This is a genomic window from Secundilactobacillus pentosiphilus, assembly GCF_002217985.1.
Taxonomy (GTDB): domain Bacteria; phylum Bacillota; class Bacilli; order Lactobacillales; family Lactobacillaceae; genus Secundilactobacillus; species Secundilactobacillus pentosiphilus.
Map to the genome: position 1 here is coordinate 1 of NZ_BCMI01000016.1, position 57,671 is coordinate 57,671.

General features: G+C 42.9%; 52 protein-coding genes and 1 tRNA gene. 34 read left to right on the forward strand and 19 right to left on the reverse strand.

The window, feature by feature from the left end; genetic code table 11:
• Positions 1–131: 131 nt before the first annotated feature.
• From CES81_RS08395 to CES81_RS08405, 3 genes are all read right to left on the reverse strand, one after another.
• The gene (locus CES81_RS08395) at positions 132–2,471 is read right to left on the reverse strand and encodes a nitric-oxide reductase large subunit (RefSeq protein WP_089121390.1); all 2,340 of its coding nucleotides are present in this window, start codon (positions 2,469–2,471) and stop codon (positions 132–134) included.
• Positions 2,472–2,724: 253 nt separating this feature from the next.
• A complete protein-coding gene (locus CES81_RS08400) occupies positions 2,725–3,366 on the reverse strand; it encodes an NAD(P)H-hydrate epimerase (RefSeq protein WP_089121391.1) in 642 nt (213 codons plus the stop codon).
• Between the two features lie 162 nt (positions 3,367–3,528).
• Positions 3,529–4,026, reverse strand: coding sequence for a MarR family winged helix-turn-helix transcriptional regulator (locus CES81_RS08405; protein WP_089088425.1), 498 nt, complete (start codon positions 4,024–4,026; stop codon positions 3,529–3,531).
• A 322-nt stretch (positions 4,027–4,348) separates the two neighbouring features.
• Here CES81_RS08405 and CES81_RS08410 point away from each other — a divergent pair, with 322 nt between their 5' ends.
• Together CES81_RS08410 and CES81_RS08415 are read left to right on the forward strand one after the other, a co-directional pair.
• Positions 4,349–4,675: an FIG domain-containing protein gene (locus CES81_RS08410; protein ID WP_089088424.1), complete on the forward strand. Its 327-nt coding sequence runs from the start codon at positions 4,349–4,351 to the stop codon at positions 4,673–4,675.
• Positions 4,676–4,719: 44 nt separating this feature from the next.
• Positions 4,720–4,791: transfer RNA gene (locus tag CES81_RS08415), tRNA-Arg, on the forward strand.
• A 190-nt stretch (positions 4,792–4,981) separates the two neighbouring features.
• On the opposite strand, the gene CES81_RS08420 is transcribed toward CES81_RS08415, so the two are convergent.
• Complete coding sequence (locus CES81_RS08420) at positions 4,982–6,145, reverse strand: MFS transporter (RefSeq protein WP_089121392.1); 1,164 nt, start codon at positions 6,143–6,145, stop codon at positions 4,982–4,984.
• The gene (locus CES81_RS08425) at positions 6,146–6,583 is read right to left on the reverse strand and encodes a MarR family winged helix-turn-helix transcriptional regulator (RefSeq protein ID WP_180949763.1); all 438 of its coding nucleotides are present in this window, start codon (positions 6,581–6,583) and stop codon (positions 6,146–6,148) included.
• 173 nt (positions 6,584–6,756) lie between these two features.
• On the opposite strand from CES81_RS08425, the gene CES81_RS08430 reads away from it, so the two are divergent.
• From CES81_RS08430 to CES81_RS08465, 8 genes are all read left to right on the forward strand, one after another.
• Entirely contained in the window at positions 6,757–7,362 is a 606-nt protein-coding gene (locus CES81_RS08430; protein ID WP_089121394.1) for an NAD(P)H-binding protein, read from the forward strand.
• A 93-nt stretch (positions 7,363–7,455) separates the two neighbouring features.
• Positions 7,456–7,899: a MerR family transcriptional regulator gene (locus tag CES81_RS08435; protein ID WP_089121395.1), complete on the forward strand. Its 444-nt coding sequence runs from the start codon at positions 7,456–7,458 to the stop codon at positions 7,897–7,899.
• Positions 7,900–8,090: 191 nt separating this feature from the next.
• Positions 8,091–9,131, forward strand: coding sequence for a zinc-dependent alcohol dehydrogenase family protein (locus CES81_RS08440; protein WP_089121396.1), 1,041 nt, complete (start codon positions 8,091–8,093; stop codon positions 9,129–9,131).
• A gap of 313 nt (positions 9,132–9,444) precedes the next feature.
• A complete protein-coding gene (locus CES81_RS08445; protein ID WP_089121397.1) occupies positions 9,445–9,858 on the forward strand; it encodes a cupin domain-containing protein in 414 nt (137 codons plus the stop codon).
• A 3-nt stretch (positions 9,859–9,861) separates the two neighbouring features.
• A complete protein-coding gene (locus tag CES81_RS08450) occupies positions 9,862–10,182 on the forward strand; it encodes a carboxymuconolactone decarboxylase family protein (protein WP_089121398.1) in 321 nt (106 codons plus the stop codon).
• Between the two features lie 29 nt (positions 10,183–10,211).
• A complete protein-coding gene (locus CES81_RS08455) occupies positions 10,212–10,844 on the forward strand; it encodes an NAD(P)H-binding protein (RefSeq protein WP_089121399.1) in 633 nt (210 codons plus the stop codon).
• Positions 10,845–10,862: 18 nt separating this feature from the next.
• Positions 10,863–11,747, forward strand: a complete 885-nt coding sequence (locus CES81_RS08460) for a LysR family transcriptional regulator (RefSeq protein ID WP_089121400.1) — start codon at positions 10,863–10,865, stop codon at positions 11,745–11,747.
• Positions 11,748–12,226: 479 nt separating this feature from the next.
• Positions 12,227–12,412 (forward strand): AbrB/MazE/SpoVT family DNA-binding domain-containing protein, encoded by a 186-nt coding sequence (locus CES81_RS08465; RefSeq protein ID WP_225356370.1) that lies wholly within the window; start codon positions 12,227–12,229, stop codon positions 12,410–12,412.
• 164 nt (positions 12,413–12,576) lie between these two features.
• On the opposite strand, the gene CES81_RS08470 is transcribed toward CES81_RS08465, so the two are convergent.
• Complete coding sequence (locus CES81_RS08470) at positions 12,577–12,900, reverse strand: hypothetical protein (protein WP_089121401.1); 324 nt, start codon at positions 12,898–12,900, stop codon at positions 12,577–12,579.
• Positions 12,890–13,174, reverse strand: coding sequence for a hypothetical protein (locus tag CES81_RS08475; protein WP_089121402.1), 285 nt, complete (start codon positions 13,172–13,174; stop codon positions 12,890–12,892). Before CES81_RS08475 ends, CES81_RS08470 begins: the two co-directional genes overlap by 11 nt.
• 1,187 nt (positions 13,175–14,361) lie before the next feature.
• Between CES81_RS08475 and CES81_RS08485 the strand changes: the two genes are divergently transcribed.
• The 3 genes from CES81_RS08485 (at position 14,362) to CES81_RS08495 (ending at position 17,312) form a co-directional block, all read left to right on the forward strand.
• The gene (locus CES81_RS08485; RefSeq protein WP_089121404.1) at positions 14,362–15,438 is read left to right on the forward strand and encodes a hypothetical protein; all 1,077 of its coding nucleotides are present in this window, start codon (positions 14,362–14,364) and stop codon (positions 15,436–15,438) included.
• Between the two features lie 386 nt (positions 15,439–15,824).
• Positions 15,825–16,397: a TetR/AcrR family transcriptional regulator gene (locus CES81_RS08490; protein ID WP_089121405.1), complete on the forward strand. Its 573-nt coding sequence runs from the start codon at positions 15,825–15,827 to the stop codon at positions 16,395–16,397.
• A 180-nt stretch (positions 16,398–16,577) separates the two neighbouring features.
• Positions 16,578–17,312, forward strand: a complete 735-nt coding sequence (locus tag CES81_RS08495) for a glucose 1-dehydrogenase (protein WP_089121406.1) — start codon at positions 16,578–16,580, stop codon at positions 17,310–17,312.
• Between the two features lie 326 nt (positions 17,313–17,638).
• On the opposite strand, the gene CES81_RS08500 is transcribed toward CES81_RS08495, so the two are convergent.
• On the reverse strand, positions 17,639–18,283 hold the full coding sequence (locus CES81_RS08500; protein ID WP_089121407.1) for a nitroreductase: 645 nt from the start codon (positions 18,281–18,283) through the stop codon (positions 17,639–17,641).
• Positions 18,284–18,423: 140 nt separating this feature from the next.
• On the opposite strand from CES81_RS08500, the gene CES81_RS08505 reads away from it, so the two are divergent.
• Both CES81_RS08505 and CES81_RS08510 read left to right on the forward strand, forming a co-directional pair.
• On the forward strand, positions 18,424–18,774 hold the full coding sequence (locus CES81_RS08505) for a winged helix-turn-helix transcriptional regulator (protein WP_089121408.1): 351 nt from the start codon (positions 18,424–18,426) through the stop codon (positions 18,772–18,774).
• A 422-nt stretch (positions 18,775–19,196) separates the two neighbouring features.
• Positions 19,197–19,607, forward strand: a complete 411-nt coding sequence (locus CES81_RS08510) for a hypothetical protein (RefSeq protein WP_089121409.1) — start codon at positions 19,197–19,199, stop codon at positions 19,605–19,607.
• Between the two features lie 90 nt (positions 19,608–19,697).
• Here CES81_RS08510 and CES81_RS08515 read toward each other — a convergent pair whose 3' ends face one another.
• Together CES81_RS08515 and CES81_RS08520 are read right to left on the reverse strand one after the other, a co-directional pair.
• Complete coding sequence (locus CES81_RS08515) at positions 19,698–20,003, reverse strand: YciI family protein (RefSeq protein WP_089121410.1); 306 nt, start codon at positions 20,001–20,003, stop codon at positions 19,698–19,700.
• Positions 20,003–21,166, reverse strand: a complete 1,164-nt coding sequence (locus tag CES81_RS08520; RefSeq protein WP_089121411.1) for an alpha/beta hydrolase — start codon at positions 21,164–21,166, stop codon at positions 20,003–20,005. The genes CES81_RS08515 and CES81_RS08520 overlap by 1 nt, the downstream gene beginning before the upstream one ends.
• A gap of 469 nt (positions 21,167–21,635) precedes the next feature.
• Between CES81_RS08520 and CES81_RS08525 the strand changes: the two genes are divergently transcribed.
• Together CES81_RS08525 and CES81_RS08530 are read left to right on the forward strand one after the other, a co-directional pair.
• Positions 21,636–22,814: an RNA-guided endonuclease InsQ/TnpB family protein gene (locus CES81_RS08525; RefSeq protein ID WP_225356371.1), complete on the forward strand. Its 1,179-nt coding sequence runs from the start codon at positions 21,636–21,638 to the stop codon at positions 22,812–22,814.
• Positions 22,815–22,965: 151 nt separating this feature from the next.
• A complete protein-coding gene (locus CES81_RS08530; protein WP_089121413.1) occupies positions 22,966–23,430 on the forward strand; it encodes an RrF2 family transcriptional regulator in 465 nt (154 codons plus the stop codon).
• A gap of 364 nt (positions 23,431–23,794) precedes the next feature.
• Here the strand turns inward: CES81_RS08530 and CES81_RS08535 are convergent, their stop codons facing one another.
• Positions 23,795–25,198: a hypothetical protein gene (locus CES81_RS08535; RefSeq protein WP_089121414.1), complete on the reverse strand. Its 1,404-nt coding sequence runs from the start codon at positions 25,196–25,198 to the stop codon at positions 23,795–23,797.
• Positions 25,199–26,041: 843 nt separating this feature from the next.
• On the opposite strand from CES81_RS08535, the gene CES81_RS08540 reads away from it, so the two are divergent.
• The 3 genes from CES81_RS08540 to CES81_RS08550 are packed head-to-tail and all read left to right on the forward strand — an operon-like array spanning position 26,042 to position 29,247.
• Positions 26,042–27,235 (forward strand): NupC/NupG family nucleoside CNT transporter, encoded by a 1,194-nt coding sequence (locus CES81_RS08540; protein WP_180949764.1) that lies wholly within the window; start codon positions 26,042–26,044, stop codon positions 27,233–27,235.
• Positions 27,236–27,255: 20 nt separating this feature from the next.
• On the forward strand, positions 27,256–28,170 hold the full coding sequence (locus tag CES81_RS08545; RefSeq protein ID WP_089121416.1) for a proline iminopeptidase-family hydrolase: 915 nt from the start codon (positions 27,256–27,258) through the stop codon (positions 28,168–28,170).
• 54 nt (positions 28,171–28,224) lie between these two features.
• Positions 28,225–29,247, forward strand: coding sequence for a LacI family DNA-binding transcriptional regulator (locus tag CES81_RS08550; RefSeq protein WP_089121417.1), 1,023 nt, complete (start codon positions 28,225–28,227; stop codon positions 29,245–29,247).
• 200 nt (positions 29,248–29,447) lie between these two features.
• On the opposite strand, the gene CES81_RS08555 is transcribed toward CES81_RS08550, so the two are convergent.
• Positions 29,448–29,822, reverse strand: a complete 375-nt coding sequence (locus CES81_RS08555; protein WP_089121418.1) for a hypothetical protein — start codon at positions 29,820–29,822, stop codon at positions 29,448–29,450.
• A gap of 163 nt (positions 29,823–29,985) precedes the next feature.
• Here CES81_RS08555 and CES81_RS08560 point away from each other — a divergent pair, with 163 nt between their 5' ends.
• Positions 29,986–30,837 (forward strand): alpha/beta hydrolase, encoded by an 852-nt coding sequence (locus tag CES81_RS08560; RefSeq protein WP_089121419.1) that lies wholly within the window; start codon positions 29,986–29,988, stop codon positions 30,835–30,837.
• 287 nt (positions 30,838–31,124) lie between these two features.
• On the opposite strand, the gene CES81_RS08565 is transcribed toward CES81_RS08560, so the two are convergent.
• Positions 31,125–35,453 (reverse strand): mucin-binding protein, encoded by a 4,329-nt coding sequence (locus CES81_RS08565; protein ID WP_089121420.1) that lies wholly within the window; start codon positions 35,451–35,453, stop codon positions 31,125–31,127.
• An 881-nt stretch (positions 35,454–36,334) separates the two neighbouring features.
• On the opposite strand from CES81_RS08565, the gene CES81_RS08570 reads away from it, so the two are divergent.
• Positions 36,335–36,814 (forward strand): GNAT family N-acetyltransferase, encoded by a 480-nt coding sequence (locus CES81_RS08570; RefSeq protein WP_089121421.1) that lies wholly within the window; start codon positions 36,335–36,337, stop codon positions 36,812–36,814.
• Between the two features lie 78 nt (positions 36,815–36,892).
• Positions 36,893–37,429, forward strand: a complete 537-nt coding sequence (locus tag CES81_RS08575) for a DUF1697 domain-containing protein (RefSeq protein ID WP_089121422.1) — start codon at positions 36,893–36,895, stop codon at positions 37,427–37,429.
• Positions 37,430–37,558: 129 nt separating this feature from the next.
• On the opposite strand, the gene CES81_RS08580 is transcribed toward CES81_RS08575, so the two are convergent.
• Positions 37,559–39,016 carry a peptide MFS transporter gene (locus CES81_RS08580; RefSeq protein WP_089121423.1) on the reverse strand — a complete coding sequence of 486 codons (1,458 nt, stop codon included), beginning with the start codon at positions 39,014–39,016 and terminating at the stop codon, positions 37,559–37,561.
• A gap of 84 nt (positions 39,017–39,100) precedes the next feature.
• Positions 39,101–39,916 (reverse strand): glycerophosphodiester phosphodiesterase, encoded by an 816-nt coding sequence (locus tag CES81_RS08585; protein ID WP_089121424.1) that lies wholly within the window; start codon positions 39,914–39,916, stop codon positions 39,101–39,103.
• 175 nt (positions 39,917–40,091) lie between these two features.
• On the opposite strand from CES81_RS08585, the gene CES81_RS08590 reads away from it, so the two are divergent.
• The 5 genes from CES81_RS08590 (at position 40,092) to CES81_RS08610 (ending at position 45,296) form a co-directional block, all read left to right on the forward strand.
• Complete coding sequence (locus CES81_RS08590) at positions 40,092–40,511, forward strand: MarR family winged helix-turn-helix transcriptional regulator (RefSeq protein WP_089121425.1); 420 nt, start codon at positions 40,092–40,094, stop codon at positions 40,509–40,511.
• A complete protein-coding gene (locus CES81_RS08595; protein WP_089121426.1) occupies positions 40,504–41,367 on the forward strand; it encodes an SDR family oxidoreductase in 864 nt (287 codons plus the stop codon). Before CES81_RS08590 ends, CES81_RS08595 begins: the two co-directional genes overlap by 8 nt.
• 345 nt (positions 41,368–41,712) lie before the next feature.
• Complete coding sequence (locus CES81_RS08600) at positions 41,713–43,098, forward strand: amino acid permease (protein ID WP_439951290.1); 1,386 nt, start codon at positions 41,713–41,715, stop codon at positions 43,096–43,098.
• 230 nt (positions 43,099–43,328) lie between these two features.
• Complete coding sequence (locus CES81_RS08605; RefSeq protein ID WP_089121428.1) at positions 43,329–44,528, forward strand: aminotransferase-like domain-containing protein; 1,200 nt, start codon at positions 43,329–43,331, stop codon at positions 44,526–44,528.
• A 162-nt stretch (positions 44,529–44,690) separates the two neighbouring features.
• Positions 44,691–45,296, forward strand: coding sequence for a sugar O-acetyltransferase (locus CES81_RS08610; protein WP_089121429.1), 606 nt, complete (start codon positions 44,691–44,693; stop codon positions 45,294–45,296).
• 747 nt (positions 45,297–46,043) lie between these two features.
• Here the strand turns inward: CES81_RS08610 and pepI are convergent.
• The 3 genes from pepI to CES81_RS08625 all read right to left on the reverse strand — a co-directional run bounded on the left by pepI (position 46,044) and on the right by CES81_RS08625 (position 48,521).
• A complete protein-coding gene (pepI, locus tag CES81_RS08615; protein WP_089121430.1) occupies positions 46,044–46,922 on the reverse strand; it encodes a proline iminopeptidase in 879 nt (292 codons plus the stop codon).
• 427 nt (positions 46,923–47,349) lie between these two features.
• Positions 47,350–47,877: a GNAT family N-acetyltransferase gene (locus tag CES81_RS08620; RefSeq protein WP_089121431.1), complete on the reverse strand. Its 528-nt coding sequence runs from the start codon at positions 47,875–47,877 to the stop codon at positions 47,350–47,352.
• A 95-nt stretch (positions 47,878–47,972) separates the two neighbouring features.
• The gene (locus tag CES81_RS08625; RefSeq protein ID WP_089121432.1) at positions 47,973–48,521 is read right to left on the reverse strand and encodes a TetR/AcrR family transcriptional regulator; all 549 of its coding nucleotides are present in this window, start codon (positions 48,519–48,521) and stop codon (positions 47,973–47,975) included.
• Positions 48,522–48,856: 335 nt separating this feature from the next.
• Between CES81_RS08625 and CES81_RS08630 the strand changes: the two genes are divergently transcribed.
• From CES81_RS08630 to brnQ, 3 genes are all read left to right on the forward strand, one after another.
• Positions 48,857–49,045, forward strand: a complete 189-nt coding sequence (locus CES81_RS08630; RefSeq protein ID WP_225356372.1) for a hypothetical protein — start codon at positions 48,857–48,859, stop codon at positions 49,043–49,045.
• Between the two features lie 13 nt (positions 49,046–49,058).
• Positions 49,059–50,003 carry an amidohydrolase family protein gene (locus CES81_RS08635; RefSeq protein ID WP_089121433.1) on the forward strand — a complete coding sequence of 315 codons (945 nt, stop codon included), beginning with the start codon at positions 49,059–49,061 and terminating at the stop codon, positions 50,001–50,003.
• A gap of 629 nt (positions 50,004–50,632) precedes the next feature.
• The gene (gene brnQ / locus CES81_RS08640; protein ID WP_089121434.1) at positions 50,633–51,970 is read left to right on the forward strand and encodes a branched-chain amino acid transport system II carrier protein; all 1,338 of its coding nucleotides are present in this window, start codon (positions 50,633–50,635) and stop codon (positions 51,968–51,970) included.
• Between the two features lie 61 nt (positions 51,971–52,031).
• Here brnQ and CES81_RS08645 read toward each other — a convergent pair whose 3' ends face one another.
• Entirely contained in the window at positions 52,032–52,655 is a 624-nt protein-coding gene (locus CES81_RS08645; protein ID WP_089121435.1) for a LysM peptidoglycan-binding domain-containing protein, read from the reverse strand.
• Between the two features lie 518 nt (positions 52,656–53,173).
• Here CES81_RS08645 and nrdD point away from each other — a divergent pair.
• The 3 genes from nrdD to CES81_RS08660 all read left to right on the forward strand — a co-directional run bounded on the left by nrdD (position 53,174) and on the right by CES81_RS08660 (position 57,625).
• Positions 53,174–55,372, forward strand: a complete 2,199-nt coding sequence (nrdD, locus tag CES81_RS08650; RefSeq protein WP_089088397.1) for an anaerobic ribonucleoside-triphosphate reductase — start codon at positions 53,174–53,176, stop codon at positions 55,370–55,372.
• A gap of 10 nt (positions 55,373–55,382) precedes the next feature.
• Complete coding sequence (nrdG, locus tag CES81_RS08655; RefSeq protein ID WP_089121436.1) at positions 55,383–55,967, forward strand: anaerobic ribonucleoside-triphosphate reductase activating protein; 585 nt, start codon at positions 55,383–55,385, stop codon at positions 55,965–55,967.
• A 464-nt stretch (positions 55,968–56,431) separates the two neighbouring features.
• Positions 56,432–57,625: an MFS transporter gene (locus CES81_RS08660; protein WP_089121437.1), complete on the forward strand. Its 1,194-nt coding sequence runs from the start codon at positions 56,432–56,434 to the stop codon at positions 57,623–57,625.
• The last annotated feature ends 46 nt before the right edge of the window (positions 57,626–57,671 follow it).

Here is a 57,671-nt window from a genome sequence, read left to right on the forward strand (position 1 = left end):
ATACACAAAACTTTATATTATTTCATTTGTCAACTTGACAGGGCCAAGTGCAGAGTTGGCATCTTTTGCGTTACATTCAGAAATCTACCGAGTTTTGCAACTCAGCCTACACGTGGATGGCACAAGAACCATTAATCTCCTTGTTCATCAAAGGTTTCGTGATCCTTAGCCATTTTCTTATTTTCAGCGGGTTTCAAATTAAAGAACGCCCTGGTAATCACAACGAGTAAGATAACGACTCCCGCTGTGAAGATCAAATCCCATGGCATCCTTCCCCACATTAGGGCAGAAACCAATGGTTGGTGATAGAAACTGGTCAATCGAGCGTGCCAGTAGCCGTTAGTTAAGGCGTCTTTTAACTGAATGTAGCCAACGGGCATTAATGTGGCGAAGACCATTCCAGCTAAGCCGACGTTCAACGCAATGCAAGCCCATTTGATCCATTTTTCAACTTTGGCTGTCCAAAATGATTTCTTGGAAATATTTCGCATGACGTAAAGCATGATTGCAATGGAGAATAAGCCATATACACCGGCCATTGAGCCGTGGGCGTGTGCGGCCGTCCACTGCGTGCCGTGTTCAAAGTAGTTGATTGCGGGTGCATTGATCAAGAACCCAAGCGCACCGGCGCCCACGGCATTCCAAATCCCTGTGGAAACTAAGAACATAAAGGTTCCCTTATACGGAAATTCAACCAGACTATCTCGGTAAATTCGGTATTGCGTATAAGCTTCCCAGACCAGTAGACAGAGGGGAACGACTTCAAGCGCAGAGAAACATGCGCCAAGTGCTAGCCAGATGGAATGATCGCCTTCCCAGAAGTAATGGTGTCCCATTCCCACAACACCAGTGCCCAACAGTAAAATAATTTGGAAATAGAGTGCCCGAACAGTCGACCGTGCAGTCGTTAACTTCATATCGACCATCAAATAGCCGATCAGGATGACAGCAAACGATTCGAAAATGCCTTCAACCCACAAATGAACGATCCACCAGCGCCAATAGTCGGCGAAGGTGACGTGTGAATTTGGCATGATAAATAACGATGCCAAGTAAAATGCAGGAATCGCCACGGAGCCAAAGAATAACATGGCTACCAACCGGGTTCGGTTGGAGCTGACACCCTTACCCTTTCGTCTCATGGCCGGAATAAATCCGCGCCAAAGAATCACGATCCATAACAGCATGCCTGTGATGAACAGCCACTGCCAGAACTTACCAAGTTCAAGGTACTCCCAGCCAAAGTGACCAAACAGCCACCACTGCTTTTTGATCAGTCCGAGAACGTCGCCCCATTCGCCTAGCATACTACCGGCGACAACGATCAGTAACGCCCCAAACAGGGTATCAACTAAGGCTCCTTGATGCTTCGGCTCGCGGCCATATACTCGGGGCACAATGTAGACACCCGTTGCGAGCCAGGTCGTAGCGATCCAGAAAATTGCCAGTTGTAGATGCCAAGTCTTTGCTAAGTTGAACGGCCAGATATTTTGCAACGGGATCCCAAAGAACTCGTTTTCCACGTAATAATGGGCCATCAGTTCACCCAGCATGATTTGAACCAAAAAGAGCAGCATGACGATCACAAAGAATTTTGCGGTTTTGCGCTGACTGCTGGTGATTGGTCGGTCTGGATCAACGATTGGCATATCTTTAGCTTTGCCATCATAAGTGGACTGCATATCAAATTGATAACGCCGTTGGAAGTAAATAATGATGCCGACACCAGCAACCAACACAGCTACTGAAATGGCCGTCCAAAGCATGGCCTCTGCTGGCATCACATTCCCAGCATCTAGATCATACGGCCAGTTATTGGTATATGAGAAATTGCGTCCCGGGCGATTAGTTGAAGATAACCAGGCTCCCCAGAAAAAGAAACCAGCTAACTGATTGACTTTATTGCCTTTAGTCATAAAATTATCGGTTTCCTGTTTCTTGATCATGTTCTCTGGCAGACCGGCTTGCTTAGGATTATTAATAAAATCTTTGCGATAATAGCTCAATAAATACTTAAAGCCAGCCGTTTGACCAGCCGTCAAAGTCAGTTCATGATTCTCATTTGAATACCGATTGACCCGGATTTCCTTCTTGACTTGACCCTTAATGCCAGTTTTTTGAACCGTGGTCAAATCACTAAAATCCTTTTGATACAACTTTTGTGCGTAGTACTTATCCATTCCCTGAAGGTAATGATGGAGTGCTTCCGCAGTATAATCGGGGCCTAAATACGACCCATTGCCTAAATAAGTGCCATAATCCGTCAGACCATAGCGTTCATAAACGGCTTGACCGCTGATGAGTTGAGACTTTGTCATTAAGGTGGTTCCTTGTTGGTTAACAATTCTTGATGGTCGTGGTGCCTCGTTTTTAAAAATCAACCAGCCTCCAAGTAATAAGATTGAAAAAACGACAACCAAAATGCTGACCAAAACCGTTGTTAAACGATGGAACGGTTTTCTAGCTGTCATAGAACCTACCCCCTTTTCTTCAGAATTTTGATTGGAGATGTAACCGCTCTCAATATAATCCATTAAATTATTTTTGTAAATATGTTTTAATATAAAAAATGCATTTTATTTAATATATTATTGGAATAAAGGCTGAGGATCCTGAACCCAATTAGGTTTTAAATGTAGCAAAACAAACTAAAATTAGTGCTGATATCAGTCGATTTTCATCGATTGATATCAGCACTAATTTTAGTTTGCTTTAATAGACGAGTTAAGCTTCATAATGGTCATCAAGGTACACGCCAATGTCTTCAACGTATAATTTACCGGTGTACTGCTGACCCTGTTCAGTAACGAAACCGTTCTTAGCGTAGGCAAATGAACTGGTAGCGTCGGCCTTTACTGTGGCGCCTTGCGGTTCACCCGTATCGGCGTTCAGTCCGGATGGGACATCCACGCTATAGACTTTTGCGGCTGAAGCATTGATGGCGTTGATCCAGTCAGCAAATTTACCTTCAACCGGCCGATCCAAACCGATTCCAAAGATGGCATCCACGATCGTTGTGTAACCCGTTAAATCGGTACTTGCCGGAATCACTGGAATCTTGTAGTAGTGCAAGATTTTCAGTTGCTGTGCCGTTTCGGTGGAAGTGCGGTCTTCCGAACCAGTCAGCATGACGGTGACTTTGACGTCCCGGACGTGCAGCATTCGCGCGATTGCCAGACCGTCACCACCATTGTTGCCCGTACCGGCAAAGACCAAAACGTTCGCCAGGTCAAAGCCGCCGTTGAGGATACGACTTGTCGCACCTAACGCGGCCCGCTCCATCAGTACTAATGAGGGGATACCGATTTCTTGAATTGTATGTGAATCGCCCTGACGTGCTTGGGCAATACTTACTGTTTTTGCCAAATCAACCACTCCTTACTAAGTTTATTCAAATCTAGCCTAGTCGTTTAGCACTGAAAATGCTAGGGATAACTCAGCGAGATCAGCAGGCAAAAAAATTCGGTAACGGTTTGTTAGCTCACCGTTACCGAATTTTGGGTTTTATAGTTTGTTTCAATAGTCTCATTACTTTTCGAGTTCTTTATCAACTTGGCCATTGTTCAAAGGTGTTTGATGCCGGTCAGACAAAACAACTTTTGAAATATCAAAGAGTTCACGTCCAAGATTGTTGATGTCGATCTCTTTCAAATCGGGTTCGATTGATTCCCACCACGCGTTAACTTTTGATAAACCATAATCCAGCAGCTTTTCGCCATCTTCTGTCAGCGTCAGCTCTTTGACACGCTTATCGCTAGCGGCTGATTCTTTGTGGATCAGGCCCAGCGCGGTTAGGTGCTTTACCATTCGCGTCATGAGGCCTTCATCAACAGCTAACGTGGTGGATGCCCGACGCTGACTGATCGGTTGGCTCTCCAAAATAAGTACCATCAGATACATTTCGGTAATGTTGACGGGGAGCTTATCTTTGATCAGTAGCTGGTTCATATCACGTTGAAGCTGACGATGAAGGATGGCGTTATAAGTTGAGACGGTTAAATAGTCCTTTTTAATGTTTTCTACCACAAACTTTCACCTCGGTTACTTAACATTTGACTATTAAAGTATAACTGTCTTTATATAATTTGAATAGCTTTACCTAGTCAATTTTAAGAATTTTTTCATTTCTGGTATTTTGTCGGGATGAACCGCTGTGTCGCGATAGAATGGGGCATGTCGGAGTGGGTGCGTTCTTTTTTGTCATTTAATAACAACCAACACTTTCCTTTGATATCAATGACTGTTAAGATAGTTGAATTCAAACCATTCTTCAGAAAAATTTAACAGGTTTTTTGTCATGCAAAATGCTAAAATGTGTTGAAGACTACGACAGAAAGAGGAATCACTCATGGAAATTGATGTCCCAGAAACCATGGCGGAAGTTGAAAAAGAAGTTGCCCGCCGAAAGGCTAACGGTGAAGCAGTTACAGAAGCTGATGTTATTAAGAATACGGTGCTCGCCTCGTTTCAAGCATACTTAGAGTTTGCCGAGGAAGGTCACTATGATTCTGCCAAGTGGCAGGGTGATAACATTGAAGTTATTGATATCATGAAACAGCCGATCGATACGGTAAAGCCGCAGACAGATTCATTCGTTAGCGATTTTAAGGCGAGCAACGACGGCTGCTTCCTATATTTACAAGAAGCAGCAACTAAGATCGCCGGCATGCGTTAGTGCTTGAAATCATCTGCTAACACCGCTATCATAGTTTATGTCGGGCGCCCTTAGTGTAATGGATAGCACATGAGATTTCGGTCCTCATGATCCGAGTTCGACTCTCGGGGGGCGCAATATAGGTGTTTGCGGTTGTTTATAGTTGAGGCTAGATGCTGATATATCAGCATTTAGTCTTTTTTGCTGTCCACAGTTTGCTATATTTACCGAATATTTTTCGGTAAATTTTTAAAGCTTAAGAAAGCCACAGATCGTTTGGTTATAGCCCCAAGTAATTAAATTTGTTGCCGTGTAATGATTACTAGCTTAAACGACTGAATTTAATTCTCGTCTATTTAAGTAATAGATGAGCCATATGATTGGCAGGGTTAACATCATTGCAGGATAGAACCAAGTGGTGCGTAGTACACTTTTGATTACGCCGCCAATAATTGGACCCATTGACATTCCAAGATCCATACCAATGTAAAAAGTACTATTCGCCAAACCTTGTTCATTGCGCGGTACGATTAATAAAGATGTTGATTGACAAATTGAAAACATCAACCCGTATCCCCCAGCTAAGCCCAACGCTGCTATAAACATCATCAGGTTATTTGTCAGGTGTGATAGTGCCAAAAGGCCGATAAAGGTGCTGAATAAACTAATGTATAGAAATTTCCCAAACGGAATGGTGTCAAACAAATTTTTCATCGACATTCGGAGAATCAGCAGTAGCACAGCATAAATTGGGAAAAAGCTACCAACTGCGACTGTGGAATGAATTGATGCGACATAACTCACAATATAGGCCTGAGTCGCGAAATATGGCAAAGCAAAAAGCATGAGAATCATGGCGATTGGTAAGACCTTAACTTGTACAATTTGGAATTTCTTAGTGCTATGTTGACGATTAGATACCTTCATTGGGTATCCACGATCTGTAACCAATTGAACGAGGAGGATCATCAGTGCGCTAGAAATTGCCGATGCGATGAATGCACGACGATAGCCGAATTCTTGATAAAGGTATATTCCCAAAGCCGGTGCCATTGCCATACCTAAAGCATTCATCAAGCCATAAATCCCCATTCCAGAACCAATTCTTTTCCGAGGAAGTAAACTAGCCATCCATGTTGCCATGCAGACAGTGCACAAGACGTAGCCTAAACCGTTGATAATTCGGATAATTAATAGCCAGAAAGGATTGACGGCAATGATGTAACCAATGGAGGCAATCAATAAAAATATACCGCCAAACGATGAGAGTAAATACTTGGAGTGATGGTCGACTAAGTTACCAGCAATAGGACGCAGGAATAGTGATGTAATATTCATTAAACCTGCCACAATTCCAGCAAACATCGTTGAGCTACCAAGGTTTTTTGAAAAGCCTGCAATCAGCGGATTGATTAGCATAGGACTAGACATATAAAAAAAGCTGGCGGCTAGTATGAGAATAATATTTCGGTTATAAACGTGTTCCTTCATTCATTTGTTACCTCGGTTCAAATTTGAGATAGATTTTTCTAGTAGGGTAAGAAATTGTTGCTTTTCATTGTCAGAAAAACCATTAAGCAATTGTTCACCTGTGCGGGAGCCGTTATTTTTCAGATGTAGGCGCATCATGTTGCCAGCATCAGTTAATACTACCAGCTTAGCACGACGATCATTAGGATTCTTGATAAGTGTAACCAACCCCTTATCCACCAACTTCTGAGTAATTACTTGTGCACTCTGATGTCGAATATGCTGGAAGTTTTTCAAATCTGAAATTGTTTGGTCTGGAAAATCATGATAATAAATTAACGCATCCGCTTGATCTGTTGTGATATGCAGGTCACGAATGTGGCGGTTACGGTTATTGATTAACGTGTTAGCAAGTTCTAAGACGCGTCTTGCGACCACAAACTCTTGATTAAAATACATGAGACACCTCCCAATCATTTATACAGTTAGCTGTATAAATTGTCAAGAATATCAAAGTCTAAGTGGTAGTCATTGTCTGCTATCGTTAAATTATTTTCCGCAAAATGTCTTGCCTTGAAGTAACTTGAAGGTTGTAAACTTCAAAATACTACGAATAAATGGAGGAAATTGCTTTGGTAAATGTCTTAATTATTGGTGCCACCGGTTCAGTTGGTAGTGTGACACGACGGTATTTCTTGGACCACACTGATGATCAATTAACTTTAATGGCACGAAATACTAGTAGGTTAGGTACGCTGGATGCAATCCGTGAAAAAGTAGTTGAAGGCAGCGTTACCGATCGCGCATTTTTGCAATCAGCGCTGAAGGGTCAAGATGTCGTCTTCGCTGCTTTGAGTGGTGACTTACCTGCAATGGCTAGCGCGATTGTCTCGGGTATGGATCAGGTAGGAATTTCTCGGCTGTTATTCATTACATCAATGGGGATTTACAATGAAATTCCAGTCAATATCGGTGCACAAGGAAACCTGCAAAGTAACCCCATGCTAAAGGGGTATCGGCAAGCAGCAGATATTATTTCTGAATCGGATTTAAATTACACCACAATTCGCCCCGGCTGGTTTGATAATGGCGATGACACTGATTATCAAGTGACCAAGAAGGGTGAACCATTTGGTGGTCACGACGTTTCAATCAAAAGTATTGCTGACTTAGTGGTTAAACTGGCACATGATGATCAGTTAGGTTCCAGAGATAGCCTGGGAATTAATCGACGGTAAAGTCGATTTTGTAGATTGAAGAAAAATGCAGTAAAGTAATCGGTAAAGACAGGGTGACCACAATACTAATTCGATAATAAAGGGGGATCCAAAATGAATATTAAAGAAGCCAGCGAAAGGACCGGTGTTTCTTCCGCTGCCATTCGCTACTACGAAAAAGAGGGCTTGATTCCGTCCATTGACCGTACGGAAAACGGAAATCGGGACATCGATGACCGTATCTTGAGAAGAATCCGGTTTGCTACTCAGATGCGCGCTGCTGGTATGACGATTGAAAATTTACGGCGGTATATCCAGTTGTTTGATGCGCAGGAAGATAATACTAAAGAGCAGATTGCGTTATTGAAGACGCAATTAGCCGAAATGGAAGAAAAGCGCGATGATCTCCAGTCGGCAATTGATCATCTAAAATACAAATTAGACCATTTCTATGATCATATGGAAACTACTGAGGAAGAATTACGTGAAATTGAACGGCAACATGCAGCTCAGGTAGACAATGAAAGTAATGCCACTGACGATGAGTTTAAGTACTAATAACTTTGCAACCAATACTCAATTGAGTAGGTTCATGATTCCGAATCCAGGAATCTTGGGTCTACTCGATTTTTTAAAAAAAGGTTGTTGATTCCGCTTGCCTTGAAGTTACTGCAAGGTTGTAGACTGAATTCAATCAAAAAAACAAGCATTAGAGGCACTCTTGTTATCAAATATCTAGGAGGGTAATTATGAAAACAGCAGTATTTATTAAACCAGGTCGAGTAGAATTACAGGACTTTGCTAAACCAACCATTCAACAACCGGGTGATGCCATCATTAAAATTCTTCGTGCATGTGTATGTGGCTCCGATCTTTGGTGGTTCCGTGGCATTTCACACCGTGATGCTAATACGGTCGTGGGACACGAAGCCATTGGTGTTGTGGAAAGTGTTGGTAAAGAGGTCACCCATGTTCAACCAGGTGATTTTGTAATTTTACCTTTCACACATGGCTGTGGGCACTGTGCTGCCTGCAAAGCCGGTTTTGAAGGCAACTGTTTGAATGTTGCTGAGCGTGGCAGCAGTGGTTTCCAAGGGGAATACGTGCGGTTCACTAGCGCGGACTGGTCATTGATCAAGATTCCTGGCAAACCTGCTGATTACACGGATGAACAGTTGAATGATCTGCTGGCATTGGCGGATGTTATGGCAACTGGTTATCATGCTGCCGCCAGTGCCGAGGTCAGCCAGGGTGATACCGTGGTTGTTATGGGCGATGGTGCAGTTGGGCTATGCGGTGTGATTGCCGCCAAGCTGAGGGGCGCCAAACGTACTATTGCCATGAGCCGCCACGAAGACCGACAGGCTTTGGCACGTGAATTTGGTGCAACGGATATTGTGGCAGAACGTGGCGGCGATGCGGTAAAAGCAGTGCTCGCTTTAACCCACGGGAATGGTGCTGATGCCGTTTTGGAATGTGTTGGTACGGAGCAGTCAGTAGACACTGCGGTTAAAGTTGCCCGACCAGGAGCGATTGTTGGTCGAGTTGGCGTGCCTCAAAAACCGGAGATGAACACCAATGATCTCTTCTGGCGTAACATTGGGCTGCGTGGTGGTATTGCTTCAGTAACAACGTACGATCGGACGGTTTTGCTAGACGCTGTACTGAAGGGTGAAATCCATCCAGGAAAGGTCTTTACCCAGCGGTATGATTTAGCGGATATCCAAGCTGCATATGATGCAATGGATAAACGTGAAGCCATCAAATCATTGTTGATTGTTAGCAAATAGGAGAATCAAATAATTGAAATAATAATTTGGGGAAAGCTAATTCATAGCAAACAACAAACTTTTGTCCCTCCAATTATCGGTATAATTGCAAAAACCGTCCTTTAACATGAGGACGGTTTTTTCTCATATATGAACAGTGAGCATTTCATGATTTTAGACGATAAGCGAACTATAAGTCGAGTTCGTTGCAATCAGGTATGACTATAAGGCATACCAGCTGGAGCAATTAAGCATTGGACGTATAGGTAAACAGAACCTAGAATAATGCTTGTATTCAAATACTTAGAACATTTTATACGGAAGGAAGACTAATATGACGAATAATAAACAAACAGTAACCCATGGTATCTTTGATATGGGTGATAAAAACGATGCGTATGCCAAGTACTTTGTGGGTCAGAGTTACCTGAATAACTTGATTAAGGATCCAGCTATCAGTGTCAGTGTTGGCAATGTTACTTTTGAACCGGGATGCCGTAATAACTGGCATATTCATCACGATGGATTTCAGCTATTACTGGTTACAGGCGGTGCAGGGTGGTACCAAGAGTCTGGTCATTCTGTACGTAAGCTTCATGCTGGCGACGTGGTAGTGACTTACGATGGGGTTAAGCACTGGCATGGTGCGACTAAAGATAGCTGGTTCTCACATATCGCAATAACTGCTGGAACACCAGAATGGCTTGAACCTGTTTCAGAAGCACAATATAACGCATTGGAGGATTAGATTATGGTAAAAAAACAAACAGCAGGTCGTGACAACCTAGGCAAATTTGCACCACAGTTCGCCGCTTTGAATGATGATGTTTTGTTCGGTGAAGTGTGGGCCAAAGAGGATGAACTGTCTGCTCGTGATCGAAGTATGATCACCTGCTCGGCTTTGATGGCGCAAGGACTGTTTCCACAGCTGAAGTCTCATATGCAGATTGCTAAGAATAACGGCGTGACCAAGACAGAAATGGTTGCTTTGATTACGCATCTTAGTTTTTATGCGGGGTGGCCCAAAGCTTGGTCAGCTTTTTCTATAGCTAAAGAAATTTATGCAAATTAATTAATGGAGAATCACCGGAGGTAGAGAAAATGACCAATGTGTTAATTCTTGGTGCTAATGGTCAGATTGCAAAACTTGTTCATCAGCGACTGCTGTTAGAAACCAAAGCACAGTTAACTTTATATTTACGACATGCAAAGCGACTTGGTCCCATCAACCCACGTAGAGAAAACGTGATTGAAGCAGATGTTAACGATTATCAGGCTTTGTATCAGGCGATGATGGGTCAAGATATCGTATACGCGAATCTCGGTGGTCGATTTGAACCCATGGCTGCAAATATTGTTAAGGCAATGACCCAGGCCAACGTTCAACGATTAATATACGTCACTGGACTAGGACTGTATCATGAAGTTCCAGGTGAATTTGGACGCTGGGTCGAGGAATCGATTGGTAGCGATGTCATGGACGATACCCGTCGAGCAGCCAAGTTAATTGAGAATAGTACGATTGATTATACCATCATTCGCGCTGCCTACATGACCAATGATACTGAGGTTGATTACGAGTTAGCTGAAAAGGGGACGCCGTTCAAAGGTACGACTGTCTCGCGTGCTAGTATCGCAGACCTAATTGTTAAAACAATTGCCAATCCAGACATTCATCGCTATAGTAGTCTTGGAATTGATCAACCTGGTACTGATGGTGATCGGCCCTATTAACGTATTAGAGGCGGTATTATGGAACTTAGACTTTTAGAGTATTTTTTGGCAGTTGATGCAGCTGGCTCCTTTTCACAGGCTGCAAATCGGCTGCATCTCACACAACCTACATTGTCTCGACAAATTAAAGGGCTAGAAGACGAGCTTGGTCTGCCTTTATTTACACGAACCAATCGAGGATTAACGTTGACACAGGCAGGACTTTATCTTAAAGATCGTGCACAGGAAATTTTAAAGCTGACACAGCAGACAGAACAGTCTTTTATTGATCAGCGACGTGAGTTATTTAGTGGCAATATCAATATAGGTGCTGTGGAAGCTGACAGCAGTCATATGCTGGCAAATGAACTTGCAACATTTACAGCAAAATATCCTTCTGTGACATTTGACTTATTCACTGGAACCAGTGATGATCTTTTTGATCGTTTGGACAAGGGGCTAATAGATTTAGCTTTGCTGCTGGAACCTGTAAATACCGATAAATATGAGCATATTACACTTGCGCATACTGAGCGCTGGGGCCTAGTTATCAGTGTTGATAATCCATTAGCCCACGCTCCAGTAATTGAGCCTAATCAGTTGTCAGAAATACCGCTGTTAATTTCCAGTCGTAAAGCTGTTCAAAAACTGTTTGCAGGATGGACGGATTCTGACTTCAATCAGCTTAATGTAATCGGACATTTCAATTTAATCTTTAACGTTCTGCCACTTGTTCAACAAGGTACTGGCGCAGCGTTAACTATTGAAGGGGTTATTAATTCAAATGACAACACCGGTGTGCGGTTTGTTCCATTTTCACCTAGAGTCCAAACTCACACGGTACTAGTGTGGCGTAAACATCGTTTACAGATGCCTGTCACGGTAGCGTTTATAAATCGATTCCGGAATCTAAGTGATGAGTAATAGATACGAACTCATTGAAAATGAATTATTGATTAAAGTTGATAGATTAACGCTTATCAGTGTTATTTTTAACCTAAAAGGATTTGCCGATAAAGTAATTCAGTGACGGGAGTGACATCTTTTTGCAGTAAATTGGTGATTAATTATCAAGAAGATATTCAATAGAAAATAAATGAGTTTTCGTAATAAGGTGTCACCACTGTCACACATCGTCAATATTACCAACCGGAGCATCCGCTTATTGGCGGTTTTTACTTTGTTTGAGGCATCAATCATTCAGATAGTGTGCGGTACTAGTCCACATGTTATGATCATTAATCAATGTTGGTTGGAACCAATTCTTCCAAAAACTGAGCGTACCTTCTGCCCCGTCATTTTTTATATGCCTCAAAGTCGCCCATAGTGTAGGGGGCTTTAGTTTTTGATTAAACAGTTAAATCCGATTATTATCAGCTTAGATACTTTATGGAGGATGGCTAATGAAAATCGATAAAGCTGGCGGGCTTATTTCCAAAATTGGCAGTGATAATCGTGTTACCATTTCCAAGCAAGTAAGGAATCATATGAATCTTCAGAATAACGACACAATTGAATGGCATTTAGAAGGTTGCAATGGCACGAAAATCATCCGATTTATGGGGGACAGTAAACAACCAGGCAAGTAAATTTGGTAATCTGAGTACCCCAGAGGTTGAGTGGGGCGATGAGGTAGAGAATAACAATTTTTAATTAAAAAGAAGGGTCAAAAAAACCTGCATCCCCGATGATTTCCAACTTTAGGGGTGCAGGTTTACATCCAAAAAGAATGTTAATGCTACATATAATTCCGTCAGATTTGATTAAGGAATTGTTGAAAGCGTAATATGTCGTTATCTGTTAAATGACCAATTTTCTTGTTCATCCTAGCAGTTGGCAACCACATCGTACCGCTATAAGTATCGACATAGGAAGGTTTATTAAGTCCAGCAGCTTCCCAGTCTTCGATCGGGAAATAACGGTCTTTGATTGCTTCTGGTTTGTTTTCATACTTAGACGTTATCTTATATACAAGGTACTTATCCGAATTCGTTGCTACAACCAGTAAGGGTCTAGTCTTCCCACCGCTTTGCTGTGTGAAATACACATATTGAGAAACCACATCATTAGTCTGCATTTAACCACTCTTCCATTTCAGATTCGTTTTCTGGAGTCTTTGGATCATGGCTCAAAGCATAATGACGTATATCTGCTTCTGCTTGTCGTACTTGTTCAGATTGCAGTGCGATCAACTGTTGGTATACATCTTTTGTCATTAAAACATATCCTTTATTTGCACCGTTCTCTTTAGTTCTGGAAGTTGTAATCTCGATTGGTTTCTTTGTTTTGTCTAAATTTTCAAAAATAGTATGTTGATACTTGCGAAAATTTGTTGGCGTGTAAGTTTCCATATAATGTCACTCCTTTGCCTTTATCTTGTCTTTATTATGACTTAATACATGCTATATTTCAATCATTCTGAATGTAAAATCAAGCTATTATTTATTACGAATAGTTATTATTAAGTTTAATAGGGTGCTGCTTTTCAAAGCACACGTTCAGCGACTGACAGCATTGCTTAATGCTCTTGGTCGCTTTTTGATTTAATGTGAGATTGACATTTAGTACCGTTGAAGGAGAACGGATGGTTACAGTGGGAGATGAAAAGCAGCAGGAAATACAGGAGTTGATTAAGTGGTTTGATAATAGTTTGGAGTATTATGAACGATATAAGTAAGGGGTAATGCTGTATAGTGGTTTGGGGCTTGATTGTTGATTGTCATTTTAGTGATCAAATTAAAAGGGCATCCGTTAAGAACGAATACCCATCTGCCCCTCGCATATTTATTTTTGGTGACAATTTTGGTGACACTGGTGACACAATTGGTGACATTTAGTTTATAAACAGTGAGCATCTATGATTAATAACCGCTGAGGAATGCTGTTAAATCAACGCTTATGATAACTATCTTTAACCTATGAGAATCGGGGCCTTGCCCTCGGGGGGCGCAATAGATGTTTTATAACTTAATACGATTGGATAAAACGTTGATATATCAGCGTTTTATTTTTTTGTTCTGGTGTAATTTAGGGCCTTTTTACATATATATTGTGTGGAAGGTGTGTGAATTTTGTGCGGTAAAGTTCGTGATAGTTTTAATGTTTTTGCGGATTTCTGGCGCATTTCTTTATTCTGTTGAATATAGTATTTTAGAATAACTGCTTCAGTATCATCTAGCACTATACATAGTAGTAACTTTTTAGGGTAAGCCACTTTCACTTAATGTAGTTGCCATAGGTGCACGCAAGCCATGTGGAGTTATAGCAGGCTTTAGATGATTGTCTTTAATTATCTTTAAAACAGTGAAAAATACAATTAGATACTTAAATTCCAAATCAAATGAAGTTTTTATTATTACGTCTTTTCGATAGGCATTAAAGGCCGTTGTTAAGGCGCTTTTGATTATATTAAAGTGTGAATATAAGTGAGAAAATACTGAAAAACCAATTATGTAAAATTACTTTCTAAAAATAGCTATTAGTTGACGCATTATCAGGTATAATTAAACTCATCTTAAAGATAATGAGGATAGAGGAATTGAATTTTTTAGGTAAAACAGCGATTTTAGGGTTATCAGTTACATGTTTAGGGGCTTTTAGTGGTACTCAAACAGCACAGGCTTCAACAAAGGTACAGTACAAGAACTTGAAAGCTACTCAATACACGGTAGTTAAGGGTTCTAAAGGTTATTTGTACAAGGATGCCACTTTAAAGCACAAGCTACATAGCGTCAAAAATTATTCAAAAGTAAAATTTGTGGTGTCTAAAGAAGCTATTATGAGAAAAGCCAACGGTAAAAAGGCTGTATATTATCGTGTTAAGAGTGGCAAGGTTACAGGCTGGATATGGAACGGATATTTAGCTAAGGTATCTGTTAAAAAACCTACAAGGACGCAGAATACAGTTCAGCAGCAACAAATTACTAATTTACAACAACAAGTCAATGATTTAAAAAATCAATTAACAAGCCATTTTACAACGAGTAATTCAACTAGTACATCATCAGATAATTCTGCATTACAAGGTCAAATCAATACATTACAAGATCAGTTGAAAAATTTACAAAATAGGACAAGCGTAAGTAATAGTGGCAATGATTCAAATAAGGATGCACTCAGCAATCCGTGGAGTGGCACATCAGGTAATTATTATGTATTCTCAACTAGTCCTAGTTTTTCAATTTATAAAGATAACCAAGTGGCTAATGATTTAGCAAATAATAAAGGAATTGATCTTTCAAGGGTGGCAACAAACTATAAAGTGACAGATTATACTATTAAATTGTATGCGGACAATCGAATTAATAATATGTATCCATGCGAGTATAACGGTACTAAAGGCTACGTTTCTGCTAGTGATGTGACATTAATTAATGTAGATGATGCAACGCCACAAGCGTTTCAAATAGGATATGCAAGTTTAGGCGGTATAACCTATCAGTCTAATGTGGCACCAACGGATTCTAAATTAGGTGCAAGTATTAGTTCTGATGGTGCAGATTGGCAACAATATAATCACGATGGTTATACAGATTACGAGCTGCAAGATGGTAAATGGGTTAAAGAGGGAACTAAAGCGTGGGGCAGTACGGGCATAAGCTGGGAAGACAATTAATTGAAAAAGCTGTAGGGTAGCTAAATGCTACTCTTTTTTGATTTAATTCGTATTCAGAAACTTAGAGTTATTTTAAGCGTTCTCGTATGAGGACTTTTTTTAATCTCTCACAAAGTGTAAATGTTATTGCATAATTACTGAGTAAATTCGATTGTTGCAACGATTTACTAATTTATACTAATCCTGATAAACCTTATTTTTTCTGGGTAGAGTCATCGGGGGGGCGCAATAGTAGTGATTATTGTTTCGTATAATTGAGTAGGATGCTGATATGTCGGCATTCTGTTTTTTATTTGGTGTAAAAATGCAATAAAAAGTTTTGGATTACGTTTTATAATAAACATAAAACTAAGTAAGCCGTTAAGTTTGCCAAAGGAGAATGTTTCATGAAAAAAGTCCACATTCCAGTTGCCTACTACCAAGCACCTGACAAGCGATTGCAAGCCACTCAGGATAAATTGTTCGCAACCTTGAAGCAGTATTTCGAAGCTGGAGATAATTTTACCAAAGTCAGCGTCAGCGCCCTTTGCCGAACAGCCAAGTTGGCCCGCCAAACCTACTACCAACACTGCGACAGCATCAGTGAAATTATCGAGGTCGCAGTTGCTCAAGTACTCAATCAGTCGCTTCAAAAAGCGGATCAGGCTGCTGATCCTGATGAAGCAGGCGCCCAACTCATAGTTGATTTGTTGTTAGCTAACCGCCCGCTGATGGAGATGGTGCGCTGGGCTCGCGCAGAGGAGGAAATCAGCGCCTATCTTAGCCGCGACATCAGTCGAGTCACTACCATTGAGGGAAGTAATGCGCCTTTGAAGGGCGTGATGATTGACCTATTGGCACGGATCTATATTGGCTTTGCTGATGTGTTGAGTACACATCCTGAGCTAAGTCGCAGTCAGTGGATTGACATCTATCAGAAAATGCTACCTGTACCAGCTAAAATTTTTGCCGATTTGTAATTCAAATTATTGAAAACTGACATATTGGTATCATCTGACAATGAACAAGGCTATTTTTTTGCATTCACCATATCATACAATAGTGTCAATCAATGAGGGAGCCACCAAAGTAAGGCTGACCGTGTTGGTTGTTATATATAAAAATATAGAAATGGTTTACACGGACAGGAATTTGATGATATGGGTAAATTAACTGGGAAAGTAGGTATTATCACAGGTGGCGTTCAAGGTATGGGGGCTGCAGATGCAAAGCTTTTTATTGATGAAGGTGCCAAAGTTGTAATCACTACTGATCATAAAGTAACCGAGGGTCAAAAATTAGCTGATGAACTTGGCGACAACGCAATCTTCGTTCAGCACGATGTCAGCAGTGAGGACGATTGGGAAAAGGTCATTAAAACGACACTTGATCATTTTGGTCGACTCGATATCTTAGTGAACAATGCTGGTATTGATAACTTCAAGAACATGTTTGATGTTACTGCCGATGAGTATTTAAAGATCGTTAAAGTCAATCAGTTGGGGACGTTCTTGGGAATGAAGTACGCAGCTGCTGAAATGAAAGAACACGGCGGTAGTATTATCAATATTTCCTCAATGGCCGGCTTAGTTGGTGCTCTTCCGGTCTACACGGATACTAAATTTGCGGTTCGTGGGATGACAAAGGCTGCTGCGGTTGAGCTCGGCCATTACAACATCCGCGTTAATTCCGTTCACCCTGGCGCCGTTAGAACACCAATGCTTGACGATCCTAAAGTTGCTAAAGTCCTTAAAGAAGGCATTGCTAAAACGCCTTTACAGCGGGTTGCTGAACCAGAAGAAGTTGCCAATATGGTGCTGTTCCTAGCATCTGATGATTCAAGATTCTCAACGGGATCTGAATTCGTGCTTGATGGCGGGGCAACTGCTCAATAAAGAGCCGTTTAAAATGATTTTATAGAATGCTTCGAAAGCACAGTCACATTCTCTTGTGGCTGTGTTTTCGATATTCGGATAGTGTTAAATACGAAAGGTTAAATAGTGTTTCAGTACTTTATGGAGTTATACAATTAGGTAGTTTCATAATATGATCTAACTGTTCAAAGAAAGACTATTTCGGGAGATTTGGTTATTGATTTAATTTTGGTTAGCATTGTGTTGTGTATCTATTAAAACTTTAGTCATAAAATACCCCCAGAGTTATTTTCAACTCTGAGGGTATTTGTCAAACAATATAAAGCTTTTGATAACACTGGTTAACCTTAGTCTTCAATACTCAAAAATTTCTCCAAGTCATTGCGATCAGTATGCAGCTGGTTCAGTTTCTTATCTTGAGGATAGCCGATGGCGACTCCCATCATCAGTACTTCATCCTCAGGGATAGTGAATGCATCTCGTATTTCTTTTGGATAGCGAATCAACTCATACGCCGTCATGGCAGCCAGACCGTGTTCATAAGCTGATAAGGTTAAGCCGTAGCCAAAAGCGCCAGCATCATAGGTAGAATAGGCGGACGAACTCTTTGGAATCGTGATGTAGACGATGGCTGGTGCGTTAAAGAGTTTGGCATTGAAATTACTGTAATCCTGATTGCCGTCGTCGCCGAGGAATTGATCGTTTTTAGCCGTTGTTTGTTTCATATTATTCTTTGCGTAGTCCGACCAATCTTTCGGCGGGATAACCTCTGGAGAGCCCTTAACATGATTGGTAGCTGAGTTGAAATGAGTTTCCCGAATGTTTTTTACTGTCTGCCCAATTGCTAAATAGGCTTTCCACGGTTGAGAATTTCCCCAAGATGGCGCCAAGCCAGCTTCTTTCACGATGTCTTTAAGTACGTCGAGAGCCACGACTTTATCTTCAAATGCGCGGACAGCGTGACGTTTAACTAATGCACTGTTATTATTCATTATTTTCCCTCCAAATTAGTAATTTCCGACGAAAGTTAACTAAATAAAATTTCTTTCACATGCTTTATCTAGATGATACAGTTGATATATGAACTCGACAATACTGTACTTTTTGTCAGTAGTAGGGAGGCTATATTTTAATGAAAAAGCGAGAAATTTATAACCGTCAGACTGGCTGTTCAGTGGAAAACACTGTGCAGTTTATTTCAGGAAAGTGGAAATCGGTGATCATGTATCACCTGCTCAACAATTCGACCCAACGATTTGGTCAGCTTAACGCTAAAATTCCTAGCTGTACGCCGCGTATGCTGGCACGCCAGTTAAATGAATTAGAGCAAGATGGACTTGTAGAAAAACATGTTTACGAAACCGTTCCGATGGTCACCGATTATTCTGCAACGACATTTGGTCAATCGCTCGTACCCGTTATTACGGCGATGTCGGAATGGGGAGATAAATACAATGCGTTAGCGAAGGCGCATGCAAAATAGGATGGCGCTTTTATGTTTATATATATTTTCTGTGCTACAAAACCACCGTTAAAGTACTTTTTAACCGAAAAGTATACTAAACTTCAGTTATCTCGAATCTTTTCGGTTAGCAGGAGACGGCACGTTCAAGTCAAATTCTTTTGATTGTTTCATTACTTTACAGGAAGATAATAAGCCAAATGCTTCATGGAACGTTAAAGTTTTTCGTTCTGTAGAAGATCAGAATCGGGATGAGAAAAGTCCGTGATTGACTTAGAAATCGTCAAGCCTTCATAAATCACGGTCAATTTCCTATCGGTGAAATTGACAAAGATAATCAAGTTTTCCAATTTAGCCAAAAATAATTTATGCTTAAAAAGAGTGCAATTTAATTATTTATCAATAGTGATAAATTAAAGATATTAAATAATGGAGGCTTCTTTTTGAACTCAAACTTAAAATTCCATCATATTGGCCGCCCGGTGCCCTTAACACAAATCAAGGATAATCCGGCAACAAAATATAGTCCGCTTTGGGATATGTATTCGCTGGATGAAGTTAATCCGCTCACGATTCCAGTAGAGTTACATGCTTTTGGTCCAAAATGTACGTTGGATGCTCATATTCAAACTGAACCACACGTTGCCTTCACCACTGACGATATTGAATCCGCGTTGAAAAACGAAACGATCATTATGCCACTTTACCAACCCTTTGCTGGTTATCAATGTGCCATGATCCTGGTCAATGGTCAGCCAATCGAACGCATTGAAACGACCCTTAGCGAATCTGAAATTTGGGGGGATGGTATTTTTAAGGATAGTATCCTTTACCCAGACCACAATAAGGCTTAAGGTAAACAAATTCTGATACATAAAACGCCTCCTAGTACTGTACTAGGGAGGCGTTTTATGTGTCAGAATCGTATTCAGAAATTAGTGAATCTATTCAAAGCTGCTTTCATCCAAGTCGCCAAACTGCGGCTTCCATGGGGTGATGGTCATTGAGGTCACCAAATCATGGATATAGTAGGGATCCTGCTTGATAACGGTCATCAAAGTATCGCGGTCGGCAACGTGGAAAATCAGAATTGCCTGGCGCTTATGGTCACCCTGACTGGGACCGGAGACTACTAGATTGCCAATTTTAATTTGTTCCTTGAGATATTTGACGTGGGCTAGGACGTACTTGGTCCAGCCAACCATATTATCATGGGTGTAAGTCACCACAAAGTATTGTTTTTTGGTCACTATTTTTCATCCTTTTTAAAAGTTTGGGTGTCAACTGATTGATAAAATGCGGCTAACGCATCAGAGACGGCCTGTGGCTGTTCCATCGGCATCATGTGGGTACCAGGGTCCAAGGTGACTAACTTGGAATTTGGATAGGCGTTGGCCATCTGCTGCATGATGGCCGGAATCGCAGAAGCATCCTGTTTACCGCCTAAAGCTAATACTGGCACTTTGATGTTCGGTGCGGTTTCCGTTGCGTCGCCTGCGGCCATTGCACGCCAAGCTGCGGCCCAGTTGGCCACGCTCATATGACGGACGCACTCGCGGCCATAGCGGACTTCCCAAGGATTACGGGCAATGGTTTCAGGTGTGAACCAGCGAATCAAGGATACGGCAACTTGTGCTTCCATACCCTCTTTTTCGGCAGCATCAGCACGGGCAGCCAGCACTGGGAAACCTTTAAGACCAGTGGCAACCAGAGCTAATGAACGTACGTCTTCAGGATAGTCGGTAACCAAAGCTTGTGCAATGGCACCACCGTATGAAGCACCATAAATATCTGCTTTTTTGATACCCAGTTTACTCAAGAGATTGTGCAAATCGTCGGCCAACTGATCCAGACTCGTCGTCACTGGTGCATTACGGGCACGGCCATGACCACGGATATCATACGCGATGACCCGGGCGCCGGTTTTGGCCAGTTGCGGGTAAACTTCACGCCAAGTACGGTGATCCAGTGCCAGGCAGTGAATCAAGACGATAGGGAAGCCGTCACCGTGGTTGTCCCAGACCATCGTTTCATGGTCGCCGACGTTTACCAATTCTTCAGTGACGTTTGGCCGTAAGCGTTGCTGTTCACTTTGCAGGTAAGGTGCAATTACCCGAGCGGCGTTAACAGCACGGGGATTGCCGGCATAAATGCTGGCTAAATTGATCACATCTTGAATTTCATCGTCCGTTGCGCCGGCTTGCTGAGCAGCTTTGACGTAAACTTGAAGTTGGCCGTCCATATCGCCCATGCCAATCAGCATTGCCAGGGTGTTCATTGCCCACTGACGGTCGCCGATGATGGCGTTGTCGTTCAGTTCTTTACCGGTGTTAGTGATTGCTCGGCTGAGTTGGGGTGTCAAACGTGCTAGTTCTGATACTTTTTTATTAACAATTGTTGTGTCGTCTGTCATATTTTAGGTCTCCTTTTATCTATGGATATATATTGTCCAAGGAATTAAAGCTATTTTACAACTTGCTTCGAGAAAGTCAACTGTTTGAAAAGAATTTGGTGAATTACAATAAATCAGCTTTTCCGGTTTGACGGTGCTATTTGCACCTAGGCAAGACTAGTTTTAAAGTAGGTTTACAGATTATTTTGACTGGCTGACAGGCCGCAGGAGGTGTGAACAGTAACTGTATTGTTGTAAAAGTATATAAATCTTTGCAAAGTGGTGATTCTATATGATTATGTATTCTTATAAGCCTGGTAATTAATCTAATAAGATTAAAAGTTAAGCGTTAAATTCTCCGCTTTAGTTGATAGCTTATATGTAGTGATTTATATGAATTTCATTAAAAGGCTTTTTGGGATAAATCCTTTCTGTATAATATGAGGGACACCACACCCTGGTGATTAAATTCAATAAGGCGGAATAACTGATGTTACTCACCTACAAAATAGAAATTAAGCCGACTGAAAAGCAGGCTTGGCAGATTGATTCCCACATCAGTGGTAGTCGTTGGGCTTATAACCTGTTTTTGGATATCAATCGGCAGCGTTATGAATGCGGTTATCACTATATGGGCGCCTATGAGTTCAGCAAGTGGTTTAACTATGAATATCTTGAAGCTAATCCTGATGACACGTGGATCAAGGATTTATATGCCAAATCGGTCAAACAGGCCTTTATTGATGCGGATACTGCCATGAAACGGTTCTTTAAGAAATTGGGCGGTTTCCCGCATTGGCGTTCCTTCAAACGCGGTCAGGGTAGTTACTACTTTGTTAAGAACAGCAAAGCACAAATTATTCCTTGTCAGCGCCACCGAATCAAGTTACCCAAGCTAGGCTGGGTACGTTTGAAAGAATTTGGTTATATCCCCACCGATGCCGAGCATTTTGTGATTAAACAAGGTCGGATTAAATTTAAGGCTGGTCGGTATTACCTGACCTGTTTAGTGGAACAGGCCGAGCTGCCAAAGTCAGAACTGACCGGTGAGCCCGTCGGCATTGACCTTGGTCTTAAAGAGTTTGCCATTCTAAATGATGGCACGTTGTATCATAATCAGAATAAAAGCAGTCGGGTAAGAAGCATCAGAAAACGCCTGCGAAGGCTGCAAAGGAAAATGTCCCGCCAGTATCAAGCACTGAAAGCTAGAAGACAGAAAGAAGGAAAGTCTGCTACTGATTTAAATCTAGCCAAAACTCAGCGGAAGGTGCAACGCTTGTATCAACAATTAACTAACATTCAGTCTGATTATCAAAATAAGATTATTGCCACTGTGGTGAGAACCAAGCCACAATGGGTAGCCTTAGAAGACCTGAATGTTAAAGGTATGATGAAAAACCGGTATTTAGCTAAAGCCATTAGTCACCAGGGATTCTATAATTTTAGAAACAAATTAGCTACTAAATGCCAGCAATTTGACATTCCGGTGCACCTAACTGGCCGGTTTGAACCAACTTCTAAGTTATGCCATCAATGTGGCCATAAAAAAGTTGATTTAAAACTCAAGGATCGGGTTTATGAATGCTCAAACTGCAACTATACCAAGGATCGTGATATAAATGCGGCCCTGAATATCAGGGATACTGAAAACTTTGAATTAGCTTATTAGCATAGGCTTCAAAGTATGTACCGGTGGCTAGCCGGGAATTAACGCTTGTGGACTATCATATCAACTGTATTAGCGAGCTTCTTGCGAAGCAGGATAGGGAGAAGCAAGAATAATCTATAACTTTTTATAAGTTATCAGTAGCAGGGATAGTATGAAATTTAAAGTTGGGGTGGAGCAAGGAATCTACGTCGTGGTGATCTTGGCACGGCAAAAGGATCATCAGCCACTGAAGAGTAAACTGCTGAGCCAAATTTTACAGGTATCTGATTCTTATTTGCATAAAATTACCCGTCAGCTGGCGGTGGCCGGCATCGTCGCTACTGACGCCAGCAAAACCGGTGGTATCACCTTGGCACGGCCGACGAGTGAAATTTCGCTGCTGGATATTTTTACCGCCATTGAAGGTGACGAGTCGTTTGCTTCGTGGAATAACCTGCGCAATCAGGTACTTCGACTTGACCAGGCAGCGTTTGACCAAAAATTTGACCAGGTTAAACTGCAGTTTGAACGCGCGGAAACTAAATATAAGGAAACGCTGGCGCAATTATCCATCGCGGATCTGCTTAGTGACGAGACTTCTACATACGTAGACTGGCAAGCACTTACTGATAAGTAACGCAGCCATCAAAAAAACGGGCTACTCAGTTGAAGTAGCTCGTTTTTGATGGTTATATGGTATTTAGTGTTGATGAGAAATCATTAGTACTATTTTTTGCCATTAGTTTAATTGCCGAAAGATAGGTCAAAAATGTTTTTGGAGTTGTAAGCGCCATCTGGGAGTCCAGTAGAACGGTATTTATCTTGAAGCTGTTGTAATTGGGTGGCGTAGCTATTGTCGGTGTCTCTTAACGCATCGTCTTTTTTCTGTAAAGCATCATATTGAGCCTGATAGCCTACAAAATCACCGTTTATAGCTGCGACGGCTTGTTTATAATCAGCATCATCTTGAACGGCACGCTCCAGGTCTTCTTTATAATCATTTAGTTGAGAAAGGCCATGCTGGTATTTTCATAATTTGGATTTTTCTTTTTTAATGCATCTAAAGCATCTTGTTCTTCTTTTATCCATTGTGTGTAGATGTCGCTCTTACTATCATCAGCCGATGATCTTGATGTAAATTCATTAATATTGTTTGACATTTGATTTATTTCTGAATACAGGGAGTTTTCCTTTTTGGAGTTTTGATTATATTGACTAACTAATGTTAGTGCTGAAGCATAGTCCTTATCATACTGCTCCTGTAGCTTTTTCTGATCTTGTAATCTCTGTTGTTCTTGTTTTTGTACTTCTGGATCAACAGCCGGTTTTTCAACCTTGGTGTTGTTAATATCCGCAACGAGAGTTTTAAAAATTTCATCCTTAGTGTTGGTTGATTTTGTATATGGCCCATCTTCCCAGTCAGTATCCATTTCAAGATGATATTTGTTATAAAGTTTTCCGGCTAATGTCCAAAAATAGTCAGCTTCACTTGGATCATTGTAGGAGTCTTCATCAGAATCCGTATTTCTATGATCTTGTGATTGATGAAATTTATCTTTATAAGCGGCTACCTTAGATTTATCCAGTGTGTTAATTTCTTTAGGATACTCATCATTTTTTTGAGCACGCGCTTTTTCAGTTTGTAAGTTAGTTAAGTGATAAGCCAATGATTGGTAGTCATTACTCGTAGTGTCATGAGACTTTGCTGAAAGTGCTTTGATTTTTTGCTGGTAGTCATTAATTTGTGAGTCGAGTTTTGCATAGTAGTCTGCGGAATGTACGGTAGCATTAAGAATTTGATAGATGGTAGATGTTTGATTACTTTGGTTTGAAGCCTGCTGACTCAGTTCCAATGCTTTAGCTTTATATTGATCAGCTAACGCTAAATCGGCTTTTTCAGTTGCACTTGTCGCTGATGTTGCCGAAGTAGCTGGCGTACTTGCAGTTGCACTGCTTGTGGTAGTTGACTGCGCTGGTTTAGTTGAATTAGTGCTTGAATTAGCGGATGAAGCATTAGAAGCTGTGCGAACTGCGGTTGAACTAGTCACAGCTGATGAATCTGTATTCTTTGAGCTGGCGGGCTTTGTAGCTGAAATTTTTAAATACGCTGTCGTTGTTTTGTATCCCTTTTTAGAGATGGTTAAACGATATTTCCAACTATTATGGAGCTTATGCTTTAACTTTAAACTGAATTTACCCTTGTTAGTTGCTTTTCCGTAGGCGTAGGTGGTGTGATTATGACTCAATCTGATGGTAGCTGATTTTGTTGCAGTTCCCTTTACAAACGTACTTTTGCTGGTTAATTTGGCAGGTTTGACACTTGTTTTTCTAATACTGGCCTGTGCAAGTCCTCCCATTAACATAAAACTAGTAGCGGTGGCGATAGTGACAACAGATTTATTCATAATTTCTCCCTAATAAAATATGTAGTATTAATAATATAACCTGACTTGCCTTAATTAGCTAGAAGATTTTGTAGATAGGGGTAATAAAACTGATTAAGTAACTTTTTGATGCGTCTTCTTAGCTATATGCGACGAGGAGTTGACTGGATAAAATTTATTATAATAACTAAAATTATATTAATTATAAGGTGTATTTATATACTAGTTCATGATTAAAAATAAATTATTGGAATTTTTCGAAAAATGTTAAGAATGATTTTTAAGAAATGATAATACTGATAAAATTTCGTAATCATAATTACCGTGCAGATTATTAGTATCTTCTTGGCTAAGATAGTGTTCAAATTAGAGCCATTCTTTCAGGGAAATCAAGAAAGTAGAAAGCTGTTACTTGGGTAATGATAAAGATAGTGAGGGCGACAGCTATTGAGATACTACAACTACTATCAGGTTCTATAATTTGAACAAAAAACTGATTTATAATCTTTTTGCTTTTTATACTTGATATGTTTGGGGCTAAATTACTTTACGACTATTGTGGCGAATTAACCATTAAGTTTATTTTTTAGAAAATATATGTAAACGGAGAGGTCTGTCAATATAGTTTTTTAATAATTGGTATACATTTTACTGAAGTGAAAAAAGCTGACGTTTAAAATCCTCGAAAATAAAGAATGTTGATTTATAAGTGTTTTATTTAAGACAAAACTAATATATCAATTAAATATGCAAAACAATACTTTTAAAAAGCAAATTGGTATGGTAGACTCCTTTTTAGATAAAGCGCTTTATCTAAAAAGAAATGTTAAGGCTCTAGTTTTGTAAAAGAATTGGAGGTTCATGATGGTTTTTATTCGACCAATTGTAGCGATACTCATTATTTTTGCAATTTGTTGGCTCTTTAGCTTTGATAGAAAAACAGTGCCTAAATATCTAAAAAAAGTAGGTTTTTTATTTATTTTAGAGTTACTAGTCTGTTTTGTTCTGCTTCATACTACGTTTGGAACTATAATTCTCAAAACCATTGCGGCGGGTTTTGTTCAGCTTATGAAATACGCCGCTGTGGGAATTGAGTTTGTGTTTAAAGAACCAGTAGCTAAATCTGGAACTTTGCAGGCCTTTCTTTTCCAAGGCTTGTTGCCAATGGTCTTTATTTGTTCTTTGATTGGAATTCTAAAATATTTTGGAATTTTACAGTTTATCATTAGAATTTTCGGATTATTGTTTAATAAATTATTACATTTAGGCGAAGTTGAGTCGTATACCGCAGTAAGCTCGTTGATATTAGGAATGACTCCCGTTTATGTTTCTTTAAAGGATATTTTATATAAACTCGATAAAAGAACGATGTACACGATTGGGGCTATGACGTTATCTACTGTTGATTTAACCGTTATTGGCGCGTACATGAAAATGGTCCCACCTAAATTTGTCATTATTGGGATTTTCCTTAATATGATAGGGGTCTTTATTATAACGACCTTAATTAATCCGTATACGCCCGGTGAGTTTGATCTTAAAGTTAAACAAACGGACGAAGAAAAAAAGGGCTTTTTTGACACTTTACTGGAGTATACACAAGATGGTTTCAATGTTGTTTTAAGTATTATTCCAATGCTCCTAGCATTCATTTCTTTAATTGCCTTGTTGAACGGTATTTCAAGTTGGTTAACGGGAAACTCATTACAAAATTGGTTGGGAATTGCGATTTCTCCGTTAGCTTATCTTATGGGGGTCGATTGGGCAGATGCTACAAAAGTTGGTGGCATTATGATGACTAAGTTGCTGACGAATGAATTCGTAGCAATGACTGATTTAACTAAAATTAGTTCAACGATTAGTACAAAATCATTAGGAATCATCTCTGTCTTTTTGATTTCGTTTTCTAATTTTGCTTCTGTTGGGATGATTGTAGCTGTTGTTTCCACTTTAAATAAAGAAATGGCTTCTGTCCTAAGTAATAATCTCTTAAAACTATTATTAGGTTCATTTTTGGTTAGTTGTTTGTCTGCAACCGTAGTTGGAATCTTTATTTGATTCTATAAGGAGAATAAATCATGGATAAAGATAAAAATGAAGTTCTGATCAGTGATTTTTTCACGGATGAGTATCGAACATGGTATAGGATTACAAATCCAGCTGCACTACATGACAAAGCACCTATTATTGTGTTGCATGGTGGCCCTGGTGCAGGCCATGACTATATGCTGCCTTATACAGATTTAACAGTTACGGGAAGATCGGTTATCCATTATGATCAGGTTGGTTGTGGTAGATCATCTCACTTAGTGCATAAGCCGAAGTCTTTTTGGCAAGTGCAACCATTCGTTGAACAGTTGGAGCTGCTGATTAAGCACCTTAAAATTGATCAAATTGTTCTGTTAGGCCATTCATGGGGAGGCATATTAGCAACTGAGTATGCTATTAAACATGACGATCAAATTGAAAAACTGATTTTATCTTCTTGTCCATCAGCTATGAAACGATGGGAAGCAACGGGTAAGCGATTAATCAATGAACTCCCGGAAAAATACATTCAAGCTTTTAAACTATTAAGTGACGGAGCGAGCGTTGATAGACAGCTCCTCGATGAGGCGATTGATCTATATACTTTGAAATTTTGTGAAAATATACCGGAAGCTGAAAAGCCGGATTATTTAAAACATTCAGCTCAGGAAATGAATAATGATGGGACGACTTATGATTATATGTGGGGTCGTGCTGAACCGATTGTGAATTCAGGAAATCTGGCTAATTGGGATGCCGAAGATCGGCTCCACAATATTACGACGCCGACTTTAGTTATTGCCGGAGAGCACGATGAAGCTGGAATTGAAGCAACTAAAAACTTTTCAAAAATTACTGGCTTTGTTAAAGAAATTAGATATCCAGGTGGTGCTCATATTTATCACATTACAAATCACAACGAAGTTATAGCTGATGTTTCATCATTTATAAATGGTTCTAATTAGATTTATATTTGGTATAATTATCGCAACTAAGATAGAAGCCAAGGTGCGATACTGATGAAAATTTCAATGAAAGATATAGCTCGTATGGCAGGGGTATCAATGACTACCGTTTCTCTGGTCTTAAACGATCGGGAATCCAGAATTTCTAAGGAAAAAAAGCAAGAGATTAAGCAGTTAGCTAAAAAGTATCATTATGTGCCGAATGTTTCTGCAGTTTCCTTGGCAAAAAGTGTTTCTAATACAATTGCATTAATTGTTCCTAATATAACGAATCCCTTTTTTGCTTCGTTGATTAATGTCATTACTAATAAATTGGTTGAAAAAGGATATTTCACACTTATTTTAAATTCTAATGACGACCATGAATTGGAAGATAAATTGGTTAATATGGCAATTAATAAGGGAATTGATGGTCTATTGTTGGTGCCTTCAAATGATTTGTATCGACAAGGTGAAAGCGTTACCAATTCATTTTTATCGGAAATTAATGTCCCATTTGTCTTGGTTAATGCCAATTGTAATTTAGCGGTTAATCAAGTTAATTTTGACAATGTGCTTGGAGGCTATTTGGCTACACAGTATTTGCTTCAAAAAGGGAATAGGAATATAGCAATCATTACTGGAGATCCTGGTTATGTTAATGCTGATGGCCGATTAGCCGGTTATGTAAAAGCTTTAAAAGAATACGGCTTGCCATACAACCCGCATCTTGTTTTTCACGGACAGTATGATATTAAAAGTGGTATAAAAGTAGTCCAAAAAATTCAACAGGACGCTAATATTACGGCCATATTTTCTACCAGTGATTTGATGCTTTATGGCGCAATTGAGTTCTTTAATGAGCAACACAAAAAAATTACGGACTATTATTCAATCATCGGTTATGATAATACAATCTTTAATGAGATATTTCAGCCTACCATTACTTCTATTGAACAAGATATAGTCGAACTTGGAAATCAAGCAGTGACCCGCTTGTTGAATGCTATGCAAGATAATTCGATAATGAGAAGAACGCTGCCAATAAGATTGGTTGAACGAGAATCTGCGCAGCGTAAAATATTGGCCGATGAATAATCGAGCTGTTAAATAACCAATTCTCAATAAAGGTAAACAAAAGTTCTCAGAAACGAATAGTCGATTTCTGAGAACTTTTTGTATATATTTAAATATAAATTTTTAGAATCCTAATTGGTAGAGAGTTTAAAATACAGTTTACAAGCATTAGCCTATTAGTCTAATCGTTACTTGGTTAGTAGCTTCAAAATTAAGGTGTTTTAACGTCCCCGCGTAAATGAAGTCTTGATCCCGCCAAATTTCAGGGAGTGGCCGCTTTTACTGAGCGTTATTTTGTTTGAGTAGGAGCCGCCCGACTTCCAATATTGCTTGTAAGTATAGGTGTGTTTTCCAAGATATTTGTACTGCACTTTCTTTACTTTGCTAGCGGATGCTCCGGAATGCCGCGGGAGTACGTAAACGTGCTTGCTACTGATCGATAAGGTGTTAGATTTGGTGTGCCAGTAGCCGCGTAAAGCTTTTGGCATGCCGGTGTGCCACTTTGACGAGGCAGCTGCCGGGTGACTTGAAGTTGAAACAACACCGCCAACTAGTGCGGTACTTAAGGTTAATACAGCAATAATCCGTTTATCCATAGTGCACCTCCTAATGATTTGCTATAATTTTACACCTCTAGTCTTATAAGTAAACAAAATGTTAATCCGGCGACCAGTTTTAGCTGAAAAGCGGCTTTAAACGTTCAGCGGTCATGCTAAACTAAAGCTGGCATCAAAATCTCAGTTGGGGTGGTCATTTTAAATGAAAAAAAGACTAACGATTGCTGCCAAACGGCCGGCAATTTGGCAAGACACGAATATTATCTATGCTCGGGTACCTGACCAAGGAGGGCACACAACGTTACCGTTACATTTGTCGGTTCTTCGCCCCTTTGAAAGCCAGTCTCAACCATTACCAGTCATTTTTTGGTTTTGCGGCGGCGGGTGGATAACCGTTGATTATAATGGTCGCCTGCCTAATCTAGTCGATTTTGTGCGTGCTGGTTATGCCGTGGTGAGCGTTGAATATCGTAACAGTGATCAAGCACATTGGCCGGCACAGCTAGAAGATGCCAAAGCGGCAATTCGGTATATTAAGGCCCACGCTGCGCGGTATGGAATTGACCCTCACCGAGTGGCGGTAATGGGTGAGTCGGCCGGTGGGCACTTAGCCAGCATGGTTGCCTTAACCAACGGCATGAAGACATACGAAACGGGGCAATACTTATATCAAAATAGTGACGTCAAAGTGGCAATTCCCTGGTGTGGTATTGTCAGTCCACTGACGGCCAAGCAGCGTTCTAATACGGATGATTTGGATTATATTTACGGTAAATTATTGAATGGTGAACCCGAAACGCATCCCGATTTAGTCGCCCAAGCCAATCCGCGTTGCTTTATCAAGGGGCAGGACGTTTCCTTCCTGCTGCTGCACGGGACGGCTGACGATGTGGCACCACTGCAAGATGACGAAGAGTTTTATGATGATCTGGTTGCTCATCAGATGACAGCTGACCTGTATGAACTGGCAGGAGCCGGGCATTTAGACGATGCTTTCCTGCAGCCTGAAGTCATCAAGATCATGCTTAGATTTTTAAAGGATCATTTGGATTAAATTTAAAACTAAAAGCACCGTAAAAGGACTCACACCGTTTTAGTTAAGACGATGCGAGCCCCTTTTGGACTTGAATGGCATTTTGCTAGTGAGTTGCGACACTGATGATGATTGCCACGCAGAACCACAGAATGGTACCAGCAATGATCAATGCCACAATCGAGGCAAAACAACTACTTATGCAGCTTCCAAGACAGTCCATGCCTTCTAAAAATTTTTCCACGATAAATACCTCATGTAAGGTTATTTTACCGCTTATTCAAGCTGATTCCCATGAATAGTTCTGACTATTCATCCCCGGGACGGCGCTTGTTTCTGAAACCCAGCCAAGCTAGAATACCGAGAAAGATGACCCCAATTTGAGCCCAAATGGTAGCTGACTCGTTGGTTTGAGGCAGGCTTTGCTGAGTATCCGACTTGGTGGGAACCGGCTGCTTTGCTTGTGCGGTAGTGAGAGCTTGACCCGCTTTTATTGAAGAAACAGTGATCGGACCGTCTTGCTTGATTTGAGGGGGAGTTAGTGGCCCTTGTTTAACCTGAGGATTACTTACCGGTCCACGTTTAGGCTGCTTTACCGGTGTGATTGGCGGTTCAATTTGTGGCGGCTGGTTTGCTGGTCCGCCAGTGCCAGGTTTATTTTGAGGCGGTTCCGTACTTGGCGTTGTTCCCGGAACGTTGCCAACCGGAGGTGTTTCTGTAGAGCTTCCGCCTGGATTAGGCGTTGGTACAGTACCGCCGGGGGTGCTTCCGCCAGGGTTAGGCGTGCCGCTGCCATCATTAACGTAAGTAATAATGGTGTCGGCTGTAAGATCGATTGGTACTGGCGGCAGGTAGCCTTCAGCCGCGACTGCGAGATTCTTCAGTGTCAAAGTGCTGCCGTCCGGCCCTTGCGGCAATTTGCCAGATACGTATGGTATTACCGGCGCTTTTGGATCAGTGACGGCCAAAATACCAGCCGGATTTGCGGGATCGTTTGGATACTGGATTGGGTTGATGGTTGATTCAGTCATGATCCAATGGCCCAATTGCTGATAAACCGCTTGTTCAGACACGTTTTGACTATCTGACGTTAAGCCGGTTACCGCCGGAATCAGTGGCCGACTGGTAAAGTAGCCGCTTACCACCGGACTGGTTACCAGATCAAAGGTCGTATCATTGTTGACCGCTGACCACGTTGAACTTGGGGTTACCGCACCAGTCACCAGATCAACCGTGGCATCGCGGGTAAAGCTGACTTGATCTCGATGCTGCTGTGCAACTGGGTCGCCTGAGAGATTAACGTAATTGATCGTCTCCGTAACGGTCCTTCTTAGAGCAGTCACGTCATCGGAACCGGCTGGCCACTTGGGTCCCGGTTGACCAGGGTTAATGCTTTCGCCGGGTTTACCCGGTTTTTCGGGCGTAATGGTTGCAGTGGCATGGGTGAAGGTGACGATGAAGTCTTGGACATTGCCGTCAATCGAATCGAAGACCATCCCGTTGCTTGGATAGCCATCATTTTGCAGCAGATAGCCCTGATTGATCAGTTCAGCGATACGGTCGGCAGTTTGATAGGAACTCGTTTCACCCGATTTACCAGCGAGGATGATTGGCGTTCCAATAATAAGCGGTGCATCGGGAACCTGAATATCCTGATAAATCACTCTGGCTTGCTGCGGGTTGCCAATGTAATTGATGAGTGTTGGCTGACCGAGATTTTGCGGCACTGGCGGAATGAAGCCTTGGGTGATATCAGTTGGGTTCTTTGGCTGCAATACCTCGCCATCCGGGCCAGTTGGTGTCATGCCGGGAACGTAGGGGATCACCGGTGAAGCCGGATCATTTAACGGAAGAAGACTGCTGGCATTATCTGGATCGTTTGGGTAATCAACGGCTGGTATCTCAGAATCATTCGGTACCCACTGACTGAGTTTAAGGTAGGTCACCGATACCGCGACGTCCTCTGAAGTATGAGTTAAGCCAGCTATCTCCGGAACTTGTGAAGCGGTCGTGTAGTAACCCATGATCACTGGGTTCTTCACGGCGGCAAAGGTGGTATCAGCGCTGCCGTCAGGATTGGTAGAGGTCAGCGTCCAACGATTTGAAGGCGTGATGGTACCCGTTACGAGATCAACGGTGGCATAACTGCTGAAGCTGATTTGATCAGAGTGGGTTGGGGCAATCATATTGCCATTTTCATTTAAATACGTAATGGTCCGGTTAACGGTTTGGGTTAAGTTAGCGACATAATCAGTACCCGCCGGCCATTTCACACTGCCCGGGTTAGCGGGATCCACTGGTTCACCTGGTTTTCCGGGAGCTTGTGGGGTAATGACCGCGGTCCCACGGGTGAAATCAACGGTATATACCTGCGTTGTATTGGTATCGCTGTCGAAAATCAGCCCGCTTGTTGGATAGGTGCTGGAGATAAACTTGTAGCCCTTATTTTCGTAGCTGGCAATGGTTGCTGCCGGCGAGTAAGGACTGACACTGTCGGACGGCCCCGTAAGCGAGATGACGCTTAAGGATTGCGGCTGGCTTGCGTCAGTAATATCTCGGTAATGAACTTCGGCTGACTGCGATTGCGCTTGGTAAATGATCTGGGTGTCCTGCAGCGGATCCACGGGTTGCGGTGCCAGGTAGCCGGTTACTGGATTTGCGGGATCTCTTAGGGTCAGCGGCGTGTTGCCCGTAACTGCTACGTATCCAGGCAGATAAGGCAGCGTGACAGCAGTAACGTCAACTTTAGTGCTATCGGTTAAGGCGTTAGGATAAGGGATCGGTGCTGGTACTTGCGGATTGCCGGTCAGGCGATAACTACCAACCGGGTCGTAGTAAACGGCCACTCCAGCATTTAACGTGATTGGATCGAATTGGGCTGCCGGTACGATTCGATTAGCTGTGACGTAACCGCTGATAACGGGGTTATTGCTTGCCGCGAACTGGTTGTCGGCGGTCCAGTTACTATAGGTGATGTTGGACATTGTGCCGTTAGCGTAAGTCCCCGTACCAGTCCGACTGACGTTAAGGGTCTGGACGAAACTGTCTGCTAATTCTTGATCTTGGGGATCGACGTAGCTGACCGTACGTGTGGCAACGGCTTTTTGCGGCGCAACGACGGCGCCTGGTGTGTCACCAAAATTGTTGGTTTCAACAATCACTACCGTGTCGTCATCATTAAAAAGGTGACCATCCACGGACCAGTTACCATTCGCGTTGACCGTGGTCGTGACGGTTTTTGAACCATCTGGGGTCTGAACAGTAATATTGTCGCCGACCATTGTGCCGGTACCGTTTATGACGTCATTGCGATTCTCAACGGTGGGCGTTAGCTGCAGGGTAGTGAACTGATAAACGTTAGTTAAATAGTTACTCATTGAACGCGGTGAGCCGTCAGTCGTTGAAGAATCGACAAAGGGTTCATCGTTGTACGAATACATCGCGTCATAAGACAAATTAACTGCAAAGCCGGTGATATCTTCGAACTTAAAATCGGGGTTGGAGGCTGAATTAACAGCCTCTTCTAGGTTCTGCGATACCGTATCTTTTCGAGGAAGTGGTAAGGGGACCTCAATATCAAAATGGCCATTGCTCGGATGTGTTAAACTATTTGGCACATAATTAATCCCGGTAACGTTGCGCGATGTTAAGATCAAAGAATTCAACGTATTGTTATCAATTTGTTCAGTCATTCCGTCTTTTAGTACAGCATAAATTCGAATTTGTAGGGATAAGGGTGACGTATTTGGGGCATACTGCACACTTTGTAACGGTATTGAAGCCGTAATCACTGAATTCCTAGTTAAAGTCAACTGGCCATTGATCAGGCGAGTGTTAGTGGCGGTAATGTTATAAGTGGGGTTAAAGCCATTGTTATTCGCAATCGTCTGCTGCATTGAGGCGATTTCCGCGTCAGTTGCATTTTCAGTTTTTAATACGAAAACGTGCTGACCATCTGACGTGGTAATTGGCGTAGTACTTTCCTCGAGTAATACTGAGTTGTAGTTAGCGGAATTTTTGCCGCCTAAATTAGTGATATCAATTGCCTTGGGATTTACTACGTAGGGCGGGTTTGAAACTGCGGCCGCTTTGGGGATTGGCGTTACCGGTGCTGGAGTAGTCGTTGGCCTTTCAGTCGCCGTCGGGGTTACTGATGGTGAACTGACAGCCACAGCAGGCGTGCTCGGCTTGACTGCGTTTGTGACGTTAGTGTTAGTTGGTGAAGCAACACGGGATGAAGTTGCAGCAACAGAGTTTGTATTGGCATCAGGTGCGGCTTCAGAACGTGGAGCCGTCTGATCCGTTGTTGCAGCAGTTTTCGGTTGAGAAGACTTCGCTGGTACATTCTGGTTCGAGGCTGCTGATATTTCGGCAGTCGAAGCGGTCGTAGTTGTCGTAGATGAAGCTTTCGGCTGGGAGGCTGTAGTTGGTGCTTCAGTTTGATCTACTGCCGTTGAAACAGTCTCTGCATTGGTGTCAGCGAAAGCTTGCACGGTTACCATTGTTAATCCTAAAGTACTGGCGGTGATGCCAGCAACTAGCCATTTAGTTCCTGCTTTATATAATTTAAACCAGACCTTCCTATCGATTATATTGCGCTGCATTTGACCATGCCGACGCGTTGTTTTTTGATTCATAATCACTCATCTCTTTTTCTTAAGGCCACTATCAAACAGACATACAAGGTGGGGCGTCAACGTTGATACCCAATTGGTAGTGCAATAATAGAAGGAAAGCTGACGATTATCAATTAATTTCACTTGATTTTATCAAGGAAGAGATAGTTTTGCCATTGTGTAACGTCTTGTTGCATATAGGTCATACTGCAAAATATAAAGCAGATTTCCGTTTTCGTTACACCGTGTTTCATATTCGTTGGTATGTTCAAATAACGAAAATGTAGGCACTAAAAAAAGACGTACTATTATTAAATAGCACGTCTTATTCATAGCCTCGTTAAACTTTTTTCTACTTCCTATGGCTCTCTCTCTTGGGACTGCTCTTCGTCCCCAGAACAGAGTATACCACTTTTTCCGGGCAAAATTCGGATATGCCTAAGAATATTTGACAAATCAAAAGTTCTTCTTAAATTAATTGATAAAATATGACATGATTATTCTTGCCAGCACTTAATTAAATACCATTATTTTTGAAGAGAAACGACGTATAAATGTACAGAAGCCTATAACTAAGCTATTATCGAGAAGCTTAGTTTTTCAAGTTGTCACTGATATCGGCATGGACTATTTTTATCCGCTTACATGACTGCTAAACGCTAGTTAGGGTATAAATTGGTTTTTGTTTGGTAATTGTAAACAATAAGATGTTAAACATAAACTATACCAATATTAACGAATGCTCTCATCTCCGCTTAATGATAAAAAAAGCGCTTTAAAAAAATGACAATAAAGCTATAATGAGATTTATTCAGCGAAAAAAACTTTTTTTATTTTTTTCGGTTCTTTGAGCAAAAAGGTCTTTAAAATCAGCAAATTAATGTGTAAGAGGGTAATACATAATGAATATTCGTCCCATTGAGAAAAAGGATAATCAGCCTTTAAAGGCGATCATCCAAGGCGCCATCAGTGAATATGGTAATAACGTACCTGGCTCGCCGTATTACGATACCGTCTTGGATCATCTGGCGGAACATTACGCTCACCAGGATCGGGCTAAGTACTGGGTCGCAGAGGTTGATGGCGAACTAGTAGGCGGTGCCGGGCTGGGACCGTTTACCTACCCCGAAACTGCCGAATTTCAAAAACTCTACTTGTCTCCGGCAGCCCGCGGCCACCACATCGGCCATCAGTTAGAAATTATGGCAGAGAAGGCGGCTAGAAAATACGGGTATAAAAAGTTTTATATCGAAACGTTTCAGAACTACAAGGCAGCACGGGGACTTTATCAGCACGTCGGCTTTAAGCAGCTTGATAAACCGTTAGGGCACGAGCCATCTCACGCGGCCTGCAACGCTTGGTATCTTAAGGACCTTAAATAGGAAATTTGCAGTCGTGTCAAAGGGACTCCATAGCGTGATACCGATACTGAATTTAAGAAGAAGCGGGGTGGGTGCCACGTGGAATACGTCTTATTAATGAGGGGCATCAACGTTGGCGGCAAACGGCGAGTCATCATGGCTGATTTGCGAACCCAGATCACTGAAGCCGGCGCTAGCGAAGTGACGAGTTACATTAATAGCGGTAATGTCTTGTTTAATTACGAAGGTGATGCCAAAGCAATGGTGGCTCAGCTTCTTACGAGCCATTATGACTTTAAAATTAATCATACGGTAATTGCCGCACCGGATTATTTGGCAGAGGTGAACGCGGCGCCGGAATGGTGGCAAACAGCGGATGGCCACCGGTATAATGCGTTATTTAAACTGCCAGGGTATCGCGATGAGTACGATCAGCTGATTGAAAATAAGAAGTCGACCTTTGATGAAGTGTTGTGTACACCTCACGTTGTTTTCTGGCGGGCACCGCTAAAGGTGAATTACGCCCGTTCGTTTTTCTCGAAACTACTATCGGCGCCCTTTTATGCTGTTGTTTCGATTCGTAACCGGAACACCACGCTGAAATTGGCAAAGCTGATTGGAGAGCGGCTTAAATAAGTGATAGCTGGTAAATTTTAGCAGTTAACTCAAAAATACCTGTTCAGACAATTTGTCGGGACAGGTATTTTTGGCGTTAATGAACCGAAAGCTGAGCTTAACGATACGATTGGCGGAAGATACTATTGCTTATTTAGTGAGCGCGCGGGTGATCCGGTGATGATTGACCAACATGATGGTCCCCCACACAATGGGAATGATACCGAGGATTAAGAAGTAGGCAGCTTCGTGGCCCTTCGTGTAGAAGTTTGCGGCGACGGCGGCCATCCCCGAACCGGCTGCTTGAAACAGGGTGAAGATCGTCATCATTTGAGTCGTATATGCTTTGGGCGCAATGGCACTGGCTATGGCCCGGCTCACTGGCGAGACCAGGGTTTCGCCAGCAACCATCAAGATGAAGAACACGAGGATCCAGAGCGGCGATACTTTAACGTTTGTCGGGAATAAACTTAGTGGCAGAATCATAAACAGCGGTGCCGCGCCCCAAAATAACAGGCCAATACCGAACTTTAGACAGGGGCTAGGTTGGCGCTGGCCCAGTTTCTGCCAAAATTTGCTGGTAAGACTGCCAAAGAGAACGGCTAAAATTGCGGGCACCGTCTGAAAACTGGCCGCGGAAAGGTGGGTTCCCCAGAGGCTTAAGTTGACGTGATCAAGTATGTAAATTGGCAGGATGCCTTCTGTTTGACCGCTGATCAGCATGCTGATGCTGACGCCGATCAGAAAAAGGCCGTACACTTTTAAATGACCGGCTTCCCGATGAGTGACCTTGGGGCTGCGAATAACCTTGATCAGATAAAGGACGGGTAAAATAATGCCGAGGACGCCGACAGCGTTATTAAAACGCTTGGCGGTGAGCCATCCTAGCCAAATCAGGCCGATAGTGAAACCGCCGATCACCGCGGTTCCCATTAGCACGCGTTTAGTTAACCGCCGTTTTTCCTCGGCGCTCATAGGATCAGGCGGCAGCGTACCCAGCGTACCGAAATAGCGGTGATTCAGGAAAAGATAGGGCAGGGTGGTTAAAAGCTGGCCGATAACTGCCACTAAAAAGCCCATGTTATAACCAAACTTTAGGGATACTGCCCCAGTGACGACTGGACCGGCGGCACCGATATTGTTCATAATGTAAACAACGATAAAAGCCGTGTTCCGCATACCGCTATTTTGGCGGTAAATCAGCCCTACTAAGGTATAAAGACTCTGACCGGTAATTCCTGAAGCAATGATCTGCAGGGCCAAACTAATAAAGAACAGGGTGAGACCGCCATGGGGGATAACCAGCAGTGAAATGGCAATGATGTTCAGTAAAGTTCCGTACAGGTAGGGCTTACGCAGGCCAACCAACCGGTCCGCCGCGTAACTGCCAGCGATTCCGGCAAAGTACCCCAGCGAGGAGAAGACGGCCATGATTTGCGCGGCGGTGATGCGATCCAACCCCAGACCGCCAGCGCGCAGCGGTTCGTAGAGGTATAAAATCATGATGGCACTGACGGCATAGGTTGCAAAGCCGTTTCCTAACGCACCGGTAGCCATCAGTTTGAATGCTGGCGCCTGATTTTTGGTGTGACTGGTCTGCTTAGCCAATTTTCAATCCTCCCATGATTATTTTTGCGAACTTTAAAGTATAACATAATCAATGGGAATGTTTAGCCGTCTCAAGCAGCAGCATTAAAATAGTTTTTCAGTAAAGTACGAATCGTCGGTGAAGATGCCATCAACTTTTGCCTTTTTTGCCTGCCTGACCTGTGCCCGATTATCGATCGTATAGGCAATCGCCTTCTTGCCCGTTGCGTGAATGGCTTCAATTTGTCCGGGCTTCATGGCGTTGGTGTACACCGAGGTGAAGCTGACGTACTTCGGGACTTCGTTTGCGATTTGAAAAATATCTTTGGAGTCGTCGCCCGTCAGCAACAGCATTGTGGGTGCGTGGGGTAATCGGCGGTGCAGGTAGGCTAAACTTTTTTGATTAAACGATTGGAGAATCACGTGGTCAGCCACGTGGTAGTGCTTAATTGCAGCCACCATTTTATTCTCCAACACCCAATTCCCCGCCGTAGACTTCTTGGATTCCACCACGTAATTGGTGGATTTGCCATACTTCTTAAACAGCGCGGGTAACGTGTGCAGGTGTTCGCCGTTTTTAAATTTGTACCGTTTTAGCTTGCGGTAATTTGACGAAGTGATGTTGACGTTTCGGCCGAGCGTTCGTTTGAGATTATTGTCATGGGAATCGATCAACTGCTTATCCTTTGAGAGGACAACGTCTTGTTCAATGAAGTGACTGCCATGTTTGATGGCGTAGTTATAGCCGGCGTAGCTGTGTTCAGGAAACTTCAGCGGGCTGCCGCGGTGACTGATGATTAACGGATGGTTAACGTTATATTGACGAACGGATAAGGCGTGAGCAGTGGGGATATGTCCCATAGTCGCGCCCGTAAAACCGAGTACGGTGATGCCGAATAATAATGGTCCTTTGATTTTCACTTCATCTCTCCTATTTAAAAGCACAATAATCCTATTAAACCACAGTGGGCGGGGTGCTTCCAAGTAAAATTTACATGGAAAATCAGGAAAAATACGTTCAGTGACGCATTAACTTTGACTTTAAATCCCTAACCCGATATAGTTAGTGCACTAACTAAGTGAAAGGGGTGGCACAATGAATAATTTTGGTTATCTGATCATGGATGTTGCTAAGGAGTTGCGGTATCAGCTTAATGATGCGCTGAAAAAGGCGGGGGTCACCAGCGCTCAGTGGGCAGTGATCGCCCAACTGGAGCTGGCCCAGGTGCCGATGACGTCAGCGCAGGTCGCCGATGAGGTCGGCATGGATCGGGCCACCATTTCAGGAGTTGTTAAACGCTTAGAAACCAAAGAACTCGTCACGATTCAAACGTCCGCCGAGGATCGCCGGGCAAGAACGTTGGCGCTAACGGCCAGTGGTGAAAAGGTATTTGATCATTGCAAACGAATTGCTAACGTTCAAATGTCACAGTTTGCTGCCCCGTTGGATCAGGAGGAACAAGAAACCCTGGTCCGTTTATTGATTAAATTAGAAGAAGGTCATCACGTTGGATAAAATTTTGGTTTTAGGAAGCACCGGCAATATTGGCTGGCCAATTGTTAAACAGTTGGCAGCAAGCGATGACGTGGCCGTTGTCGCGGGTGTTTATCACGCTGAATCAGCTAAGATGAAACAACTGGGTGTTGAAACCCGCCACTTTGATTTTTTGGATGTCAGCACTTTTGAGCCCGCTTTAAAGGGAATCAATAAAGTGTTTTTCGTAAGACCGCCGGAGCTAGCCAAACCGGAACGGGACATGAAGCCTTTTTTGACGGCGGTCAGAAACCATGGCATTGACCAAGTCGTCTTTATTTCCTTAATTGGCGTGGAAAAGAATCCGATGGTTCCGCACCGTAAGATTGAACGGATGATCACTGAGATGGGGCTGCCGCACACCTTTATTCGGCCCAGTTTTTTCATGCAGAATTTGACCAGCACGCACTTGCAGGATATCCAGCAAAATCACGATTTATTCGTGCCTGCTGGCCGTTCTAAAACCAGCTTTATTGATACCAGAGACATAGCGGCGGTTGCCGTGGCAGTCATGCAAGATCCAAAGTATCTTGGCCAGGCGCTAGAAATTACCGGCCCTGAAGCGATTACTTACCAGCAAGCCGCTGGGATTATGACTAAAGAGTTGGGTGTCCAAATCACGTACAGTAAACCAAGTCTGTTAAAATTTCGGCATACCATGATTCAACGGGGTATTAAAAAAGGCTTTGTTAATGTGATGGTCATGCTCTACCTCATTACCCAACTTGGAAACGCCAAGACGGTTAATCATACCGTAGAAAAGGTTTTGCACCGACCGGCAACTAGTTTTGCTGAATTTGTGCGGGATAATAGACAGCTGTTTTTGAATCTAAAGTAAACTAAAGCCGGGATTAGGCAGTTTTTTCAGACTGATGATCCCGGTTTTATCTGATAAAGCTAACGGTAAAAAGACGCTTGTGGGCGTCATTAACGTTGTTGTTGCAATGATAGCGCTCACAATCGAATAATTACTCAAACTTGCTTTTTTTAGTCATTCTTTGGTGCTAAGATATTAAGGGTAAATGACATTATTTGGTGTTTTCTCATTTTTCGTTCGGGTTTAATGCTCGAATAGGCTATTGGTGTGATTTAATTTTGGCTGATTTCTACCATAACTGATTGGTTGGAGAACCAAATTAAATGAATCAATAATTTTGCTAAGTTGGAGAGGCAATTATTCATGATGCGAAAAGTAAAAAAGTCACCTGCTTTACGTCGTTCAATGACGGCGGGGCAAATGGAAATGATTTCCTTGGGTGGCGCAATCGGTGTGGGTCTATTTATGGGTTCCACTTCAACAATCAAGTGGACCGGCCCTTCCGTATTGTTAGCGTATATGTTTGTTGGTTTGATTTTGTATATTGTGATGCGGGCACTGGGAGAAATGATTTACGTTAATCCCGGGACGGGTTCCTTCGCGGATTACGCGACGGAATACGTGCACCCCTTAGCCGGCTATTTGGCCAAGTGGGCGAACGTCTTTGAATACATCGTTGTGGGCATGTCCGAAGTGGTGGCTGCGACCCAGTATCTGCAGTACTGGTGGCCTCACATTAATACCTTCTGGGTTGGGGTGATCATTATCGGTTTTTTGGTACTTGCTAACCTTGCCAGTGCCAAAGCTTATGGGTCGCTGGAATTCTGGTTTGCCATGATTAAAGTCATTACGATCATCTTTATGATCGTCCTTGGTTTTCTGGTGATCTTCTTCGGTTTTGGTAACGGCGGCCATCCAGTAGGATTCAGTAATCTCTGGTCTCACGGTGGCTTCTTCACCGGTGGCGTTAAGGGCTTTTTCTTCTCAATGTCGATCATCGTTGGTTCGTATGAAGGGATCGAACTTTTGGGGATTACGGCTGGTGAAGTTGCTAATCCGCAAAAGGCGATCGTTAAGTCCGTGAAGTCGGTCTTGTTCCGAATTCTGATCTTCTACGTGGGTGCGATTTTTGTGATCGTTACCATTTATCCGTGGAATCATTTGAGCGCAATTGGTTCACCATTTGTCTCGACTTTCGCTAAGGTGGGGATTACTTCGGCGGCGTCTGTGATCAACTTCGTGGTATTGACGGCGGCCTTATCCAGTGCGAACTCGGGAATTTATTCCTCCAGCCGGATGCTGTTTAAGCTGGCTCATGAAAGTGATGCACCAAAGATCTTTGGCCACTTGTCAAAACGGGTCGTTCCCAGCGCTTCGATCTTGGGTATTTCAAGCGGTATTCTACTAGGTTTTATCCTTGATATCGTCTTTTCCGCCTACAATAAGTCAACTTCGAACCTGTTCGTGGTGGTCTTCAGTTCATCTGTCCTGCCAGGTATGATTCCGTGGTTCGTGATCTTGTTAGCTGAACTGCGCTTCCGGAAGAATAACGCTGCGGTGATGAAGGACCATCCGTTCAAGTTGCCGTTATATCCGTTATCAGACTATTTTGCGATCGTCATGCTGTTGATTATCGTTGGGTTCATGTTTGTTAACCCAGATACAAGAATTTCCGTTATCGTTGGGGCTGCTGTCCTGATTGTGGCGACGCTGTTCTATCTTGTACGGCACCGTAAAGGGCGTTTAGATTAAAAATTAGCTATTTAATCATAAAGTGGTGCGTTAAAACCGGCATCACTTTTTATTTTACTCAAAAACCCGTGATAATGCGGACTGAACAGCAGTTATGCAAAGATAGTGGTAACTTTATTAATTCCCTAATCATACTCTAATTTTTGTGATATAATGTTACCTAAATCATTACATGTGTAGTGGTTAACATATTAGTTATTAGTAATCTTACATATAGAGGAGTGTTTTTTATGACATATCAATTTTCTAACCGTGTTCCTAAGACCGATAACGATCCCGTTGGCGATATCTTAAAGGCTGCTGCTGATCCTAAAGTGACCTCATTTGCCGGCGGCTTACCCGCACCAGAATTATTCCCGGTAGAACAGGTAAAAGCTGCTGCCGATAAAGTCTTAGCCGAAAAGGGTCCGGCTGCGTTGCAGTACAGTTCCGCACAAGGTGTTCCGGAACTGCGAAACGTGGTTTTAAAGCGACTGGAAGTTGAAGGTATACATACGACTGCCGATAATGTGATGATTGCCACCGGTTCACAGCAATCAATCGATTTAACCGCCAAAATGTTTCTTGATGAGGGCAGTGCCGTTATCGTTGAAGACCCCACTTATTTAACGGCGGTTGACGTTTTCCGTTCATATGGTGCGCACTTTGTTGGTGTCGATATGGATGAAGACGGCATGAGGATGGATTCGCTGGAAGAGGCGTTAAAAAACAATCCTGATACCCGTCTGATCTATACGGTACCAACGTTCCAAAACCCGACTGGACGAACGATGACTTTGGAACGGCGCAAAAAATTAGTTGCCTTAGCCGACAAGTACGACGTCATGGTGCTCGAAGATAACCCTTATGGTGCTATTCGTTGGGAAGGCGAGAATTTGCCTTCATTACGGTCCTTAGATAAGACCGGCCACGTCATCTACATGGGAACGATGTCAAAGGTCTTCGCACCCGGGTTACGGATCGGCTGGGTAGTGGCTGAACCTAAATTACTTAAAAAGTATACGATGATGAAACAGTCTGCTGACTTACACACGGACAGTTTTTCCCAGTACGTTTGTGCCCAGTACTTTACTGATAACGATATCAACGATCATATCAAGCGCATCACGGCACTGTATCACAAGCGCGAACAGTTGATGATGTCCGCCATCGATAAGTACTTCCCAGCTGGTGTTCAGCACAGTAATCCGCAAGGCGGGATGTTCTTATGGGTCATGGTACCCGGCGTTAAGAGCTCCCAGCAGTTGTTTGACGCGGCGATGAAACGAAACGTGGCCGTAGTTCCTGGCGATCCGTTCTATGGTAATCAGCCTGAACCGGGGACGTTTAGAATGAACTATTCCAACACACCCGAAGAGGGTATTGTTGATGGTGTTAAGCAGTTAGCTGCGGCACTTGATGAAGTCATGTCAGTCACAGCACCCAAATAGTAAATGAAAGAGAGTTAGATAATCAATTCCGTTATGATTCGGCCAGTATCTTTGTGATACTTTCTGAAATCATGACGGAATTTTTGTTAAGGCGGTTTGCTGATATAATGGACTTAGCGACAAAACGACTGGCTTTTAAGCCACTTTTAGGAGAATTTGACAATGAATTTAGAAGAAAAGTTTGCTTATATGGCAACCGGACATCCGTATGATGATCTTGATCCAAAGTTAATGAAAGTCCGGGAAAACGCTACGACAATGACGCAACGGCTCAACACCATAAATGATCCGGAACAGCGGAATGCGTTATTTACGCAGTTGATTGGGCACGCTGGCGAGGCACCCTTTGTCGAACCAAACTTCCGGTGTGAATTTGGCCGAAATATTAACGTTGGCGACCATTTTTACGCAAATTATGATTGTGTCATGCTGGATGGGGCACCCATTACGATTGGGGCACACGTTCTTTTTGGTCCTAAGGTGGGACTGTATACCAGCAACCACCTGTTTGATCCCGTGGAACGGCGGACTGGTGGCTGCACTGCCCGGCCAATCACTATCGGCGATGATGTTTGGCTGGCAGCGAACGTCACAGTTTTGCCTGGGGTCAGTATTGGCAGCAACGTGATCATTGGTGCCGGCAGTGTGGTGACCAGCGACATTCCAAGTAACGTGATCGCGGTTGGTAATCCCTGCCACGTGCTGCGAGAAATTACGGCAGCGGACCGGACAGGTTTTAATGGGCAGGACTTTTCGGCCGGAATCTGAGTTATGGAGGGGGTTAAGGCTACATTAAAGGCGTGAACGAAAGTAAATCTTAAACTGTGTTTTAATCAAGAAATTTAGTTGTGGGTTATCAATAGAGACTTATGACACATCTTTTCTGTTAGACTGAATCAAGCACTTTTTAGTGTTCAATCATATTTACTTAAAAAAATCAAGAATTTTGCTGAAAAGTAGCATAATTAAATTTAAATTTCGGGATAAACGTGGTAAACTAATGTTATCCAAAGCATTAGTGTGATGGGTGTTCGGCGACTTGATTTGATATCAAGCTACCGAGCGACCGTTACGACAGTACGATCATTCTGTAGACATTAGCGGTTCTTAGTGGGACTGCAAGTTGATGATATTGACTTGTCTGCAATATTTGTATCTCAACTGTCTGACGGTTCTGTATCTTTTTTTAAAGATCCACTGTAATTGAGAAAGCTGATCGCTACAAATCCTGACGGGATAAAATAAACTTCTCCCTGTAAATTTTAATAAACTAAGTGTTATTTCCCCCATAATAGATAACCAATTAGTTCCCGTATACGGATGATCATGTCAGTATTGATTATGGCGACAAAGAGCTTCGAACCTCCCCAGTTCGGAGCTTTTTGTATGGGCTCATTTAACAAAAAAGCGATCTTTGACGTGTAAGTAAGTTAAAGGGGATAGTTCCAAGCTCAGGACTACCCCCTTTAACTCACTTACATTCTGGTATCTAAACGAGTTGCTTCACGCACTGTTTTAATCGTTTTCTTTCAGCCAGCTGTCCAGTACTTTAATAAATTCATCGTGCTGATCCAGCAAAGCGAGGTGACGGCTGTTGGCAAACAAATGCCACTTAGCACCTGGAATATGGTCGTAGACGGACTTAGCAATTAACGGCGTGCATAGATCGTCGGTCCCATTTGTGACTAAAACGGGAACGTGAATTTTATGCAGATCATCAGTGACATCGTAATCACTGATGGTGCCGTTTTCGGTAAATTCGTTGGGGCCTTCAGCAATTAAACTGGCCCGTTTGCCATTAGTTTCCCGCCGTAATGGTTCCGGTGAATTTTCGTCAGGGTCATCCCAGCAGTAACGTTCCATGTAGCGGTCGTTAGCGGCTAGGTACTTAGGACCGGTAAAATTACCAGTGCGCTCGGCTTCGGCGATGGCTTCACGGTCTTCATAACTGAGGTAAGAGATCAGCCGGTGCTGTTCCTGCGTCCAAAGTTTGATTGAAGCAGGGGAGCCGTCGATCATGACACTCTTTACCCCAGTCTGGTCATATTGAGTCAGGTACAGCATTTCCAGCATGCCACCCCATGATTGGCCTAACATATGAATCTGGTCGAGATGCAGATATTTTCTTAAGGCAATTAGTTCTTCAGCCCAAGTTTCCTTGACGTAGACGCTTTCGTCTTCGGGCAATGAGGACTTCCCGCAGCCGACTTGATCATACATAATCAGTTGGCGGCCGGTTTCAGCGTAATCGTCCAGTAATTCAAAGTAGTTGTGAGACGAACCGGGGCCACCGTGAATCAATAGTAGCGGTGCTTTGCCTGGTGTCTTTTCGCCCACGATACGGTAGTAGGTTTTGTAGCCGTGAAACGGCATGTAACCTTCTTGAATTTTCATTTCTGATCAATCCCCTTTATGATTTAGTGTCATCATTGATTGTACTACTTCGCGAGGGGAGGGGATCAATGGCGTGGCGGGTTTATTTAGCGGAAATGTGTAAATTTCTAACTGTTTCAGAAATAAAAGAGAAGTACCAGTCAAAAAACAACTGATACTTCCTGGTTCACTGAATTTACATAGCGGAAACGTGCTGTAACAGACAGAGACTTGCGAGTAAGGCACTTCCGGTAAAAATCCTAAGTTCGGAATTTCCACCCAAAGTACCTTACTCTCCAGTCTCTAAGCGTCTGTTTTCACACTCTTATTTGAAACGTGCAAAAAAGGGCATACCCCGGCCGTATAAAGAACCCAAGAAAAGTACCAGTCAAAAAACAACTGATACTTCCCTTGGGTCCTTTATACTCTGGGGTATTGACGCCCTTTTTCACACTCTTATTTTAAGCTCTTTTCTCATCAACACATCCCGCTGCCGGGCACCACCCAACGTAAACAGGTAATCGCCAAACTGAGTGAAGCCCATCGCCTCATAGAACTTTTGTGCCGCGTGATTATATTCCCACACGCTTAACCAGACCGCGTCTTTATCCAGCTGGTAGGCCCGTTTAATTGCATAATCCATTAGCTGACGGCCATAGCCCATCCGTTTATAATCTGGTCGAACGTAGAGGCGTTCGATTTCCAGTGCGTCACCGCCCTGATCATTAGACTGCGCGTCGTTTATATTCAACTTTAAATAACCCACGACCTGGTTATCCCTTTTTAAAAAGTAAAAAAATGAATTCGTGTTTTTCAATTGTGAGCGAAGCCGCTTTGTGCTCAACTCGTTGTTGAGGTACCAGTCCATGTCGTCATCGGTATTGTACCCGCCGAACGTATCCTTGAACGTTTCCTGACTGATTGCCTGCAGTTTCGCTGTATCAGCCACTGTTAACTGAATGATTGAATCTGCCATGATTAGACTCACCAAACCTTTGCCCAATATTGTGTATAAAATCACTATCTTCATTTTACGATACGTTCCGCATTAATATCAAGTCGTTCGGCTGACTAAAATTGGTTAATAATTCGGTCAATGTTCTGATTAAAAATGGTTTGGTCGAGTTTAGGTTCCCTTCTTGCGGTAATGAGTGCTAAGTGACCAATGACAAACTCAAGAAAAAGGGCGGTATTTGCCGCTACTTGAGTTTCATCCTGACTCACAGTGGCAATGAGTCGTTGTGTTAGCTGCCGTAACTGAATCACTGCTTCTGTTACTGAGGCTTCATTATTATAATGGGAAATTCCCCACACCATGTCAGTAAAGGGCATCCCTGATTGCGCAAACTGAATAAACGAGACCGCTAGCTGACGAAGGGCTGTTTTACCGGTGAGATCACTCACTTGCTGTTGCAAGTAAGCCACCAATTTTTGCATGTATAGTGCCACAATGCCGCTCTTCACGGCAGCAATATCATCTAAGTAACGGTACATTGATTGGGGCCGAATCCCGATTTCTCTGGCCAACCCGTTATAAGTAATACCGTTTAGACCTGATTCACTGGCAACTGCCAGCCCTTTTTCTAAAATGATTTCACGGGATAATTGTCCACGTTTCAATTTTTTTACTCTCCTCACTTGTAAAACTCATGGTATGAGTTTATAATGCAATTACGGCTTAAAACTCATGACATGAGTTTAACCCAAATATTGTTAATCAGCAAGCTTAGATCACAAAAAAGAGTCTTTAGTATGACAACATTGAACCAAAAGGGTGCCAACGTTAGATGACAATGTCAAAGGTAACGGCCAGTCTTCATTTTGATTCCGGGTGCCAATGGTACTGGTAACATCTTCCAGGGTGCGGCCATGAAGAGGTTCGGTCCATTCATGCGCTTTGGCGGATTAGATGCTAAAATGATGAATAAGCCAGCTGTAAGATCGATATTGATCAATTGGCAAAGTACAGTGACCGGATCCATTTGCTGAACGGGACTGATTCCGTTGGTTCATATCCGCAAGATGTTAATGCCTTGCGGTCAAACTACTGGAACATTCCGAGTTATGACATCCCTGGCGGTCACTTGGGCTATGCTCAAAAGCCAGAAGGTTTCGCAACGACACTCGAAGCAGTTTTATTATAGGAGGTAAATTTTAATGACTTATCACAAAATTGATTTTCACGCACACTACCTATCACCCGGCTACAAGAAGTATTTAAAGGACCAGTTTAACGACATGGGTGACGGGGTGCCAACTCCTGAATACTCTATCGACACGACGCTTTCGATCATGGACCAAGTGAATATTGACTACTCCATTATTTCCATCTCTTCACCACATATCAACACTGGTGAAGAATCAAGCACCATTGAATTAGCTCAGGAAGTTAACGAATACGCCGCAAAGCAGCACCAAAACTACAAGGATAAGATCGGCTTCTTTGCTTCACTGCCGCTGCCTTACGTTGATGCCAGTCAAAAAGCCATCAAGTCTGCCTATGCTGACGATGCGACCGGTTTCACTTTACCAACCAACTCCCGCGGTATTTACCTTGGTGACAAGCGCTTAGACCCAATCATGCAGACTTTGGATGACAACCACGCACTGGTTGCCTTGCACCCGAACGCACCAGGTGTGGAAGACCCAACTGTAACAAGTCAGATTCCGGCACCAATCGTAGAATTCTTCTTCGATACGACTCGGACAGTCTTAAACATGCTGCAAAACGGGATCTTTACCCGTTATCCAAACATTCGTTTCATCATCCCTCATGCTGGTGCCGTATTACCATTGGTAGCGAGCCGGGTACAAAACTTGGCGCAGTCATTGAACCATGATTTGACCAATGATCAAGTAGATATCATGAGTGTTTTGAGCAACCAGTACTTTGACGTTGCCGGCATGGTATTGCCGCAACAGCTGCCAGCACTGCTAGAATTAATTGATTCAAACAAGTTGCTGTATGCGTCAGATACACCGTATACGCCAACACCAGCGGTCTTGAATTTATCAAATCAGCTTGAAACGACAGGCTTGTTATCAGATGCTTTGAAGCAACGGATTTTCATGAAGAATGGGGAAGAGTTGTTAAAGAAGTAGAGCGTGAAAAAGGGCGTTTATGCCCCAGAGTATAAGACGAAAAAACAAGTGGCCGGTCGGTTTTTGACTGGGTGCTTGTTTTTTTGGCTTATACGGCAGGGGCATGCCCTTTTTCACGCGTTTCGGCTATGTAAAATTTAAAAGGGCGATCAGGTACTTTTTACCTGGTCGCCTATTCTTTTGGCTTACGTGGCAGGGGCATGTCTATTTTCGCGCGTTTCAGCTATGTAAAATCAGTGAGCAGGAAAATACCGGTCGGTTTTTGACTGGGTGCTTGTTTTTTCGTCTTATACGGCAGGGGCATGCCCTTTTTCACGCGTTTTGGCTATGTAAAATTTAAAAGGGCGATCAGGTGCTTTTTACCTGGTCGTCTATTCTTTTGGCTTACGTGGCAGGGGCATGTCTATTTTCACGCGTTTCGGCTATGTAAAATCAGTGAGCAGGAAAATACCAGTCGGTTTTTGACTGGCCCCTTGTTTTTTTGACTTATACGGCCGGGGCAAGCCCTTTTGAACGCGTTCCTACAATGTAAACTCACCCCTCAGACAATTTTTTTGTCGTTTTACTCCCAAAACGACGTCAATAACCGTAAAATGAAAAGTGAAGTCTAATCACAGGAGAAAATATTAATGTCATCACAAAAGTTAAGCACGCGTAATCTCATTTTTATCGGGATGATGCTTTTTGGTTTATTTTTCGGTGCCGGTAATCTGATTTTCCCGGTCTTTGTCGGGCAACAAGCAGGAACCCATTATTGGCCAGCCTTAATTGGTTTTTTAATTTCCGGAGTCGGGCTGCCGCTTTTAGGAGTAGCGGCGATCGGGATTACCAAATCGGCCGGCGTGTTCGAGCTATCACTAAGGGTCAACCGATTTTACGCCTACGGATTCACCGTTTTACTCTATCTATGTATTGGACCGTTATTTGCGCTGCCACGGTTGGCGTCCATTTCGTTTGAAGTGGGGCTGAGTCCGTTCGTGTTACCTGGCCAACAGAAGACGGGGTTGCTGATTTATTCCGTTTTATTCTTTTTAACTGCTTGGTGGTTTGCCCGTAGGCCCAGTAAGATCATGGTTTATGTGGGCAAGTTTTTAACCCCGGCCTTTTTGATTTTGTTAGCCGCTATTTTGATCATGGTGGTGTTAAAACCAATGGGGAGTGGACAGGCGCCCGTAGGTGATTACGTCAAGACGCCTTTAGCAGCGGGATTTACAGCTGGTTATTCCACCATGGACGCTTTGGCAGCTTTAGCATTTGGCATTATTGTCGTCAATGCGATTCGTGAATTAGGGGTCACTTCACCTACTCAAATAGCCAGTGATACCATTCAAGCTGGCAGTCTTGCCATTACCTTAATGGCCTTGATATACGGCTTGCTAGGGCTTTTGGGGCGAAACGCTTTAGGTCAATTTGGCCGTGCTGCTAACGGCGGTCCAGTATTAGCCAACGTCGCTCACTATTATTTCGGTGATTTCGGTAATTTGCTGTTAGCGTTACTCGTGATTCTGGCTTGTCTGAAAACCGCCATTGGGTTGATCACCGCGTTTGGTGATACGTTCAAAGAATTATTTCCCCGGGTACCCTACACGGTGTTGATTATTCTGGCTAGTGCGGTCCCCCTGCTTTTTGCCAACATTGGACTGAACCGGTTGTTGTTAGTTTCGACACCGCTGCTTTATTTCATTTATCCGCTAGCCATTACGCTTATTTTAATGAGCCTTTTAACCCGGATCCTTGGTGAATCACGCTGGCTGTTTGGAACGGTGACTATTTTCACGATCATTCCGGCCGTGCTGGATGGGTTAAATGCTTTGCCGGCTAGCCTGCATCGCGGATTAATTAATGATATGTTATCGGTAGGCCAGCTGTTGCCGGGCTTTAGTATCGGACTTGGCTGGGCCGTTCCTGCTTTAGTCGGGTTGGGTGTTGGGTACGGCCTGTCGAGAATAGCTGATCACGCATCATAACGCAAAAAAAACATGCCGACAGTTGTCGACATGTTTTTTAATTGTGGTGTGAGGGCTTAGCTTATTGAGCCCAAGCACCCATACCTTGTGCGTGGTACAGTTGAACCGCAGCATTCACTTGGGCGTTAACATCGCCACCGTTGATGTGCATGTTTTGGAACAGACCGTAAGCACCGCTTGAGCTGTTACGAACGCCTGCGTTCCAGCCGGATTCACGAGTGATGATTGCGTTCCAAGTTGAAGCGGAAACGCCAGTCCGTGAAGCCATTTGGCTTAAGACGTAGCTCTTGGTGTTACTGCCATTGTAGCTTACTGAACCAGCATTGTTGCTAGTTTGGTTAGCAGTCGTGTTGGTTGACTGAGCTTGGTAGCCGTTGTTGTTAGTTTGGCTTTGGCTGTTGCCGTTGTAAGCTGAAGTTGATTGGCTAGCAGTAGCCGGTTGAGCAGCAGTCGTTGAGCCATCAGGAATTGATAACTTTTCGCCTGGCATGATCAGGTGGTTGCTGATGTGGTTTGCCTGTTCGATAGAGTTGATAGTAGTATGGAAAGTTTGTGAGATGCCCCATACTGAGTCACCAGACTTAACGGTATAAGTCGTGGATGCGCTGGCGCCAGTTGCGCCGGCAAAGAACAAACCAATAGCTGCTGCTGATGTTGCTAAAATTGAAGTAACAAATTTTTTCAAGTAAATACACTCCTATAATTTAAACCTGTGAGGTCCATCAATGTGTCGATTCATATCAATCAACAAAACAGAGTTTACATGGTTGGTATTACTTAGGCGTATCACTGAATTTAAGAAAATAAGTCACTCTGCAACAATAAATGATGCTTTTGTAATAATTGAAATACTAAAGAAATGTTAAAGTAGGTGGTATAAACGGGGCAAGGTCGAGTAAAGGTGACGCTTCCAAAATGCGATTATATCGTCGGTAGATGTTTCGATTATTACTGAAAAATGATTTTTAGACATATAGATCACTTTGAAAATGATCAAAATAGGCTTAAATCATAAAAAAAGTTACCAGACATATTTCCAGAATACTTCGACCATGACTACTATATATTGTGGTGATATTTGTAAATTCTTTCAAATTGTACACAATATATGGTTGCAGGAGCCGATACAACCCTATATTATGTATTTGTATACCAAAAAAAGTAACCATATATAGATATGTCGTTACAGTTGGAGTGATCGGAATGCAGGAACCAAAAGAATTAACAATAGAAACGTTAACCGTTCTCAAACGCGACGGCCGTTCCGTTAAGTTCGATACGAAAAAAATCGAACGAGCAATTAAACGGGCAGCTATCTCAGTTGATTCAGAGCTAACGGATAATGATCAGCACGCCATTGATGACGTGGTGGAAGCTGTTTTGACTGAAATCAGCAGCCGATTCAAAGAAAACGTCAAGATTTACGAAATTCAAAGCATTGTTGAACATGAGCTGATGGAACGTCAGCAACTTGATTGGGCCAAAGCCTACATTAATTACCGTGCTCAAAAGGACCTTAAGCGCAATCAAGCTACGGATATTAACTTTACGATTCAGAAGTTGCTGCATAAAGACAAAAATGTGGTTAACGAAAATGCTAACAAGGACAGTCACGTTTTCAACACTCAGCGTGATTTAACAGCCGGTACAGTTGCCAGAAGCATGGGATTAAAAATGTTGCCGCCGAAAGTTGCTAACGCGCATTTAAAGGGCGATATTCACTGGCATGATTTAGACTATCAACCATACAGTCCGATGACAAACTGCTGCCTGATTGATTTTAAAGAGATGCTGAACCATGGTTTTAAGATTGGAAACGCCGAAGTTGAACCGCCGCACTCCATTCAAACGGCTACGGCCCAGATGTCACAAATCATTGCTAACGTTGCTTCCAGTCAATACGGTGGCTGTTCAGCTGACCGGGTTGATCAGTTGCTGGCACCCTTTGCATTGAAGAACTACGACAAACACATGGTAGATGCCAAGCAGTGGATCGACGGCGAAGACCGTCAGAAGGCTTTTGCTAAGCAAAAGACGATTAAAGATATTGATGACGCCATGCAGGCGCTGGAATACGAAATCAACACGCTGTACTCATCACAGGGACAAACACCATTTACAACACTTGGTTTTGGCTTAGGAACTAGCTGGGTTGAACGTGAGATTCAAAAAGCCATTTTGCACGTTCGTATCGAAGGTTTAGGTAAGGAGAAACGGACTGCTATCTTCCCTAAGCTGGTCTTTACGATTAAGCGCGGCCTCAACTTGAACCCAGAAGATCCAAACTACGATATCAAAGAATTAGCCGTTGAATGTGCAACCAAGCGGATGTACCCCGATGTTTTAATGTACGATAAAATCGTCGAACTCACCGGCTCCTTCAAAGCACCGATGGGCTGCCGGAGTTTCTTACAGGGCTGGAAAGACGAAAACGGCAAGGAAGTGAATGCCGGGCGGATGAATCTCGGTGTTGTCACCTTGAATCTGCCCCGAATTGCACTTGAATCAAAGGGTGATAAGGATAAGTTCTGGTCCATTCTAAAAGAACGGTTGGGCATCTGCAAAGAAGCACTGGTCTTTAAAGTTAACCGTGCTAAGCAGGCCACACCGCAGAACGCACCGATTCTTTACCAATATGGGGCTTTCGGCAAGCGGTTAAAGCCAACTGATTCCGTGGACGAATTGTTTAAGAACCGCCGTGCAACGGTTTCACTGGGCTACATTGGCCTTTATGAAGTCGGCACTGTTTTCTATGGCCCAACGTGGGAGCACAATCCTGAAGCTAAGCAATTTACCATTGATGTAGTCAAGAAACTTTATAATAGCTGCAAGGATTGGGAGAACCAGTACGGCTATCACTTCAGTGTTTACGCAACACCTGCTGAAAGTTTAACCAACACGTTCTGCCAGGCTGATATTAAGAAGTTCGGTCGTATCAAAGACGTTACGGATAAGGAATATTATACGAATAGTTTCCACTATGATGTTCGTAAGGCACCAACCCCATTTGAGAAAATTGATTTTGAAAAGGACTACCCGCCATACAGTGCTGGCGGCTTCATCCACTATTGCGAATATCCAAACTTGAAGCAAAATCCTAAAGCACTAGAAGCTGTTTGGGACTATGCTTATGACCGAATCGGCTATTTAGGGACTAACACGCCAATTGATCAATGCTTCAAGTGCGGTTTCAAAGGTGAATTTAAACCAACGGCGCGCGGTTTCGAATGTCCAAAGTGCGGTAATACGGACCCCGCTACTTGTGACGTGGTTAAGCGGACTTGCGGTTATTTGGGTAACCCTAATCAGCGGCCAATGGTTCACGGTCGGCACGTTGAAATTGCCAGCCGGGTCAAGCACATGACTTTAGGGAACGATAACAACAATATTGCAAGACAGTAAGGGTGACGATATGCAGACGAAAAAGGTGAGATTGCCAAAAAATCCGCAACCAAAAGAGTGGCTGGCGGATGACTTAAGTGAGCAGCGGATTGCCAGTTATAAACCATTCAACTTTGTGGATGGTGAGGGCGTCCGGTGCAGCCTGTACGTGAGTGGCTGCAAGTTTAGCTGTCCAGGCTGCTATAACAAGATTGCACAAAGTTTCCACTACGGCACACCCTATACGAAAGAGTTGGAAGATCAGATCATTAAAGATTTAAGTCAGCCTTATGTTCAGGGGTTGACGTTGCTGGGTGGTGAGCCGTTTCTAAATACGCAGGTCTGCAACCACTTGTGTCACCGAATCCGTCAAGAATTCGGTCACGACAAGGATATCTGGAGTTGGACAGGTTATAAGTGGGACGAACTCATGAAGGAGTCCGACGATAAAAAGGAACTGCTTAATTTAATTGATATCTTAGTAGATGGTAGATTTTTACAGGCTAAAATGGATCTGACGTTGCAGTTCCGCGGCAGCAGTAATCAACGCATTATTAATGTGCCTGAATCACTGAAGAGTGGCAAGGTTGTGATTTGGGATAGGTTAGTAAAGTAGAGCGTGGAACAACACGGGTTGATTCCAGAATATAAGGCACAAAAATAAGGTTCCCTGGTTTTGGGAACCTTATTTTTGTGCCTTATATGGCCGGAATCAGTGTTGTGGAGCGCGTTTCGGCAAGATAGCAGTAAACAGCTTCCCCTGAACTATGGAGGACTTGCCTGATTATCGTTATACGGCCGGAGCCAGTGTTGCGGAGCGCGTTTCGGCAAGATAGCAGTAAACAGCTTCCCCTGAACTATGGGGGACTTGCCTGATTATCGTTATACGGCCGGAGCCAGTGTTGTGGAGCGCGTTTCGGCAAGATAGCAGTGAACAGCTTCCCCTGAACTATGGGGGACTTGCCTGATTATCGTTATACGGCCGGAGCCAGTCTAGGATATTATTTCTCCTGAAAAACTTATGTTTCCAGCGAAAGTGTAGTAAGCTGAAAAAGGAAAGACTACGGGAGGGAAGTTATTTTGAGTAAGTATCGGTTACAGGCCATTGTTTTTGTACTGGTTGCGTTCATGTTAGGGTGTAATGAGTTCATGGTTGTGGGAATTTTGTCCGATATTGCTAGTCATCTGCACGTTTCCATTGCAGCAGTTGGTTATCTGGTGACGATTTTTGCCATGGTGTATGCCGTCAGTACACCGTTTATCACGATTTTAACCAGTAAATATAGTCGTTATAAGACGCTATTAGTCTTAATTGTCATTTTCTTAATTGGGAATACGTTAAGCGGTTTTGCCACCGATTATTGGTCCATGCTGGTATCGCGAGTGGTCACGGCTTCCGTTGCGGGATCAATTATTTCACTGATCATGACGTTTACCACCACGGTGGCTCCGCGAGAAAAGCGTGCAAGCTTAGTTTCGTGGGTGTTTGCCGGGTTTAGTATTGCCTCGGTTATTGGCGTGCCAATTGGCACCACGATCAGTACAAATTACAGTTGGCGGTACGCTTTTTTTGCGGTTTCGGGGATTACCGTCATCATTTTCTTCCTATTATTGTGGTTATTACCCAAACACGTTAAACAAGTTCAAGGATCAATTAAAGGCCAGCTGAGCCTATTAAAAGATCGTCGCATTTACATTGCCATTATTCTGGTGCTCTTCACGGCGGCGACGATGTACGGTTACTATACTTATATTCGGCCACTGCTGACAACTGCCTTGGGCTTCAGTAATGCCAGCTTAAATATCCTGCTCTTTATTATTGGGATCATGAGTATTATTAGTAATCGCTGGTCGGGTTCAATTGCTGAAAGAGGCGGGTTACGTGGGATGCCTAAATACTACGTTGCCGATATTATTTTACTCGTCCTGTTACCGTTAGCACTGGGGACTAAAGTTTCGGGCTTAGCAGTGCTGTTAATTCTCACCTTGATTGTGACGCTGATAAATTCACCGATTCAAATTCATTTTCTTAATACAGCTGAACGGGAATACCCGCAGTCACTGGTGTTAGCATCTTCATTAAATTCAATTTTCTTTAATTTCGGCATTTCACTGGGATCTGCCACATCGTCAGTTCTGGTGGGAACGGTTGGATTGAAGAATATTAGTTTGGGCTCAGCCGTTTACGCACTGTTCTCATTGGCGCTGATTATTACACTGAACCGGGTAATCAAGGCCCAAAAGCAAACTAGTAAAGTGAGTCAGCCTAATTAAAAAGAAAAGTCTGTGTCTGTGACTTAAGTTTATGTCGATAAGGATT

Bases quoted from the DNA above. Each gene is read 5' to 3' on its own strand.
- CES81_RS08395 (WP_089121390.1), bottom strand. From the start codon at position 2,471: ATGACAGCTAGAAAACCGTTCCATCGTTTAACAACGGTTTTGGTCAGC.
- CES81_RS08410 (WP_089088424.1), top strand. From the start codon at position 4,349: ATGGAAATTGATGTCCCAGAAACCATGGCGGAAGTTGAAAAAGAAGTT.
- CES81_RS08420 (WP_089121392.1), bottom strand. From the start codon at position 6,145: ATGAAGGAACACGTTTATAACCGAAATATTATTCTCATACTAGCCGCC.
- CES81_RS08425 (WP_180949763.1), bottom strand. From the start codon at position 6,583: ATGTATTTTAATCAAGAGTTTGTGGTCGCAAGACGCGTCTTAGAACTT.
- CES81_RS08435 (WP_089121395.1), top strand. From the start codon at position 7,456: ATGAATATTAAAGAAGCCAGCGAAAGGACCGGTGTTTCTTCCGCTGCC.
- CES81_RS08440 (WP_089121396.1), top strand. From the start codon at position 8,091: ATGAAAACAGCAGTATTTATTAAACCAGGTCGAGTAGAATTACAGGAC.
- CES81_RS08445 (WP_089121397.1), top strand. From the start codon at position 9,445: ATGACGAATAATAAACAAACAGTAACCCATGGTATCTTTGATATGGGT.
- CES81_RS08450 (WP_089121398.1), top strand. From the start codon at position 9,862: ATGGTAAAAAAACAAACAGCAGGTCGTGACAACCTAGGCAAATTTGCA.
- CES81_RS08455 (WP_089121399.1), top strand. From the start codon at position 10,212: ATGACCAATGTGTTAATTCTTGGTGCTAATGGTCAGATTGCAAAACTT.
- CES81_RS08460 (WP_089121400.1), top strand. From the start codon at position 10,863: ATGGAACTTAGACTTTTAGAGTATTTTTTGGCAGTTGATGCAGCTGGC.
- CES81_RS08465 (WP_225356370.1), top strand. From the start codon at position 12,227: ATGAAAATCGATAAAGCTGGCGGGCTTATTTCCAAAATTGGCAGTGAT.
- CES81_RS08470 (WP_089121401.1), bottom strand. From the start codon at position 12,900: ATGCAGACTAATGATGTGGTTTCTCAATATGTGTATTTCACACAGCAA.
- CES81_RS08475 (WP_089121402.1), bottom strand. From the start codon at position 13,174: ATGGAAACTTACACGCCAACAAATTTTCGCAAGTATCAACATACTATT.
- CES81_RS08490 (WP_089121405.1), top strand. From the start codon at position 15,825: ATGAAAAAAGTCCACATTCCAGTTGCCTACTACCAAGCACCTGACAAG.
- CES81_RS08495 (WP_089121406.1), top strand. From the start codon at position 16,578: ATGGGTAAATTAACTGGGAAAGTAGGTATTATCACAGGTGGCGTTCAA.
- CES81_RS08500 (WP_089121407.1), bottom strand. From the start codon at position 18,283: ATGAATAATAACAGTGCATTAGTTAAACGTCACGCTGTCCGCGCATTT.
- CES81_RS08505 (WP_089121408.1), top strand. From the start codon at position 18,424: ATGAAAAAGCGAGAAATTTATAACCGTCAGACTGGCTGTTCAGTGGAA.
- CES81_RS08520 (WP_089121411.1), bottom strand. From the start codon at position 21,166: ATGACAGACGACACAACAATTGTTAATAAAAAAGTATCAGAACTAGCA.
- CES81_RS08525 (WP_225356371.1), top strand. From the start codon at position 21,636: ATGTTACTCACCTACAAAATAGAAATTAAGCCGACTGAAAAGCAGGCT.
- CES81_RS08530 (WP_089121413.1), top strand. From the start codon at position 22,966: ATGAAATTTAAAGTTGGGGTGGAGCAAGGAATCTACGTCGTGGTGATC.
- CES81_RS08535 (WP_089121414.1), bottom strand. From the start codon at position 25,198: ATGAATAAATCTGTTGTCACTATCGCCACCGCTACTAGTTTTATGTTA.
- CES81_RS08540 (WP_180949764.1), top strand. From the start codon at position 26,042: ATGGTTTTTATTCGACCAATTGTAGCGATACTCATTATTTTTGCAATT.
- CES81_RS08545 (WP_089121416.1), top strand. From the start codon at position 27,256: ATGGATAAAGATAAAAATGAAGTTCTGATCAGTGATTTTTTCACGGAT.
- CES81_RS08550 (WP_089121417.1), top strand. From the start codon at position 28,225: ATGAAAATTTCAATGAAAGATATAGCTCGTATGGCAGGGGTATCAATG.
- CES81_RS08555 (WP_089121418.1), bottom strand. From the start codon at position 29,822: ATGGATAAACGGATTATTGCTGTATTAACCTTAAGTACCGCACTAGTT.
- CES81_RS08560 (WP_089121419.1), top strand. From the start codon at position 29,986: ATGAAAAAAAGACTAACGATTGCTGCCAAACGGCCGGCAATTTGGCAA.
- CES81_RS08565 (WP_089121420.1), bottom strand. From the start codon at position 35,453: ATGAATCAAAAAACAACGCGTCGGCATGGTCAAATGCAGCGCAATATA.
- CES81_RS08570 (WP_089121421.1), top strand. From the start codon at position 36,335: ATGAATATTCGTCCCATTGAGAAAAAGGATAATCAGCCTTTAAAGGCG.
- CES81_RS08590 (WP_089121425.1), top strand. From the start codon at position 40,092: ATGAATAATTTTGGTTATCTGATCATGGATGTTGCTAAGGAGTTGCGG.
- CES81_RS08600 (WP_439951290.1), top strand. From the start codon at position 41,713: ATGCGAAAAGTAAAAAAGTCACCTGCTTTACGTCGTTCAATGACGGCG.
- CES81_RS08605 (WP_089121428.1), top strand. From the start codon at position 43,329: ATGACATATCAATTTTCTAACCGTGTTCCTAAGACCGATAACGATCCC.
- CES81_RS08610 (WP_089121429.1), top strand. From the start codon at position 44,691: ATGAATTTAGAAGAAAAGTTTGCTTATATGGCAACCGGACATCCGTAT.
- pepI (WP_089121430.1), bottom strand. From the start codon at position 46,922: ATGAAAATTCAAGAAGGTTACATGCCGTTTCACGGCTACAAAACCTAC.
- CES81_RS08620 (WP_089121431.1), bottom strand. From the start codon at position 47,877: ATGGCAGATTCAATCATTCAGTTAACAGTGGCTGATACAGCGAAACTG.
- CES81_RS08635 (WP_089121433.1), top strand. From the start codon at position 49,059: ATGACTTATCACAAAATTGATTTTCACGCACACTACCTATCACCCGGC.
- brnQ (WP_089121434.1), top strand. From the start codon at position 50,633: ATGTCATCACAAAAGTTAAGCACGCGTAATCTCATTTTTATCGGGATG.
- nrdD (WP_089088397.1), top strand. From the start codon at position 53,174: ATGCAGGAACCAAAAGAATTAACAATAGAAACGTTAACCGTTCTCAAA.
- nrdG (WP_089121436.1), top strand. From the start codon at position 55,383: ATGCAGACGAAAAAGGTGAGATTGCCAAAAAATCCGCAACCAAAAGAG.